The following is a 56,402-nucleotide window of genomic DNA, read 5'->3' on the forward strand; positions in this document are numbered from 1 at the left end:
AGCGTAATCTGTGTTTTTTTCAGATCGCTGGTTTTAGAAAGGCATTCCTCGCCTTCACTATCCCGGCTCGGAGTGTCCGTTCAACCAATTGTTACGACAGACGAATGGAGGTAGCGTCCTCCCCTGCACGACGATGTAGTATGTTGTATTACAAACCACTACATCGAGACCGTCATGTCCGTCATGTCTTTACGTCTGCCAGACGAAATCGCCGATACCCTCGCCAATCTTTCCAAGGCCACTGGCCGCAGCAAGTCATTTCTTGCCGTGGATGCGTTACGTGAATACCTAGCACGTGAAGCCTGGCAAATCGAAGAAATTCAAAAAGCTCTGAAGGAAGCAGACGCAGGAGACTTCGCGACACCTGAGGAAGTGAAAACCATCTCCGATAAGTGGACTGCCAATGCGCGTTGAGTGGTTGCGTACCGCATTAAAAAATCTCGATGACGAAGCCGCTTATATAGCAATTGAGAATCCGAAAGCCGCAGCGGACTTCGTCCAAGCCATCCTTGCCAGCGTCGATCACTTTGCACGCTTCCCGGCAACCGGCCGTGAAGGCCGCCTGCCCGGCACTCGAGAATGGGTCTTGCCAGACCGACCCTATCTAATTCCCTATCGAGTTCGCCAAGGACGCCTGCAAGTACTAAGGGTCTTCCATACCAGACGTCTTCCGCCTACCAGTTGGTAAACACTACAAAATCAGGGCACTGGATAGAACGTCATCCGTGCCTAATCCCCTCCCCAATCCGCCCATTCAACCAGTTCAACGCCTGATCCCCGCCCCGCCGCTTGTGCCAAACCAACACAAACGTAAACGAGGGAATATGAAACGGCGGCGGAACAACAATCAACGACCGCTCATCAATCTCGCGCAGCCCACGTGAAGCAACGGTAAGAATCAGGTCCGTGCCGCTGATGAATTCCGGGGCAACGCTCCAGTGCGGCAGGCTGATCGCGACTCGGCGGCGTTCACGCAGCGCAGTCAGGACCCGTTCGATTTCCGGGGTGCCACTGCCGCGCATTTCCAGCAGGACGTGGGGTCGTGCGAGGTAAGTTGGCAGGTCGAGTACGCCATCGGCGGGCAGGCTGTTGCGGTCTACCAGACAGGCATAGTGCTCTTCGAACAGCGGGGTGTTGCGCAATTCGTTCGGCAACTCTGGAAAGACGCCTGCCGCCATGTCGATGTCGCCGTTGAGCACAGCATCGAGCATGCCTTCGCGGCTGGCATGGCTGATTTGCAGGTCGATGCCCGGCGCTTCCCGGCGCAAGGTCCGTATCAAACTCGGCAGGACGATGGCGGCGCCGTAGTCGGACATCGCCAGGCGAAAGGTGCGCTTGGCGGTCGCCGGATCGAAGGTATTCGGTGCCAGCAGCGATTGCACCTGAGCCAGGGCTTCGGCCAAAGGCGCCATCAACTCCAGGGCTCGCGGGGTTGGTACAAGGCTTGCGCCCGCCCGCACCAGTAAAGGATCGTCGAGCAGATCACGTAGTCGCGCCAAGGCATGACTGACGGCCGGCTGACTCAGGTGCAGGCGCTCGGCGGCACGAGTCACGTGTTGTTCGCTGAGCAAGGCGTCGAGGATCACCAGCAAGTTGAGGTCGATGCGCCGAAGATCATTCATCTGATGCATGTTCTGGATAGCAATTTGGAATTTAAATCTGCGCGACGAATACTCTAGAGTCCAGCAAAACCTGTTGGAGAATGACCATGAGTACGTTGCATTGGGCCGGGCTGTTGCTGCTGGCCGTGATTGCCGGGGCGGTGGTGCCCTTTCAAAGCGCGATCAACGCCAATCTCACGCGTGGGTTGGGTCATCCGTTATGGGCGACGCTCGCGTCGTTATTGGTGAGTATCGTGGTGTTGTTGCCGATTATGTTGGCGATGCGATTGCCGCTGCCATCCCTGGCGTTCATCACCAGGGCGCCGCTGTGGATGTGGGCTGGTGGTGCGTTCGGGGTGTGTTTTATCTCGTTGGCGCTGATGCTGCTGCCCAAGCTTGGGGCGTCGGGGTTTATTGCTTTGGCGCTGGCGGGACAGGTGGTGGCTTCGCTGGTGCTGGATCACTTTGGGTGGTTTGGGCTGGTGGAGCGGCAGATGACAGTACCGCGAGTACTTGGGGCGGTGTTGTTGATGGCGGGAGTGGTGTTGATTCAGTTCGGTGGCACACAGGGCAAGGTAATTATCGCGACGTCTTGAAGATCAAAAAATCGCAGCGTTCGCCAGCCCCTGCAAGGATGCGTGGTCCATGCAGGGGCTGGGGGTAGCCTGCGATCTTTTAAAACTTATCGAGCGTGCGCAGCTTTTGGGCAACCCCCACATCAGCAGTGCAACGGCGATCAGCGCAGCGACGCCGATGACATACAGCGCCGGCATGGTGCTGCCCGTCAGGTCCTTGATTCGCCCGACCATGACCGGGCTGACAATGCCGCCGAACTGGCCGAGGGTATTGATCACCGCGATCCCGCCAGCAGCCCCTGCGCCGGCACCGGCCAGCAATTTTGGCGGCAGGGTCCAGAAGTTCGGGATGGACGCGATGATCCCGGGTGTCCGATTGTTTTTGTTGTCTGGTTTATATATTCGTTATGACGCTTTTTTGTAGGAGCGAACGGTTCGGCGTCCCGACTTGCCCGCGAAGGCGGTATGTCAGTCGCCATCAATGCTGAGTGTCAGGCCGCCTTCGCGGGCAAGTCGGGACGCCGAACCGTTCGCTCCTACAGGGGGTTTGGTATGTTCAGGACGGGGTCGGATGCAAATCGCAATTGCGTCCAGCCTTGGCCAACTGACCGGGCACACCGTGGCTGTGCTCGCCCAGTTCGAGCCCCATTTTTTCGACGTTGAACAGCATCTGCCGAGCATGGTGCAACAAGGTTTCACCGGCCGGCGTCAGGGTCATGCCTTTCGCCTGGCGCACGAACAGGCTGATGCCCAGCGCTTCCTCCAACTCCGTCAGCCGCTTGCTGGCCGCGGACACAGCGATGGCTTCACGCGTGGCGGCACGGGTCAATGTGCCCTCCTCATGAACGGCGACAAACAATTGGAGAGTGATCAGGTCGAGGAAGCGGATCAGGCTTTTCTGCAGCATGGGAGGGCTCGATGCTTGGGTTCGGCTGAGCCGGCAGGATATCCCGGTTCCAAAGCAATTAGCCCACAACATCACGAGGCATCGCCCTACACATAAATCTCTTGTAACACTCAGCTGTACCGGAAACAGCCGATTCAAAGCCTTTACCGCGTTCTGTAAAGTCTGGAAACACACACAGACTGCAACACACCCATGGATCGTTTCACTCCAATCACGGTTTCTTCACCTCGGCAGTCTTTTTCCCAGTGGTCGCGCAAGGCAAGGCAGCCATTCGAATCACCCTGCGCGCCGACATGGAGCCGACGCTGATTCGACACTTTTGTGAACTCATCACCGAGCTTTTCGCACGCGTGGCCGGGAAATCGGCTGCTGAACTGGACCCGGGAAGCCTCGCAGGTTTCCTGGGCCGCAAAACGTCCTAAAAAGCGCTTCGAAAAATTTCCTCGATCTGACGCTGATCCGCCACTCGAGGATTGGTCACGCCACACGCATCTTTCAAGGCATTGGTGGCGAGGATCGGGATGTCGTTGAGCTTGGCGCCGAGCTCACGCAAACCAGCGGGAATTTCCACGTCTTTGGACAGGCTGCGGATCGCCACGATAGCCGCCTGGGCGCTCGCTTCCGGGGTGAAGCTGTGAACATCGACGCCCATTGCAAGGGCGACATCAGTGAGGCGATCGGCACAAACCAGTGCGTTAAAGCTCTGTACGTGGGGCAGCAGTACCGCGTTGCACACACCATGAGGCAAGTCGTAGAACCCGCCCAACTGGTGAGCCATGGCGTGGACATAACCCAGGGATGCGTTATTGAACGCCATGCCGGCGAGGAACTGCGCGTAAGCCATGTTTTCCCGCGCGGCCATGTCACTACCGTCACGGACGGCCAGGCGCAGGTTGTTGCTGATCAACGTGATTGCCTTCAGTGCACAGGCATCGGTGATCGGATTGGCGGCCGTGGAGACGTAAGCCTCGATCGCGTGGGTCAATGCGTCCATGCCGGTGGCAGCCGTCAGGCCCTTGGGCATGGCGACCATCAGCGCCGGGTCGTTGACCGACAGCAGTGGCGTGACGTTGCGATCGACAATGGCCATTTTTACGTGACGGGATTCGTCGGTGATGATGCAGAAGCGGGTCATCTCGCTGGCGGTGCCGGCGGTGGTGTTGATCGCGATCAGCGGCAGTTGTGGCTGGGTGGATTGATCGACGCCTTCGTAATCGCGTATCTGCCCACCGTTGGTCGCGCATAACGCGATACCTTTGGCGCAATCATGGGGCGAACCGCCGCCCAGGGACACCACGAAATCACAGCGGGTTTCCTTGAGCAAACCCAGACCGCTTTCGACGTTCGCGATGCTCGGGTTAGGTTTGGCGCCATCGAAGATCACCGAATCGATGTCCTGCAACGCCAGTTTATCGGCAATCATTTTAGCGACACCCGCCTTGGCCAGCCCGGCGTCGGTGACGATCAGCGCCTTGCGAAAGCCGTACTTGCGAATGGCGTCCATGGCTTCGTCCAGGCAACCAATGCCCATGATGTTCACGGCGGGGATGAAAAACGTGCTGCTCATGAGCGAGTCTCCTGGCTGGGGCCGAATCGGCAGCGCCGATCCAGCGAGTACCCACAGGATCGACCTATCGGCCGCGCAGTAACTTGATCTGGCTCAAGTCTTGGTCGTGATAAAGTCGCCGCCCATCAGACCCTTTGCTTTGAGACTTTGACCGCAATGACCGATTTCCAGGATGTTGATGCCCAACTTGAAGACTGGAACGCCTTGCGCACCACCGCCTCGTTCAGCGGCCTGCTGGTGGGCAACGGCGCCAGCCGCGCCGTGTGGGACGACTTCGGCTACGACTCGCTGTTCGAAAATGCCCGCACCGTCGAAGAAAAACCCCTGAGCCAGTCCGAGCTGAGCGTGTTCGACGCCCTGCAGACGCGCAGCTTCGAGCAGGTGCTCAGCGCGCTGAAAACCACCAGCCGGGTCAACAAGGCCTTGGCCGTGAGTTCCGCCGCACCGCGCAATCGTTACTACGCGATCAAGGAAGCGCTGATCAACAGCGTGCACGCGGTGCACATCCCGTGGCGGCTGGTGGTGCCCTCGACCCTGGCGGCGATCAATCAGGAACTGGGCCGCTACCGGACGGTGTTCACCACCAACTACGACCTGCTCAATTACTGGGCGATCCAGCATCAGCCTGACGCGATCACCGACCTGTTCCAGGGTGCAGAGCCCAGCTTCGATCTAAGCGCCACTACGACCGATAAAACCCGCCTGCTTTACCTGCACGGCGGCCTGCATCTGGTGCGCAATCAGGACGGCACGGCGCGCAAACTGATGTCGACCGAGGGCACGTTGCTCGGCAGCTTCGCGATCAACAACACGATCAAGACCCTCGACGATGTGCCGCTATTCGTCAATGAAGGTCCGGCGCAGGACAAGCTCAAAACCATTCGCAGCTCGGACTATCTGTCGTTCTGCTACGAGCAGCTACTCGACCATGGCGACGGGTTGTGCCTCTTCGGTCACGCCCTGGGTGAGCAGGACAGCCACATCATCCACGCCTTGCGCCAGGCGAAACCGCAGGGGGTGGCGATCTCGATTAACCCGCGCAGCAAGGCGTTCATTCAGCACCAGAAGCGGCATTACGCGAAGGTGTTTGAGGGCACGGGTGTGGAACTGCGGTTTTTTGATTCGAAGACCCATGCGCTCGGCAGCCCGAAGCTGACGGTGCCGGTCGAAGCCTGAACGATCAGCGGTGGATTCAGAGCACCGGCAAGGTCTTGTCCTTGATCACCGTGGTCGGCCCGTTGGCCTTTACGCTGGCGATGCCTTTATCCATCGCGGCAGCGGAGGCGTATGTCTCGCTGCTACCGATGATCTCGTGGTTACCGGCCTTGAGGTTGAAGTAAGGGCGGCCATCCTTGGTGGTTTTCTTCTCGTAGCGTTCATCCAGCGTGCTGTTGCTCTGAACCGACACGATGCCTTTGTCGGCGGCAGCGCGGGTGGTGTACAGCTCGCTGGTCAGAATGGTTTCCGCATTGGCGGCCTTCAATACGAACTTGAACTGACCATGGCTGCTTTTGCTGACTTCATACCATCCAGACATGCTCTTTCTCCTTGGCAAATGAGAGGTTTCGCGCTTCAGAGTAAAGACCAACCTGCCCTACTTCACCACCGAGCGCACCACCGATAACTCCGGCGCCTGCACCCGTCGCTGACTCAGATACCGCGTACAACTGACCCGCAAAAACGAGGCGAAATTCACCACCTCACCGCGGTAGTCCATCACCTCTTCATACAGTTTGGCGATCAACTGGTTGGTGGTCATGCCGTCGGCCTCGGCGATTTCGCTGAGGATGTCCCAGAACTGATTCTCCAGCCGCAGGGTGGTGACCACCCCGCAGATGCGCAGCGAGCGGGAGCGCGATTCGTAGAGGATCGGATCGGCTTTGACGTAGAGCTCGCACATGGACAGGTCCCTCGTTACAGCGTGATTTTGGTGCCCAGCAACCCGAGGAAACCGGCGAGCCAACTCGGGTGCGCCGGCCAGGCCGGAGCAGTGGCCAGATTGCCTTGAACATGACCTTCCGTCACCGGGATATCGATAAACGTACCACCGGCCAGGCGCACTTCCGGAGCACACGCCGGGTAAGCGCTGCACTCGCGACCTTCAAGAATCCCCGCTGCCGCCAGCAATTGCGCACCGTGACACACAGCGGCAATCGGTTTGCCGGCCTTGTCGAACGCTCGCACCAGCTCCAGGACTTTTTCGTTCAGGCGCAGGTACTCAGGCGCACGACCGCCCGGTACCAGCAGCGCGTCGTAGTCCGCGGCATCGACCTTGGCAAAATCGAAGTTCAGAGCAAACAGGTGGCCGGGCTTTTCGCTGTAGGTCTGGTCGCCTTCAAAGTCGTGGATTGCCGTGCGCACGGTCTGACCGGCGGTTTTGTCCGGGCAAACGGCATGCACCGTGTGGCCGACCATCAGCAGCGCCTGAAACGGCACCATCACTTCGTAGTCTTCGACGTAATCGCCGACCAGCATCAGAATTTTTTTAGCCGCCATGGGGAGGACTCCTCTGGGAAATATGGGGTCATGCAGGAGTATTCAAGGTAGTCCTTATCCAGAGGGTCGGGTAATAACCAGCTACTACCGCGTTATCGTTCTTCGCGGGCAAGCCTCGCTCCTACAGGATTGTGTCGATCCCGCGACCAACCGAAAACCTGTAGGAGCGAGGCTTGCCCGCGAAAGCGATTTTCGAACTGTACGGATAACTCTGCGCCTATCTGTAACAGCAGCAGACGCCGAGTTTATGGCTAGATGAAGACTCTTCCCGCCACCTCGATTCTGGTTGCCATCATGTCCTCGCGCGAAAACACCGGCATGGCCCTCGGCCTGCTCGGCGTGGTGATCTTCAGCCTCACCCTGCCCTTCACACGGATCGTCGTTCAGGAACTCCATCCGCTGCTCAACGGCCTGGGCCGTGCGCTGTTCGCGGCGGTTCCGGCGGCGTTGTTGTTGCTGTGGCGTCGGGAAAAATGGCCGACCTGGAAACAGGTCAAAGGCCTGACGCTGGTCATTGTCGGGGTGATCCTCGGCTTCCCTGTGTTGTCGGCCTGGGCCATGCAAACCTTGCCGGCGTCTCACGGCGCACTGGTCAACGGCCTGCAACCGCTGTGCGTTGCACTGTATGCCGCGTGGTTGTCCCACGAACGACCGTCGAAAGCCTTCTGGGCCTGCGCCGCACTGGGCAGTGCGCTGGTGCTCGGTTATGCGCTGATCAGCGGTGCCGGCAGTATTCAGGCCGGTGATTTGCTGATGCTCGGGGCGATTGCCGTGGGCGGCCTGGGTTATGCCGAGGGCGGCCGATTGGCCAAGGAGATGGGCGGCTGGCAGGTGATCTGCTGGGCGCTGGTGCTGTCGACGCCGTTGCTGATCGGGCCGGTGGTGTACCTGGCGTTGCAACATCAGGGCGAGATTTCGGCCAAGACCTGGTGGGCTTTCGGTTACGTCTCGCTGTTTTCGCAATTCATCGGCTTCTTTGCCTGGTACGCCGGGTTGGCGATGGGCGGCATTGCCCGGGTCAGCCAGATCCAGTTGTTGCAGATTTTCTTCACCATCGCCTTTTCGGCGCTGTTCTTCGGTGAACACATCGAGCCGATCACCTGGCTGTTTGCCGCCGGGGTGATCGTGACCGTGATGTTGGGACGCAAGACGGCTGTGCGCCCGGCGCAACCGGGCACGTTACCGGCAGACATTCAGGTCAAGCCTTAGCCACAAGCAGCCCATCGGCCCGCAGCAGGGTTTCGAGGCAATGTTCCGTGATGTGGTAGAAATCCTTCAGTTCCTGAATCTTCACCAGCAGCTGAGTCGGGTCCACCGGCTCGGCACGTTTGACCGCCAGGATCATTTTGTTCTTGTTGGTGTGGTCCAGTGAAATGAACTCGAACACCTTGGTCTCGTAACCGCTGGCTTCCAGGAACAACGCACGCAAACTGTCGGTGACCATTTCCGCCTGCTGCCCCAAATGCAGACCGTATTGCAGCATCGGCTTGAGCAGCGCCGGGCTCTGGATTTGCAGGCGAATCTGCTTGTGGCAGCACGGCGAGCACATGATGATCGAGGCGCCGGAACGGATACCGGTGTGAATCGCATAGTCGGTGGCAATGTCGCAGGCATGCAGCGCGATCATTACGTCCAGCTCGCTCGGCGCCACGCTGCGCACATCACCGCACTTGAACACCAGCCCCGGATGCTCGAGCTTTGCGGCTGCGGCGTTACACAGGTTGACCATTTCTTCGCGCAGTTCGACACCCGTCACCACGCCTTCGGCCTTCAAGGTGTTGCGCAGATAGTCGTGGATCGCGAACGTCAGGTAACCCTTGCCCGAACCGAAGTCTGCCACCTGCACCGGCTTGTCCAACGCCAGGGGCGAGGTGGTCAGTGCATGGCTGAAGACCTCAATGAATTTGTTGATCTGCTTCCACTTGCGCGACATCGCCGGGATCAGCTCATGCTGCTTGTTGGTGACACCGAGGTCGGCGAGGAACGGTCGGCTCAGGTCGAGGAAGCGGTTTTTCTCGCGGTTGTGCTCGGCGGACGGCACCTCGCGCAATTGCTGAGGTTTGCTCTTGAACAGCGAAGACTTGCCCTTCTTGCTGTATTCGAGCTGGGCTTCGTCAGTCAGCGACAGTAAATGCGCGTTTTTGAACGACGCCGGCAGCAGCGCAGCGATAGTCGCTACGCCCTCGGCAATCGGCAGATTCTTGGTGATGTCGCGGGTTTTGTAACGGTAGACGAAGGACAGGCAGGGCTGATCCTTGACCGTCAGCTGTTTGATGATCAGCCGCTGCAGGTCCGCCTCAGTGCCGACGTACTTGGCCAGCACCAGTTTGATGAAGGCGTTGTCGTCGAGGCTGGATTGCAGCAGGTCGATAAACTGGGCGTGGTGATCCGGCGCGAGGCTGGCGGGGGTGGCGGTGACAGACATGGGAAAAACGGCCTCGGGCGGTGCGGATCGGGGAATGGCGGGTATTTTAGGGGGGATGGGGATTGAGGGCACGGGTAATTTCCCGAACGGTGCGATCTGTAGCAGCCGGACGCAGGCTGCGCCAGCTGCTACAGGGCACGTGTCGTTGCTGAAATCCGGCTCCGTCAGCCCAACACCACCAACCGATTCGGCAACTCATTCCTCACATGCGTCACCGGCACATGCACCTTCAGCAACTCGCCGCAGGCCTCCACACACGTCACAAACCCCTGCAACGTCTGCCCTTGCTTCACCTGTTGAGTAAACGCCGCGACAATCGTGTCCCAATTTTTGTTATCCAGGCGCTTCGAAATCCCCTCATCGACCAAAATCTCCACATAGCGCTCGGCTTCGCAGACAAATATCAGCATGCCGGTGCTGCCCACCGTGTGGTGCAGGTTTTGCTCCAGAAACTGCCGGCGCGCCAGGTTCGAGGCGCGCCAGTGACGCACCGAGCGCGGGACCAGGTGCGTGGTGATTTTCGGAATCCGGAACACCAGGCACAGCACGATGAAGGTGATCCATTGCACCAACAGCAAGCTGTGCAGAGTCAGCCAGCCCGTCAGGTAATGCACGATACCCGGTACCACTAGCGCCACCAGGCTGGCCCAGAGCAGCGGGATGTACGCGTAGTCGTCGGCGCGGGCCGCGAGCACGGTCACCAGCTCGGCGTCGGTGTCGCGCTCGACCCGGACAATTGCCTCGGCGACTTTGCGTTGTTCGTGTTCAGTCAGTAATGCCATGTTTAAGAATGCCCACTCGCTATAGTTGTTACCTGCAGTGTGATCACCAGCCGCCTGACGAACCGCCGCCCCCGAAACTGCCCCCGCCGCCGCTGAAGCCCCCGCCTCCGCCGCCGCCACCAAAACCACCGCCGCCGAACCCGCCGCTCGAACCGCCTCGGCCACCACCACCGCTGGGCAGGATCCCGAGCATCTGGCCGACAAACATCGTCAGGATGAACAGCATCACCAGAAACACGAATACCCCCGGATACCGCGAAACGAAGTCGCTTTCCTGATTGCCTCCGGAGTCATACACAGTGGACGGCTCATCCAGCGGATTGCCGCCCAGCACCACGAGCATCGCCGCGACCCCGTCGCTGATGCCCTTGCTGAAGTTGCCGGTTTTGAACGCCGGGGTGATCACCTGATTGATGATCACAGAACTCTGCGCATCGGTCAGACGATCTTCCAGGCCATAACCGACTTCAATCCGCAGCTTGCGATCGTCACGCGCAACGATCAGCAGCGCGCCGGTGTTTTTGTCCTTCTGGCCGATGCCCCAGTAGCGCCCCAGTTGATAACCGAAGTCCGCTATGTCGGTGCCCTGCAAATCCGGCAACGTGACCACCACCAGTTGCTCGCCAGTGGCTTTTTCATGGGCCTGGAGTTGTTGCGTCAGCTGCTCGCGCACCGACGGCTCGATCATCTGGGCGTTATCGACCACCCGTCCGGTCAGTTCCGGAAACTTCAACTCGGCCTGGGCCGTCAGGGCAAACACCCACAGCAACAGCACCAGGCCAACTTTTAACACGCGCATTGGCAACCTCATCCGTGGTGACGCTACAAACCCATCCCGGTACTTACTTGAATTTCACTTCTGGCGCTTTTTGCGCATCGGGGCTGGTGGCCTCGAAGGTTTCGCGGATCGGCAACTCGCTGTACATCACCGTGTGCCACAGGCGACCGGGGAAGGTACGGAGTTCCGTGTTGTACTTCTGCACCGCGAGGATGAAGTCGCGACGCGCCACGGCGATGCGGTTCTCGGTGCCTTCAAGTTGCGATTGCAGGGCCAGGAAATTCTGGTTGGCCTTGAGGTCCGGGTAACGCTCGGACACTACCATCAAACGGCTCAAGGCACCGGTCAGCTGATCCTGGGCCTGCTGGAACTGTTTGAGCTTTTCTGGATTGTCGAGCGTGCTGGCGTCCACCTGAATCGAAGTGGCCTTGGCCCGGGCTTCGATCACCGCGGTCAGGGTTTCCTGCTCATGCTGCGCGTAGCCCTTGACGGTTTCCACCAGATTGGGGATCAGGTCGGCGCGGCGCTGGTACTGGTTCTGCACCTGGCCCCACGCGGCCTTGGCCTGTTCGTCGAGGGTCGGGATCGTGTTGATGCCGCAGCCGGCCAGCAGTGTGGTCAGCAACATCAAGGCTGCAACCTGCAGGCTCGACCGATAGTGGTGTCGTACATTCATCTGGTTGACGCTCCCTTGCACATTCCGTTGAAAAACGACCTTCGAACTTTGAACCCGGCTCTTCGGGCATAATCTGCGCCGCCACTGGATTGCATCGCGCCAATGGGCTAAAAGATGCCCCAGCGCTAAAACATCGCGCAAGTGTGCCTGCATTTACCTGAACAACAATAGTCGCTCCCTAAATTTTGGCTGACCGGCGCGTATTCACTGCCGTTTAGGCTTTAGAGAAACCATTCATGAAGAAGCTGTGTTTGCTGGGCCTGCTCGTCAGCCTGGCCAGTCATACCGTATTGGCCGCCACGACGCCCGCACCGCTGGAAAACAAGGACGCGTTCATCAGCAACCTGATGAAGCAAATGACCCTCGATGAAAAGATCGGCCAGTTGCGCCTGATCAGCATTGGCCCGGAAATGCCTCGGGAGATGATCCGCAAGGAAATCGCTGCCGGCAACATCGGTGGCACGTTCAACTCGATCACCCGCCCGGAAAACCGTCCGATGCAGGACGCGGCCATGCGCAGCCGGTTGAAGATCCCGATGTTCTTCGCCTATGACGTGATCCACGGCCATCGGACCATTTTCCCGATCCCGATAGCCCTGGCCTCGAGCTGGGACATGGACGCCATCGGCCTGTCCGGGCGCATCGCCGCCAAGGAAGCCGCGGCTGACAGCCTGGACATCACCTTCGCGCCAATGGTCGACGTCTCCCGCGACCCGCGTTGGGGCCGGACGTCTGAAGGCTTCGGCGAAGACACGTATCTGGTTTCGCGCATCGCCGGCGTCATGGTCAAAGCCTTTCAGGGCACAGGCGCGAACGCGGCCGACAGCATCATGGCCAGCGTCAAGCACTTTGCCCTGTACGGCGCGGTCGAGGGCGGTCGCGACTACAACGTCGTCGACATGAGCCCGGTCAAGATGTTCCAGGACTACCTGCCACCGTACCGTGCGGCAATCGACGCCGGTGCTGGCGGGGTGATGGTCGCGCTGAACTCGATCAACGGCGTGCCAGCCACCGCCAACACCTGGCTGATGAACGACCTGTTGCGCAAGCAATGGGGCTTCAAAGGCCTGGCCGTCAGCGACCACGGGGCGATTTTCGAGCTGATCAAGCATGGTGTTGCTCGCGATGGTCGCGATGCCGCGAAGCTGGCGATCAAGGCCGGCATCCACATGAGCATGAACGACACGCTCTACGGCAAGGAACTGCCAGGGCTGCTGAAGGCCGGTGAGATCCAGCAGAGCGACATCGACAACGCCGTGCGTGCGGTGCTCGACGCCAAGTACGACATGGGCCTGTTCAAGGACCCGTACCTGCGCATCGGCAAGGCTGAAGATGATCCGGCCGACACTAACGCCGACAGCCGCCTGCACCGTGCCGAGGCTCGCGACGTTGCGCGCCGCAGCATGGTGTTGCTGAAGAATCAGGGCGAAACCTTGCCGCTGAAGAAAACTGCGAAAATCGTCCTGGTCGGTCCATTGGCCAAGGCACCGATCGACATGATGGGCAGCTGGGCCGCCGCTGGTAAACCCGAGCAATCGGTGACTCTGTTTGATGGCATGACCAACGCACTGGGCGCGCAATCGACGCTGATCTACGCCCGTGGCGCCAACATCACCAGTGACAAGAAAGTCCTCGATTACCTGAACTTCCTCAACTTCGACGCACCGGAAGTGGTGGACGATCCGCGTCCGGCTCAAGTGCTGATCGACGAGGCGGTGAAAGCCGCCAAGGACGCTGATGTCGTGGTGGCAGCGGTCGGCGAGTCCCGTGGCATGTCCCACGAGTCGTCGAGCCGCACCGACCTGAACATCCCGGCCAACCAGCGCGATTTGATCAAGGCCCTGAAGGCCACCGGCAAACCGTTGGTGCTGGTGTTGATGAACGGCCGTCCGCTGTCGATTCTCGAAGAGAAAGAACAGGCTGACGCGATTCTGGAAACCTGGTTCAGCGGTACCGAAGGCGGCAACGCCATCGCCGACGTGCTGTTTGGCGACTACAACCCGTCGGGAAAATTGCCGATCACCTTCCCGCGCTCGGTGGGTCAGATTCCGACCTACTACAACCACCTGAGCATTGGTCGGCCGTTCACGCCGGGCAAACCGGGCAACTACACCTCGCAGTATTTCGATGACACCACAGGGCCGCTGTTCCCGTTCGGTTTCGGTCTGAGCTACACCGACTTCAGCGTGAGCGACATGGCTCTGTCATCCACCACGCTGAACAAAACCGGCAAGCTTGACGCCAGCGTCAGGCTGAACAACACCGGCAACCGCGACGGCGAAACCGTGGTGCAGTTGTACATCCAGGACGTGACCGGCTCGATGATCCGTCCGCTCAAGGAACTGAAGAACTTCCAGAAAATCATGCTCAAGGCCGGCGAACAGAAAGTCGTGCACTTCACCATCACCGAGGATGACCTGAAGTTCTTCAATGCCCAGCTCACGTACGCGGCGGAACCGGGCAAGTTCAATGTGCAGATCGGCCTGGACTCCCAGGACGTGACGCAGCAGAGCTTTGAACTGCTGTAATTCTTGAAGCAACACATAACCTGTGGGAGCGAGCCGGCTCCGGGCGGCGTTCCGACGAAAGCATTTTGTCATTCAACATTGATGTTGCATGACACTCCGCCTTCGCGAGCAAGCTCGCTCCCACAGTGGTTTTAGGGTGTTGTCGAAAGCGGGTTCAGCCCCGTCGATCCAGCAGATTCACCACCAGCCGATCCACCCATCCCCACACCCGTTGCTTCACCCGCCGCCACAGCGGTCGGCGTTTCCATACCTCCAGGCTGACTTCCTGACTCTGCGCAAAGTCCTTCTCAAAACTCGCCGCCACCGCCCGCGTCAGCCCAGGGTCCAGCGCCTCAAGGTTGGCTTCCAGGTTGAAACGCAAATTCCAGTGATCGAAATTGCACGAGCCGATGCTTACCCAGTCGTCGATCAGGACCATTTTCAGATGCAGGAAACACGGCTGGTATTCGAAGATCTTCACCCCGGCCCTGAGCAATCGCGGGTAGTAGCGATGCCCTGCATAACGCACCGACGGGTGATCGGTGCGCGGCCCGGTCAGCAGCAGACGCACATCGACACCCCGGCCAGCTGCCCGGCGCAATGAACGACGGACTTTCCAGGTTGGCAGGAAATACGGCGTCGCCAGCCAGATCCGCCGCTGGCCGCTGTTCAGCGCGCGAATCAGCGATTGCAGGATGTCCCGGTGCTGGCGTGCGTCGGCATAGGCGACCCGGCCCATGCCCTCGCCCATGGACGGCACGCGCGGCAGACGCGGCAAGCCAAAATGCGCAGCGGGTTTCCAGGCACGCCGATGCCGGTTGGCGATCCATTGGCGGTCGAACAGCGACTGCCAGTCGATGACCAAGGGGCCGGTGATTTCCACCATCACTTCGTGCCATTCGCTGGTGTCTTCGCCCGGCGTCCAGAACTCATCAGTCACCCCGGTGCCGCCGACCACCGCCATGCTTTGATCGACCAACAACAGCTTGCGGTGATCGCGGTAGAAGTTGCCCACCCAGCGCCGCCAGCTCAGGCGATTGTAGAAACGCAGCTCCACACCCGCCGCCGCCAAACGCTTACGCAAGGTCAGGGTGAACGCGAGGCTGCCGTAATCATCGAACAGACAGCGCACGCGCACGCCACGTTCGGCAGCCTGGACCAACGCCTGAACCATCGCCTCGGCACAGGCTCCCGCCTCCACCAGGTACAGCTCCAGCTCGACCTGTTCTTCGGCACGGGCAATCGCGACCAACATCCGCGGGAAAAACTGTGGACCGTCGATCAGCAGTTCAAAACTGTTGCCTTCACGCCAGGGGAAAATTGCACCAGCCATGTCAGCGCGCCGTGAAAATCAGTACCGCGCTCACCGGCACCGACAAACTGATGGCCGACAAACCGGCGACCTTACGCAAGTTTTCCAGGCCGGGGGCCAGATCGAAATCCGCGGCATTGATGATCAGCGGTTCGAGAGTCACCACCTGGAAGCGTCGGTCATCGAGACGGGTTGCCAGCAGTTCGGCGGTGTATTCGTGTTGTTTGCCATGAAGGTTGACGGTCAACGGCAGGCGTAATTCCAGTTGCGCACCGGGCGCCAGATCGTTGATCGGCCGCAAATCGATCTGCGCGGTGATTAGCGCTTCGGGGAAGGTCTGGATGTCAAACAGGTCCTTGCGCATGCGTTCATCGCGCAGCGGGATGCCGCTGTTGACCGAGTCCAGCTCGACTTCGACCTCGGCCAGGCCCTTGGGACTGACCTTGCCATGCAGCACCAGAAAGCGCTGCACTTCGCAGATGTTGGTGTTTTGGGTGCTGATGAACGACAGCCGCGAGGACTCGCCGTCCAGATACCAATCGGCATGGGCCGACAGGGCGGCGCCGGCCAGCAGCAGGAAGGCGAGGGTTTTGCAGAGGGAGCGGTTGAACATAGAGACTCGTGGGGCAGATAAACCTGCACGAACCTTAACTGGCCTGAAGCAGGTTGCAAACACACCGTTACGCCAACTCGCCACAAATGCCTATTCAGCACAACAAAACTTCGTGCATTCAGGGTTGCAGGCGGCAGCCTTGGCGCTCGCCGACCCACTCAGCGCTGTTGCTGCGACCCATGCCACTGACGGTGACACGCTTGCTGGCGGCGTCATCGGTAAAACCACTGGTCGGCAGCCATTGCTTCACATAGCTGTGGCAGTACTCGGCCGGGTTGTTCATCACGTATCGGCACGAACAATATTCCTTGGTGGTGTAGGCGCTGATGATGTCCGGGAACGCCCACAGCGCGGCGCGTTCTTGCCAGACCCAGCCGAGCAAGGCGATCAGCAGGATCAACAACAGCGTGCTGAACGGGCGGCGACGAACAAGGCTGCGGCGGTTCATGGCTGCACCTTCGCGGCAAATGCCTTGAGCGCGAGTTTGAGCAACTCGTTGTGCTGGTAGCTGGCGTCGCGGTCATCGCCATAGCGCACGATTACCAGGTTTTCGCCGGGAATCACGTACATCGCCTGACCCCAATGCCCCAGCGCGGCGAAGGTGTCGTCGGGTGCATCGGGCCAGGGTTTTGCCGCGCCCTCCACCGTGCGGTTAAGCCACCAATGGCCGCCGGGCACGGCGTCGTCCTGATTGGCTTGATAGTGGGCGAACGGTTCGCGGTTGAAAGTGGTCCAGTCCTTGGGCAGCAATTGGCGCTCGCCCCAACGGCCGTCGCGCGCCATCAGCAAACCGACTCGGGCCAGATCCCTGGCGGTGAGATAGGCATAGGATGAGGCGACGAACGCCCCCGTGGCATCGGTTTCCCAGACGGCGTGACGAATCCCCAAGGGTTCGAACAGAGCGGTCCATGGATAGTCCGGATAGCGGCTCGGGCCGACGATGTTTTTCAGCGCGGCGGACAACAGATTGCTGTCGCCGCTGGAGTAACGGAATGCCTGACCGGGTCTGGCGTATTCTGCGTGATCGGCGGTGAACTCAGCCATGTCCTGGTGGCCACGGGTATAGAGCATCGCAACCACCGAGGATTTCAACGGCGCGTATTCATAGTCTTCCTGCCAGTCCAGGCCCGAGGCCCAGTGCAGCAGATCGGCGATGGTCATCGCCGGGTGCTTTTCCAGCGGTGGATAAAACTTCAGCACCGGGTCCTGGAGTTTGAACAAGCCCTCGCCATAGGCCACGCCGAGGACCGTGGCCATCAGGCTTTTGCTGATGGACCAGGTCAGGTGCGGGGTGTCGGCAGTGGTAGGGCCGGCGTAGCGTTCGTAGATCAACTGGCCGTCGCGGATCACCAGCAAGGCGTCAGTGCGGATGCCTTTTCGGGTGGCCTCATCACGGGGTGGGAAGGCGTAAGTCTCCAGGGCTTGAAGCGCCGGCCCGGTGACTGTCGGGTCGGTCGACCATTGCTCGGCAGGCCAGTTTTCGGCGTGGGCCGTGAGGCTGAACAACAGCCCGAAAATCAGCGACAAGCCTTTGAACATGGTGGGCGCTCGGGGGGATGGAACTGCTGAGCCTAGTCGAGATAAATGACAGTCTGAAATGTGTGTCGCCAATGAGGCCGCCTTCGCGGGCAAGTCGGGTCGCCGCACCGTTCACTCACCGGGTTTGCGCATACCGTGTAGGAGCGAGCGGTGCGGCGACCCGACTTGCCCGCGAAGGGGCCAGTCAATCCAGCGAAGATCCAGCGAGTGCCTTGGCCAACCGCTTGCCCCGCGCCCCCGCCGCCAAATCCATCACGCCCTGATCGCGCTGCCACATCGCGGCCCAATGCTGCGGACCATCGGCCAGTGCCTGAGTCACCTCAGCCCTCAGTCCATCGAACTGCGCAAACAAGCCACCGAGCAACACATGCCCGGACGGATTATTCGGCGCCTGCCGGCTGACTTCCGCACACCCGGCCAGCAGCGCCAGCAAACGCAGTTGCAAGGTTTGCGGCCAGTCGCTGTCCTGACCGATGCCGTACAGCCAAGCGGTCATGGCACTCAGCACATAGATGTCTTCAAGGGTACGGAACGGTTTGATGTAAGCCTCCCAGCCATCCCCCGCCAACAATTCGCACTGAGCGTTATCGAGAAACAGCCGACCGTGACTGATGTCCGGCATCAACGGGATCGCCGGGAGTTTTTCCAGGCGCACGCCCGGTTCATCGGGATAGACCACCGCCAGGCTCAGGCGCGGTTTTTCGCCAGGTGCTTCACTGCGGGCAGCGATCAGCAGCCAGTCGGCGGCATCGCCTGCGGTGACAAAATCCTTGCGCCCGCTCAGACGCAAATCGCTGAGACGGGTTTGCATGTCCGCCACCCTCAGGCTGCGCTGTTCAGTCGCGCATAACGCGCCGAGGCTCAGCGGCGCGCTCGGCCAAAGCATGCGCAACGCCGCCTGATACCCCACCAGAAACGCCAACCCCGGCGTCGACATCAAACGTCCGCCGGCCACCGCCAGTTCGAACGGTGTGACATTGCCCAACGGGTGCAACAAGGTCGCGAACCCCTCGCCCAGGTCCGGGTTGGCGGGCAGACGATCGCGGCGGCTCAACAGGTTTTGCCAGGGCATAAGGGGCTCCTCGTGGGCTGTCATATAAGCATCACCAAAGCTTCATGGCGATGACACCGGGGCTACATAGCCTGACTTTGCACAACACGGCTGCATAAAGAAAGTCGATCGGCTGCAACCCAAGACGGGTGACCAGCCCGTACGGAGATTCGCAATGACTCAGATCGCCCGCATCAGCGACACCGGCAATGAACGCCGCCTGCAAGCCGAACGCCTGGTGGGCGCCGAGGCCTTGCAGGAAGCCCAGGCCCTGCGCTTCAACGTGTTCAGCGGCGAATTCAACGCCAAGCTGAAAGGCGCCGAGCTGGGTCTGGACATGGATGACTATGATGTTCACTGCGCCCACATCGGCGTGCGTGACTTGAACACCGGGCGTCTGGTGGCGACCACCCGTTTGCTCGACCACACGGCTGCCAGCAGCCTGGGCAAGTTCTACAGCGAAGAAGAATTCAGCCTGCACGGCCTGGTCCACTTGAAAGGCCCAATCCTGGAAATCGGCCGCACCTGCGTCGACCCCGCCTACCGCAACGGCGGTACCATTGCCGTACTGTGGGGAGAACTGGCCGAAGTGCTGAACCAGGGTGGCTACAGCTATTTGATGGGTTGCGCGAGCATCCCGATGCAGGACGGCGGCATTCAGGCCCACGCGATCATGCAGCGCCTGCGCGAACGCTACCTGTGCACAGAGCACCTGCGGGCCGAACCGAAAAAACCGCTGCCGAGCCTCGACATCCCGTCCAACGTCATCGCCGAAATGCCACCGCTGCTCAAGGCCTACATGCGCCTTGGCGCGAAGATCTGCGGCGAGCCGTGCTGGGACGAAGACTTCCAGGTGGCCGACGTGTTCATCCTGCTCAAGCGCGACGAACTTTGCCCGCGTTACGCTAAGCACTTCAAGGCGGCTGTTTGATGAGCCGGTTACGGGTGTACGCGCGGATTGCGCGAGTGTTGGTGGTGGTGACATTGGGGTTGTGCATGGCCGGTGTATTCGGGCTGTACGAACGTCTGGGGATCGCTCATTCGATGGTCCGCCGCCAACGCTGGTCGCGGTTCTTCATGGCGCGGTTGAGCAACGCCCTGCCCTTTCGCGTGACTGTGCACGGTGAATTGCCGAAAGCGCCGATGCTGTGGGTCAGCAACCACGTGTCCTGGACCGACATTCCACTGCTGGGCATGCTCACGCCGCTGTCGTTCCTGTCCAAGGCCGAAGTGCGCACCTGGCCGGTGGCGGGCTGGTTGGCGGCCAAGGCCGGTAGCCTGTTTATCCGTCGCGGTTCAGGTGACAGTCAGTTGATCCGCAAACAGATGACCCGTCATCTGGAGCAGGATCATCCGCTGCTGATGTTCCCGGAAGGCACCACCACCGATGGCCGTTCGCTGCGTACTTTTCATGGTCGCCTGCTGTCTGCGGCGATCGATTCCGAAGTGAAGTTGCAGCCGGTGGCGATTCGTTATCTGCGCGACGGTGAGCTAGATTTGCAGGCGCCATTCATTGGCGATGACGATTTGCTCTCGCACCTGATGCGCCTGTTTGCCAATGATCGGGGTGAGGTGGAAATTCATCTGCTCAAACCGATCGCTTGCGAAGGTCGCGAGCGTGCGGCGCTGGCGTTCGAGGCACAGCAGGCGGTGCAGAAGGCGTTGTTTGGGGCGATTGCGCAGGCGCAACCGGAACCGCTGCGCCCCGCGATCGCGGCCTGACACAATCTCTGATTCAACAGAGAAACCTGGGAGCGAGCTTGCTCGCGATAGCTATCGAACAGTCAACATCAATGCTGACTGTTATGGCCTCATCGCGAGCAAGCTCGCTCCCACATTGACTCGTGCAAACTGCTGAAGCTGCGGATAGAACAACCGAAAGTCATCACTCAACGGCTCATACAACACCCGCAATTCCTGCATCGCTGCGGCCAGTTCCTCCGGTCGCGTCAACCGCCGCGAAATCCCCCGCAGCACCTGCTCCAGCACCGCGAACTCCCGGTAAGAACCCAACCAGTCACTGGCCATCATGTGCGGCGCGATCTGCGCCAGACGTTCCGGCAATTGCGGCTCTGCGGACAAAACCCGGTACACGTCCGACGTAAATTGCTCCAGCGGCCGGTCGGCGTACAGCGTCCAGTCACGCGCCAGGCAATGGTCGAAAAAAACGTCGAGCACGATCCCGGCGTAGCGCCTGCGGGTCAGGGAAAACCGCGACAACGAAACGTCCACCAACGGATGGCGGTCGGTAAAGACATCGATACTTCGATGCAGCTGGATGGCTGCTTCAATCTCCGGATCGAACTGCCCTTGCAGCCGCCCTTTGACGAAATCGCCATACAGACTGCCGAGCAATTGACCGGGGCGCTGGCCACCGAGGTGAAGATGTGCGAGATAGTTCATGCCGTGCAGCTTAGCACTGCGCATCAAATATCGTTATAACCCGATATACCGATTTAGGCGGTCGTCAGACCAAAATCATATTTGTATATCGCGAAGTACCGATTTAAAGTTCGCCTCATCGCGATATAGCGTTTTAATCATCACGAGCCCAAACCATGACCATCGACCTCGACGAAATAATAAAAGCCCTGGCACACCCAGTACGCCGAGACATCCTCACCTGGCTGAAAGACCCCAAAGCCCAGTTCCCGGAACAGATCCACAACCACGAGTACGGCATTTGCGCCGGACAGATCGATCAACGCTGCGGCCTGTCGCAGTCGACCGTGTCCGCCCATTTGGCGAACTTGCAACGGGCGGGGCTGATCAGCAGCCAGAAAGCCGGCCAATGGCACTTCTTCAAACGCAACGAGGACGTGATTCAGGCGTTCCTCGACGCCATCGTCAAGGAGCTCAGCGCTCCGACCAGGAATTAAACAATGCCCCTCTCGCTACTCATTCTGGCCTTGAGCGCCTTCGCCATCGGCACCACCGAGTTCGTCATCATGGGCTTGCTGCCCGACGTGGCAGCTGACCTCGGCGTGTCGATCCCTGGCGCCGGCTGGCTGGTGACCGGTTACGCCCTGGGCGTGGCCATCGGTGCGCCGTTCATGGCACTGGCCACTGCCAAATTACCGCGCAAGGCTGCACTGGTAGTGTTGATGGGCATCTTCATCATCGGCAACCTGCTCTGTGCAATGGCGACTGATTACAACGTGCTGATGTTTGCGCGTGTGGTCACCGCCCTCTGCCACGGTGCGTTCTTCGGTATCGGTTCGGTGGTCGCAGCAGGTCTCGTTCCGGCGAATAAACGCGCTTCGGCCGTGGCTTTGATGTTCACCGGTCTGACCCTGGCCAATGTGCTCGGCGTTCCGCTGGGCACCGCGCTCGGTCAGCAAGCCGGCTGGCGTTCGACCTTCTGGGCGGTGACCGTGATGGGTGTGATCGCATTGATCGGCCTGATCCGCTTCCTGCCGGCCAAGCGCGATGAAGAAAAACTCGACATGCGCGCCGAACTGCGCGCCCTCAAAGGCGCCGGGATTTGGCTGTCGCTGAGCATGACTGCGTTGTTCGCGGCTTCCGTATTCACCCTGTTCACCTATGTCGCCCCGCTGCTCGGCGATGTCACCGGCGTCTCGCCCAAAGGCGTGACCTGGACCCTGATGCTCATCGGCCTGGGCCTGACGGTCGGCAACATCATCGGCGGCAAGCTGGCTGACAAAGGGCTGGCCGCGACGCTGATCGGCGTCTTCATCTCGATGGCCGTGATCTCGACCGTGCTGACCTGGACCAGCGTCGCGCTGATTCCGACCGAAATCACCCTGTTCCTCTGGGCCACCGCGTGCTTCGCCGCCGTACCCGCCCTGCAAGTGAATGTCGTGACCTACGGCAAGGCGGCACCGAACCTGGTGTCGACCCTGAACATCGGCGCTTTCAACATCGGCAACGCACTCGGTGCCTGGGTCGGCGGCAGCGTTATCGCTCACGGCTTCGGCTTGACCAGCGTTCCTCTCGCGGCAGCAGCACTGGCGGTACTCGCCCTGCTGGTGACCTTGATTACTTTCCGTCAGAGCGGCGATCCCGAACTGGCCCCTGTTACCCACTGATCTCTACAAGAGAGCTATTTCATGACGACTATTTTCGATCCGATCAAACTGGGCGACCTCGAATTGTCCAACCGCATCATCATGGCGCCGCTGACCCGCTGCCGCGCCGACGAGGGCCGCGTGCCAAACGCGCTGATGGCTGAGTACTACGTACAACGCGCCTCGGCCGGCCTGATCCTCAGCGAGGCCACTTCGGTCACGCCGATGGGCGTCGGCTACCCGGACACGCCGGGTATCTGGTCCAACGATCAGGTGCGTGGCTGGGCTAATGTGACCAAAGCGATCCACGGCGCGGGCGGCAAGATTTTCCTGCAACTGTGGCACGTCGGCCGTATTTCCCACGGGTCGTACCTTGGCGGTGAAGCGCCGGTCGCACCAAGCGCCATTCAGCCAAAAGGCCATGTCAGCCTGGTTCGCCCACTGGCCGACTTCCCAACCCCACGCGCCCTGGAAATTGCTGAAATCGCCGACATCGTCGACGCCTACCGCGTCGGTGCCGAGAACGCCAAGGCGGCCGGTTTCGATGGCGTGGAAATCCATGGCGCCAACGGTTACCTGCTCGACCAGTTCCTGCAAAGCAGCACCAACCAGCGCACCGACAACTACGGCGGCTCCCTGGAAAACCGTGCGCGCCTGTTGCTGGAAGTGACCGATGCCGCGATCGAAGTCTGGGGCGCGGGCCGCGTGGGTGTGCACCTGTCACCACGTGCCGATCTTCATGACATGGGCGACGACAACCTGTCAGAGACCTTCACTTACGTCGCTCGCGAACTGGGCAAACGTGGTATCGCGTTCATCTGCTCCCGCGAGAAAGAAGCCGGCGACAGCCTCGGCCCACAACTGAAAGAAGCCTTCGGCGGCCCTTACATCGTCAACGAAAACTTCACCAAAGACAGCGCCAACGCCTGGCTGGCGAGTGGCAAGGCCGATGCGGTCGCCTTCGGTGTGCCGTTCATTGCCAACCCGGACTTGCCGGCACGCCTGAACGCCGACGCGCCGTTGAATGAAGCGCGTCCGGAATTGTTTTACGCCAAAGGTCCGGTTGGCTACATCGATTACCCCGCGCTCTAAGCAATAACTAAAACAATAAAGCCCTGACTCAAAAAGCCGGGGCTTTTGTTTTCAGTATTAATATCCAGTACAACTTCCAGACTTTCAAGAACCCATCAAACTCTTCATATTGGGCAACAGGCTTAACAACCTGACAATAAATGCCCTACAAACCAATATGATTGAAAAGGAATCACGATGGACAATGACGCTTTGGACATTACAACCCAGGACACCACTCTTATTAGAGAAGTAGCTTCCTTGACCGGCTTCGCGCCCTGGATCGCTATTTATGACTACGTTCAAACGCTCAACACAGCAGAGAACATGGAGCTTCTCAATACTCTTCTAGAACATTCGAAACTTGACGAAAAGGTCAACCAGGAAGTTAAATCTTGGGAGAGGCAGAGGATCAAGGCAAATCAGACCCGCCTCATCATCAAAATAAAAAACAATACCTCCCATGCTTTTGACGTTGGCGAAAACAATCTTTCGCTGACCGCTGATGAGCGAGACTATATAAAAATACTCCCCCGCGAAATTAAAGCATTCCATTGCGACTTCGATTACTCCAGGCAATTAGGAACACCCAGCAAGGACATGTTCAAGCACTCTATTTTATTCGGCGACCAGCGTCTCGGCTTCCGCTTTGACTTCGGGTTGCGCGTCAATACTTCTTTTGGTGTTTTTAGTCCAACACTGACACCTGTTCGTACAAACAATGTTGTCTCCATTGGCGCCACCCCAATCAAATGCACGAGCCGAATTACTCGTGCGGAAAATGACGCCCCCTACAGCTTTAGCGTAGAGATCACACTGGATTGAGAATGCTACCCCGTGAGTTTTCTTGACGGGGCATTTACATACCTTCACAAACGCTCAACAAAACCCCTACAAAATTCACAATTGTCTGCCTATCAACACAGAACGCATCGGTTTATAAAGGTCGTCGCGACACAGAGCGTGAGCGATAGCATTGCTACGCTCACTTGATTAGTGACACAAACCGATTTCTGAATGTTGTTTCATTTGCGCAGGCTGGGGCTCAAGCGCAGCATGTCCAACCCTGTGTCGACCCAGCGCTCGGCTTCGGCATGCAGCTCAAAGCTGTCTGGCGCCAATAGCCATCCATAAAGGAGGCCGTCTATATAGGCATGAATGCTGATGGCCGCACGGGTAGTGTCGAGATTCTCCGGCAACTGTCCGCGATTCACTGCGTTACGCAGGGCCAGTCCGATGCGCAAGTTGCAATCGAGACTGGCCGTGCGGCGCTGCTGGCGCAGATCGCACATTTCATCCGTGAATTCGCACTTATGAAACAGAATTTCGTTGATGCGCCGGGTCTTAGGGTCCAGCGCAACTTGATGAAACAAATGAATCAACAGCTTGCGCATGCAGCCCAGCGGATCGAGTTCATCTTCGCTCTCGCTGGCCTTGGCCAGTTCATCCAGCGGCTCTTGCAAGGTATCGAGCATGGCCTGCACCAGATCCGCCTTGTTGCTGAAATGCCAGTAGATGGCCCCGCGAGTGACCCCCGCCAGGGTAGCGATATCCGCCAGTGTCGTGCGCGCAACGCCCCGCTCAAAAAAGGCTTTTTCTGCCGCTTCGAGTATCTGGCTACGGGTTTCTTGAGCTTCCTCTTTGGTACGACGGACCATGGCAGTACAACCTCAATCAGGATGCTTCAGCGATTTCTGACTGTTCGCTGAACAAAAGTGGGGCAAGCGCTCTTAGGCGTCGTCCCCGCGTACAATTCGGATCTTTGACCGGCTTTTTTGCAACGGTGGAGATACACGATCAGGGTATTTACAAACAACCATGAACGTAAGTATATTGCTTAGCAAGCTACTTATCCACTCAGCGCACATTTTTTACCTTTCCACCTTTCGAGTGCGCAATTTGCGCGCCTGACCCGAGGATTTTCATGCAATTCAAGCCAGCTGTTACCGCTCTGGTCACTGCCCTCGCCTTGGCATCGCTGCTCAGCGGATGCAAAAAGGAAGAGGCGGCACCTGCCGCACCACCCCCTCAGGTCGGCGTCGTTACTCTGCAACCTCAAGCCTTTACCCTGACCTCTGAGCTTCCGGGCCGTACCAGCGCGTACCGCATTGCCGAAGTTCGCCCTCAGGTGAACGGCATCATTCTCAAGCGCCTGTTCAAGGAAGGCGGCGACGTCAAGGCTGGCCAACAGCTGTATCAGATCGATCCGGCGGTTTATGAAGCCACCCTGAAAAGCGCCCAAGCCAACTTGCAGCAGACCAAATCGATTTCGGATCGCTACAAGCAACTGGTCAGCGAACAGGCTGTAAGCCGTCAGGAATACGACACAGCCCTGGCCAACCGGTTGCAATCGGAAGCCTCCCTGCAAAGCGCCCAGATCAATGTGCGCTACACCAAGGTTTACGCGCCACTCTCCGGCCGCATTGGCCGCTCGACCGTGACCGAAGGCGCACTGGTCACCAGCGGCCAGGCCGACGCCATGGCGGTGATCCAGCAACTGGACCCGATCTACGTCGACGTGACCCAGTCTTCCGTGGAGCTGCTTGAATTGCGCCGCGAACTGGAAAGCGGTCGCCTGCAAAAGGCCGGCGACACGGCGGCAGCGGTCAAACTGACCCTCGAAGACGGTAGCCAATACAAGCTCGACGGCAAGCTCGAGTTCTCCGAAGTTTCGGTGGACCAGACCACCGGTTCCGTGGCCTTGCGTGCGGTATTCCCCAACCCTGATCACACCCTGCTGCCAGGCATGTTTGTACACGCCCAATTGCAGGCCGGTGTGAACAGCGCGGCGATCCTCGCGCCGCAACAAGGCGTGACCCGCGACCTCAAAGGCACCCCGACCGCGCTGGTCGTCGGTGCGGACAACAAGGTCGAGCTGCGTCAGCTCAAGGCCAGCCGTACTGTCGGCAGCCAATGGCTGATTGAAGACGGTCTGAAGGCAGGCGATCGCCTGATCACCGAAGGGCTGCAATACGTCAAACCTGGCATTGAAGTAAAAGCCAGTGAAGCGACCAACGTTGGCGCAAAGAACCCGGCCCCTGCACAGGCAGCTAGCAAGGCTTCCAGCGGCAAAGGGGAGTAAACCATGTCCAGATTTTTTATCGACCGTCCGATTTTCGCCTGGGTAATTGCCCTGGTGATCATGCTGGTCGGGGCACTATCGATCCTCAAACTCCCGATCAACCAATACCCGAGCATCGCCCCACCGGCGATCGCCATTTCCGTGACCTACCCGGGCGCGTCCGCACAAACCGTGCAGGACACCGTGGTGCAGGTGATCGAGCAACAGCTCAACGGTATCGATAACCTGCGTTATGTCTCCTCGGAAAGTAACTCCGACGGCAGCATGACCATTACCGCGACCTTCGAGCAGGGCACCAACTCCGATACCGCACAGGTTCAGGTCCAGAACAAACTGAACCTGGCCACCCCGCTGCTGCCGCAAGAAGTGCAGCAACAGGGTATCCGCGTGACCAAGGCAGTGAAGAACTTCCTGATGGTGATCGGCGTGGTGTCGCGCGACGGCAGCATGACCAAGGACGACCTGTCCAACTACATCGTGTCGAACATGCAGGACCCGATCTCGCGGACCGCCGGTGTCGGTGACTTCCAGGTCTTCGGTGCCCAGTACGCGATGCGGATCTGGCTCGACCCGGCCAAGCTGAACAACTACAACCTGACTCCGGTGGACGTGAGAACCGCCATCGCCGCGCAGAACGTTCAGGTGTCGTCCGGTCAACTCGGCGGTTTGCCCGCCGTTGCAGGCCAACAGCTGAACGCGACGATTATCGGCAAGACCCGCCTGCAGACTGCCGAGCAGTTCAAGGCGATCCTGCTCAAGGTCAACAAGGACGGTTCACAAGTGCGGGTCGGCGACGTTGCGGATGTCGGTCTGGGCGGTGAAAACTACTCGATCAGCGCCCAGTTCAACGGCAGCCCGGCCTCCGGTCTGGCGGTGAAACTGGCCAACGGTGCGAACGCCCTCGACACGGCGAAAGCCCTGCGCAAGACCATCGAAACCCTCAAGCCGTTCTTCCCGCAAGGGATGGAAGTGGTGTTCCCATACGACACGACTCCGGTGGTGACCGAGTCGATCAAGGGTGTGGTTGAAACCCTGGTCGAAGCGATCGTGCTGGTGTTCCTGGTGATGTTCCTGTTCCTGCAAAACTTCCGCGCCACCGTCATCACCACGATGACCGTGCCAGTGGTATTGCTGGGTACCTTCGGGATCCTCTCGGCGTTCGGTTTCAGCATCAACACCCTGACCATGTTCGGTATGGTGCTGGCCATCGGCTTGCTGGTGGACGACGCCATCGTCGTGGTGGAAAACGTCGAACGGGTCATGAGCGAAGAAGGCCTGTCACCCAAGGAGGCCACCAAGAAGTCCATGGGACAGATCCAGGGTGCACTGGTCGGTATCGCCCTGGTGCTGTCGGCGGTACTGCTGCCGATGGCGTTCTTCAGCGGTTCCACCGGTGTGATCTACAAGCAGTTCTCGATCACCATCGTCTCGGCCATGGCCCTGTCGGTACTGGTTGCGCTGATCTTCACGCCGGCATTGTGCGCGACCATGCTCAAGCCGATTCCGAAAGGCGAGCACGGAACGCCCAAACGCGGTTTCTTCGGCTGGTTCAACCGCAATTTCGACCGTGGCGTCAAAAGCTACGAGCGTGGCGTAGGCAACATGCTCACGAACAAGGCTCCCTACCTGCTGGCCTACCTCATCATCCTGGTCGGCATGATCTGGCTGTTCACCCGCATTCCAACGGCGTTCCTCCCGGAAGAAGACCAGGGTGTATTGTTTGCCCAGGTGCAAACCCCGGCCGGTTCCAGTGCCCAGCGCACGCAAGTAGTCGTGGATGAAATGCGTGAATTCCTGCTGCGTCCGAGCAAGGACGGCGGTGAAGGCGACGCGGTGGCCTCGGTGTTTACCGTGACCGGCTTCAACTTCGCCGGCCGTGGTCAGAGCTCGGGGATGGCGTTCATCATGCTCAAACCGTGGGGCGAACGTAACGCCGATAACAGCGTGTTCAAGTTAGCGGCCCGTGCCCAACAGCACTTCTTCACCTTCCGTGACGCCATGGTGTTTGCCTTCGCACCGCCAGCGGTCCTGGAACTGGGTAACGCCACCGGTTTCGACGTGTTCCTTCAAGACCGCGCCGGTATCGGTCACGACAAGCTGATGGAAGCGCGTAACCAGTTCCTCGGCATGGCGGCGCAAAGCAAGATTCTGTCGCAAGTCCGTCCCAACGGCCTGAACGACGAGCCGCAATACCAGCTGGAAATCGATGACGAAAAGGCCAGTGCCCTGGGCATCACCCTCACCGACATCAACAACACCCTGTCGATTGCCTTGGGCAGTAGCTACGTCAACGACTTCATCGACCGCGGTCGGGTGAAGAAGGTTTACGTGCAAGGTGAGCCGGGCGCGCGCATGAGTCCTGAAGACGTTAAGAAATGGTACGTGCGCAACAGCGCCGGCACCATGGTTCCGTTCTCGGCGTTCGCCAAGGGAGAGTGGATCTACGGTGCGCCGAAGCTGTCGCGTTACAACGGCGTAGAAGCAATGGAAATCCTCGGTGCCCCGGCGCCCGGTTATTCCACCGGTGAAGCCATGGCCGAAGTCGAAGCCCTGGCCAAGAAACTGCCGGCCGGTGTCGGTATTTCCTGGACGGGCCTGTCGTACGAAGAACGTCTGTCCGGTTCGCAAGCGCCAGCGCTGTACGCCCTGTCGCTGCTGATGGTGTTCCTGTGTCTGGCAGCGCTGTACGAAAGTTGGTCGATCCCGATTGCGGTGATGTTGGTGGTGCCGCTGGGGATCATCGGTGCGCTGATGGCGACCAGCCTGCGCGGCCTGTCCAACGACGTGTACTTCCAGGTGGGCTTGTTGACGACGATCGGTCTGGCGGCGAAAAATGCCATTTTGATTGTCGAATTTGCCAAGGAACTGCATGAACAAGGGCGTAGCCTGCGCGATGCCGCGATTGAAGCCTGCCGGATGCGTTTGCGACCGATCATCATGACCTCGCTCGCCTTCGTCCTCGGTGTGGTGCCACTGGCAATTTCCACGGGCGCCGGTTCAGGCAGCCAACATGCGATCGGTACCGGGGTAATTGGCGGTATGCTCACGGCCACGATCCTGGCGATCTTCTGGGTCCCGCTGTTTTTCGTCACCGTGTCGGCCATGGGGCAGCGCAAAACCGCTGACCAGGACGACGCTATTGAACCTTCTAAAGAGGCTGGCAAATGAGCAAGTCGCTACTCTCCCTGGCTGTTGCCGCCTTCGTGCTCAGCGGCTGCTCGCTGATACCCGATTATCAGCAGCCTGAAGCACCGGTGGCGGGCCAGTACCCGCAAGGTCCGGCGTATTCGTCGGCCCAGGCGCCTGCACAAGCTGCCGCCGAACAGGGCTGGAAGCAGTTTTTCCACGACCCGGCGCTGCAACAGCTGATCCAGGTCGCCCTGGAAAACAACCGTGATTTGCGTGTCGCAGCGCTGAATATCGACGCCTTCGCGGCTCAATACCGCATCCAGCGTGCCGATTTGTTCCCGGCGGTGTCGGCCAACGGCACCGGTAGCCGTCAGCGGGTCCCGGCACGCGCCTCGCAGACCGGCGAAGCGGGTATCACCAGTTCCTACTCGGCCACGGTCGGCATCAGCGCCTATGAACTCGACCTGTTCGGTCGGGTTCGTAGCCTGAGCGAAGAAGCGCTGCAGCAATACTTCGCCACTGAAGAAGCGCGTCGCAGCACCCAGATCAGCCTGGTGGCCAGCGTGGCCAATGCCTACCTGACCTGGCAAGCCGACAAGGAGCTGCTGAAACTGACGCAGGACACCCTGGGTGCATTCGACGAGAGCTACAAGCTCACCGCCCGCAGCAACGAAGTGGGTGTAGCCTCGGCCCTGGACCTGGCACAGTCGCGTACCTCGGTGGAAAACGCCCGCGCGCAACAGGCCAGATACACACGTCAAGTCGCCCAGGATGAAAACAGCCTGGTGCTGCTGCTCGGCTCCGCAATCCCGGCCAATCTGCAAGCGGCCAAGCCGTTGGCTGACGACCTGCTGAGCGACGTGCCGCCCGGCCTGCCGTCGGACTTGCTGCAACGTCGTCCGGACATCCTCCAGGCCGAATACAACCTGAAAGCCGCCAACGCCAACATCGGCGCGGCACGGGCTGCGTTCTTCCCGAGCATCAGCCTGACCGCCAATGCCGGGAGCCTGAGCCCGGACCTGTCCGGTCTGTTCAAGGGTGGCTCGGGCACCTGGTTGTTCCAGCCGCAGATCAACCTGCCGATCTTCAATGCCGGCAGCCTGCGCGCCAGCCTGGATTATTCAAAAATCCAGAAAGACATCGGCGTGGCGAACTACGAGAAGTCCATTCAAACGGCCTTCCAGGAAGTCGCCGACGGCCTGGCCGCCCGCCAGACCTACACCGATCAGTTGCAGGCCCAGCGTGATTTCGTCACCGCGAACCAGGACTACTACCGCCTGGCCGAGCGTCGCTACCGCATTGGTGTCGACAGCAACCTGACCTTCCTCGATGCCCAGCGTCAGCTGTTCAGTGCTCAACAAGTACTGATCACCGACCGTCTGGCGCAACTGGTCAGTGCCGTCAATCTGTACAAGGCACTGGGCGGTGGCTGGAACGAGCAGACCGCGAAGAACGAGCCGTTGAAAGAAGAGGCGCCGAAGCTGAAGTTGTTCTGATAGCGCTGTAAAACAAGAAGCCCACCGATTGGTGGGCTTTTTGTTGCGTCGGATAAGGTATTTTGCCGTTCGATAATCGCCCAAAACCTGCACCCCACGATCGAATCCGGCAAAACGGCGTTCACCTCGGACCGCTTCAACGTTCAGGGCGGTGAATACGCCTTCAACGAAAAGCGCACCCAAATTAATTTGTGGAACGCCAAACTCAATGACATTTACAGGCAGCAATACATCAACCTGATCCATAGCCAGCCCATCGGCGACTGGACCCTGGGTGCCAACCTCGGTTTCTTCTAAGGCAAGGAATGGACTTCAGCAACAACGAGTTCGATGAGAACCGGTTGATCGTCAGCTATCCGATCAGCTTGTTGTAAACATCTATCGTCGCATTGATCGTTCCCATGCTCTGCGTGGGAATGCAGCCCGGGACGCTCTGCGTCCCATCAAGAGCCGAACGCGGAGCGTCCGCTGAGGCATTCCCACGCAGAGCGTGGGAACGATCAATCGCCAGGATCACTCCCGCGATTCAACCCCTAACTCATCCCACACCGACTCCGCCAGGTGGAAGGTCGCGTTCGCTGCCGGAATGCCGCAGTAGATCGCGCTCTGCATGATCACTTCCTTGATCTCGCCGCGGGTCACACCGTTGTTGGCGGCGGCGCGCAAGTGCAGTTTGAGTTCTTCGTTGCGATTCATGCCGATCAGCATGGCAATCGTGATCAGGCTGCGGGTATGACGTGGCAGCCCCGGACGGGTCCAGATATCGCCCAAGCATGGCGGGTGATCATTTCCTGAAACTCCGAGTTGAACTCGGTCAAAGCGTTCAGGCTGCGGTCGACGTGAGCGTCGCCAAGTACCGCGCGACGGACTTTCAGACCCTCGTCGTAGCGTTGTTTCTCGTCCACAACAATCCCCTTAATGAGCCGACAAAAACGTCAGCACCCGGTCGCTGAACGCCGCACCGGCCTGGACGTTGGACAGGTGCGCCGCATAGAACTCGGCGTATTCGGCGCCCTGCACGTGTTCCTGAATGAAGTGCCCGCCGGACGGCGGCGTGACCGCGTCTTCGGTGCCGGCGATGACCAGCAGCGGCACCTTGATCGATGACAGCTGAACGCGGAAATCGGCATCGCGCACGGCGGCACAATTTGCGGCATACCCTTCAGGCGAGGTGGCGGCCAGCATGTCGGTAATCCTCTTCGCGGCAGCAGGATTCGCTTCAGCAAAATCCGGGGTGAACCAGCGCGCAATCGACGCATCACGAAGGGCGACCATTGCCGCCGCGCCGTCACGCAGCACGGTTTCGATCCGCGGGTTCCATACCGATGGGTCGCCGATTTTCGCTGCGGTGTTGCACACCACTAATTTATGCAGACGCTGGCCGGCGTTGATCCCCAGCCACTGGCCAATCAAACCGCCCATCGACAGACCGCAGAAATGCGCGCGCTCGATGTGCAGTGCATCCAGCAGCGCCAGCACGTCGCGTCCCAGTTGCTCAATGCTGTACGGGCCCGGCGTAACCAGCGATTTGCCGTGGCCACGGGTGTCAAAACGCAGCACTCGGAAATGCTCGGAGAACGCCGCAATTTGCGCGTCCCACATGTGCAGGTCAGTGCCCAGCGAGTTGGACAGCACTAGCACCGGCGCATCCGCCGGGCCATCGAGTTGCGGCCCTTGAATTTGGTAGTGCAGTTCGCCCTCGGCGAGTTGTACGAAAGCCACAGCAATCTCCTTCAGGCAGTCAACGCAGAATGTTCAGCCACCGCTCGCTCGACCCAGGTATGGGCCTGACCGAGGTAATGGGCGGGGTCCAGCAGACGATCGAGTTCAGCATCCGACAGTTCGGCGGTCACTTGCGGCTCGTCGCCGAGTACCGCTCGCAGATGACGTTGTTCGGCCACTGCGCGCTTGCAGCATTGTTCCAACAGATGATGCGCGGTTTCGCGCCCCACGCGCTGGGCAAGGACGATACTCACCGCTTCGGCGAGCACCAGGCCTTGGGTCAGGTCGAGGTTGCGGGTCATGCGCTCCGCGTCCACTTCAAGTCCATCCGCCACCAGCAACGCTTGTTTCAGGCTACCAGACACCAGGCAGCAAATCTCCGGCAGGGTTTCCCACTCGGCATGCCACAGGCCCAGGCTGCGCTCGTGTTCTTGAGGCATGGCGCTGAACAGGGTCGAGAGCAAACCCGGAACCCGCGTTGCAGCGCCGATCAGCACCGCCGCGCCTACCGGGTTGCGTTTATGCGGCATGGTCGAAGAACCGCCCTTGCCCGGCGCCGAGGGTTCGAACACTTCAGCGGCTTCGGTCTGCATCAACAGGCTGATGTCGCGACCCAGTTTGCCGAGGCTGCCGGCGATCAATCCCAATACCGAGCCGAACTCCACCAAGCGATCTCGCTGGGTGTGCCAAGGCTGTTCCGGCAGTACCAATTTCAATTCTTCGGCCAGCGCTTCGGCAATCGGCATCGCCTGCTCGCCAAGGGCCGCGAGGGTTCCGGAGGCGCCGCCGAATTGCAGCACCAGCAGTCGCGGTTTGAGTTCTTGCAGACGTTGACGGCTGCGAGTGACAGCGCCCAGCCAACCGGCGATTTTCATGCCGAGAGTGACTGGCGTCGCGTGTTGTAACCAGGTGCGCCCAGCCAGCGGTGTGGCAACAAAACACAAGGCTTGAGTAGAGAGCGTTTCACCCAGTTGCGCCAGATCGCTTTCGATCAGCTCCAGCGCACGACGCAGTTGCAGCACCAAACCTGAGTCCATCACGTCCTGGCTGGTCGCGCCCAGATGCACATAGCGCTCGGCTTCGGCATTGTTGGCCGCGATCTGTTTACCCAGCGCCTTGACCAACGGAATAGCCGAATTGCCGGCCGTGGCAATCGCCTCACCGAGGGCGGCGAAGTCGTAAAGCCCGGCCTGACATGCCGCCTCAATAGGCGCGACAGCTGTTTGCGGGATCAGCCCGACCCGCGCCTCGGCCCGGGCCAGTGCCGCTTCGAAATCAAGCATCGCTTGAACCCGACCCTGATCGCAGAACACCTCACGCATGTCCCATGCCGTGAAGTAGGCATCGAACAATTGATTGCCCGGTCGCTCGTTCATATACAGTCCTTGCAGGCGTGGGCCAGTCAGGCCTACGCGTAGAAATCAAAGGTCGTTGTGCAATACTTCGCCTGGCAATGCATTCTGTGGCAAGGGGGCAAGCCCCACGCCACACAAATCTCCCTGACCAGCAGAGCCTTCATCACTCAATAATCAAAGAACACCGTCTCCGCATCCGTCCCTTGCAGAATCACATTCCACTGATACACACCCGAAGCATCCTGCTTCGCCAGCAACGTACTGCGGCGTTCAGCCGGCACACACTCCAGCAGCGGATCCAACACATTCGCCGGTTCGCCATCAAAGTAAATCCGTGTCAGCAAGTGCTTCACCAACCCGCGAACAAACACCAGCACCACCAGATGCGGCGCCTGGGTCGTGCCTTTCAGGCCTTCCACCGTGCCCGGCTTGATGGTGGTAAAACGAAAGCGCCCTTGCGCATCCACCGGCACCCGGCCAAACCCTTCGAAGTTCGGGTCCAGGGGTTTGTCCTGATCGTCTTCGGGGTGGTCGTACTTGCCAGCGGCGTTGGCTTGCCAGACTTCCAGCATCGCGTCGTTGACGACGTCGCCGTTGCCATCGATGACTTGCCCGGTGATCGCCACACGCTCGCCCAGGGTTTGTTCGACTGTCCGGTCTTCGCGGTTCAGCCAGGTCAGGCCGATGTGATAATACGGCCCGACGGTGTGGGACGTGGTCGCATTCAGCGTCATCTTATTTCTCCATCGGCGTGGCTTCGCGGCCGCGCAAGACGATGTCCCAGCGATAACCGAGGGCATAGGAAGGGATGGTTTTTTCCAGGTCGAAACTGGCGATCAAACGCTCTTTGGCGCGGGTATCCGGTACGCAGTTGTAGATCGGGTCATAGGCCAGCAGCGGGTCACCCGGGAAATACATCTGAGTCACCAGGCGTTCGGGTCCAGCGGCGCATCGTGCAGGTCGCGGTCATGGTTGTAGCGACCGGCAGCGTTGGCTTGCCAGATCTCCACCAGAACGCCCGGCACCGGCAAACCCTCTTCATCCAGCACGCGGCCGTGAATGATGATGCGCTCGCCCAATGGCTCGCCCTTGTGTTGGGCAGTCAGGTCGTTGTCCTGCTCCTGCACACGCTCGGCGCCGATGCTCGGACCGGTAATTTCCGACAGCGAATGGGGCAAAAACACCAACGGCTTGGACGGCGAGCGACGGTGGGTGGATTGATAGGCCGGGTGCAGATATACCGGCTGGGTGCCCTCTTGCGGGCGGCGGTAACCAGGCTTGTCAGTCATGAAACCTTCCTCAGTTCTTATTAGTCGACGCTTCTTTTTTCACAGCTAAGCGCGTCAGACCCGTTCGATCGCCAAAGCCAGACCCTGGCCCACGCCGACGCACATGGTTGCCAGACCTTTCTTGCCACCGGTCTTTTCCAGTTGATGCAGCGCAGTCAGTACCAGTCGGGCGCCGCTCATGCCCAACGGATGGCCCAAGGCAATGGCACCACCGTTCGGGTTGACCTGCGCAGCGTCGTCCGCCAGTCCCAGTTCACGCAGCACCGCCAAACCCTGGCTGGCGAACGCTTCGTTGAGTTCGATTACGTCGAAATCGCTGACGGCCAGACCAAGGCGCTCGGTCAATTTGCGCACCGCAGGCACCGGGCCGATGCCCATGACCCGTGGTGCAACTCCGGCGCTGGACATGCCCAGCACTTTGGCGCGGGCGGTCAGACCGTGTTTCTTCACCGCCTCGCCGGAGGCTAGAATCAATGCCGCCGCACCGTCGTTCACACCGGAAGCATTGCCGGCGGTGACTGTTTTGTCAGGACCGTTGACCGGTTTGAGTTTGGCCAGGGTTTCCAGCGTGGTGTCGGCGCGAGGATGTTCATCCTGACTGACGACACTTTCACCCTTCTTGTGGGCAATCCGCACTTCAACGATTTCTTCCGCGAAAAATCCTGCAGCTTGCGCGGCTGCCGTCCGTTGCTGACTGCGCAGTGCGAAAGCGTCCTGATCGGCGCGGGAAACTTCGTAATCGTCGGCCACGTTATCGGCGGTCTGCGGCATCGCATCCACGCCGTATTGGGCTTTCATCAACGGGTTGATAAAACGCCAGCCGATGGTGGTGTCTTCCAGCTTCATGTTGCGTGAGAACGCCGCATCCGCCTTGCCCATCACGAACGGTGCGCGGGACATCGACTCGACGCCGCCAGCAATCGCCAACTCCATCTCGCCACTGGCGATCGCCCGGAAAGCGGTGCCGATGGCATCCATACCCGAGGCGCAGAGGCGATTGAGGGTCACGCCCGGAATGGTGTCCGGCAGGCCCGCCAGCAACAACGCCATGCGCGCTACGTTACGGTTGTCTTCGCCGGCCTGGTTGGCGCAACCGAGGAACACCTCGTCCACCGCGCTCCAGTCGACCGACGGGTTGCGCTCCATCAGCGCCTTGATCGGCACGGCGGCCAGGTCGTCGGCGCGAACCGCCGACAGGCCACCGCCGAAACGGCCGATGGGGGTGCGAATCGCGTCGCAGATATAAACGTCGCGCATCAGGCTTCTCCGGGTACTTGGCCGTGGGCCGCGGCAGTGCGAGCTTCCAGATCCCTGAGCGCCGTCAGTTCGACGACCGTTGGCTCAGCGGTATTTTCAACCGTCTCGGCAAATCGAATCGCCCAACCGGTGGCGGCAGTCACCTGCTCGCGGGTCACGCCTGGGTGCAGCGAGGTGACCACGAATTCATGGGTATCCGCTTCCGGCTCCATGATGCACAGGTCGGTAATGATGCCGACCGGACCGGCGCCCGGCAGACCGAGACGCTTGCGCGAATCACCGCCCTCGCCATGGCCGACCGAGGTGATGAAGTCGAGTTTGTCGACAAAGGAACGCGCCGACTGCTTGAGGATGATCAGCACGCTCTTGGCTGAACCGGCGATCTCCGGCGCACCACCGGCACCCGGCAGGCGGACTTTCGGCTGATGGTAGTCACCCACCACCGTGGTGTTGATGTTGCCGAAGCGATCGACTTGCGCGGCGCCAAGGAAACCGACGTCGATGCGCCCGCCCTGCAACCAGTAGCGAAAAATCTCACCGGTCGGGACGACGGTATCGGCGGTTTCCGCCAGCTCGCCGTCACCGATAGACAGCGGCAGTACGCTGGGCTTGGCACCCATCGGACCCGATTCGTAGATCAGGACCACATCCGGTGAGGACGTCAGACGCGCCAGGTTGGCGGCTTTCGACGGCAGGCCGATGCCAACGAAGCACACCGAACCGTTTTTCAGACGGCGGGCAGCGGCGACGGTCATCATTTCATTGGTGGTGTAAGTCATCACTTCGCCTCCGAAGCAGCGGCCAGTTTGGCCTGGAACTCGCTGAAGTCAGCGCAGCCGTGGATGTACTCGTTGATCCACGCGGTGAAGGTTTCACGGTCGCGGGCAATCGGGTCCCAGGCCTGGTAGAAGCGGTTGTCGCGCTCGTTGTAGCCGTGAGCGTAGGACGGATGCGCGCCGCCGGGAACGTGGCAGACCGCGCTCAACGCCCACGTCGGCAGAACACACGCGTTCATCGGTGCATTGAGGTCGTCGACGACTTCTTCGACGGTAACGATGCAACGCTTGGCGGCCAACGCCGCTTCTTTCTGCACGCCGAGAATGCCCCAGAGCAGCACGTTGCCTTTGCGGTCGGCTTTCTGCGCGTGAATCACGGTGATGTCCGGGCGCACCGAAGGCACGGCAGCCAGTACTTCGCCGGTGAATGGGCAGGTAACGGTTTTGATCAGCGGATTGACCTTCGGCAGGTCGGAGCCGGCGTAGGCACGCAGCACCGCGAACGGTAGGCCGGATGCGCCAGCGACGTAGGCATTGGCCAGGTCGGCGTGGCTGTGTTCTTCGATTTCCAGCGCGTGTGGCCACTGCTTCTCGACGGCGTCACGCAGGCGGTGCAGCGAACCGACGCCCGGGTTGCCGCCCCAGGAGAAAATCAGCTTGCGAGCACAACCGGCGCCGATCAACTGGTCGTAGACCAGGTCAGGTGTCATCCGCACCAGGGTCAGGTCTTTCTTGCCCTGACGAATGATTTCGTGACCCGCCGCCGTAGGGATCAGGTGAGTGAAGCCTTCGAGCGCGACCGTATCGCCGTCGTTAACGAATTGCTTCACCGCGTCGTGCAGCGAAAGGATTTCAGCCATGGGGCAGGCTCCTGTTTTGTTATGAACCGACAGTCAAAGAAAAAGGCGCGATGCGCAGCGCCGGAATGACTGAAGAGTAAGCCCCTGAAAAACGGCAAACAATCCGATAATCGACTAAGTGTTCGTTTATCGAACAGATTGTTGTCTGGCTACCGATCTCCTGCCCCTGGACTCGGGTCGCATCCGCATGACTGACCATGCCCTTGATCACCACCGCCGTGGTCGCCAATGCCGCTGGAATCACCAGCGCTGTCAGCACCTGCTCAAAGTTCCAGCCAAGGCCCAGTAGTGTTGCGCCCATCCAGGCACCGAGAATTGCACCGAAGCGGCCAATCCCGAGCATCCACGACACCCCGGTCGCCCGCCCCTGGGTCGGATAAAACCGCGCCGCCAGTGAAGGCATCGCCGATTGCGCGCCGTTGACACACATCCCGGCCACCAGCACCAACGTCGCCAGCAGCGTGATGTTGCCCAGGCTTTGCCCTACCGCGTAGGCAAACACCCCGGCGAGTAGATAGAAAATGCCGATCAGCGCAGCGCTCATCACCGGCCCAAGGCTGGCGCGGTCGATGCCCCAATCCTGAGACAGGGCAGGCGCGATGAAGCCCATGGCCGCGGTGTCGAGGCCATCGAGGAAAACAATCAGGAAACACAGGATGACCACTCGCCACTGGTAGCGCGAAATGGGTTGAGCATTGATGAAGGACTGCACGTCGAGGCAGTTTCCTACAGCAGACTGAGGCTGGTTCATTATTTTTATTCCACGCAAAGAACGCAGTCGGACAGGTGCCAGTCAAGGCTGGCGCTGCCGCGACATTAGTGATCTTGGGGAAAGAGCGTCAATTCGATAAACGCGAGTCTGTGCGTTTATCGAACAACTTAGTGGACGGTTCAGGCGAAGAGTTGTGCGCTAAGGTCGCGGCTGGCGCTCAGAAGGCCCGGAAGAAAGCGCTGCTCCAGCTCGTTGCGGCTGACCCGGCCAGCGTGGGTACTGACGTTCAGCGCTGCGACCACTTGACCGGAAGCGTCGTACACGGGAACGGCAATCGAGCGCAGGCCCTGCTCGAGTTCCTGATCGACGATGCACCAGCCTTGTTGCCGCACCTCCTGCAAACATTCGAGCAATGCCTCGGGTGTATGCAGCGTTCGGCTGGTCTTGGCTTGCAACTCCGCATGGTCTAGGTACTCGCGCAGCGAAGTGTCGTCCAAGGCGGCGAGAAGAATCCTGCCCATCGAAGTGCAATAGGCGGGCAGGCGTCCACCCACCGACAGGTCGACGGATATCAATCGCTGAGTGGTGGCCGAACGAGCGATGTACAAGATGTCGTCGCCTTCCAGAGTGGCCATGTTGCAGGCTTCATGGAGTTGCTCGCTCATGCGGTCCAGGTAGGGCTGGGCAGAAACCGCCAGCGGAGTCGAGGACACATAGGCATGGCCGAGCGTCAGCACTTTAGGTAACAGCGAATACGTGCGTCCGTCGGTGGTGGCGTAGCCGAGTTTGATCAGCGTGTGCAGGCAACGTCGCACAGCGGCGCGGGGAATTTCGGTACGGTGGCTGATCTGGGCAATGGTGAGGTGCCGTTTGCGTTCCTGGAACGCTTGCACCACGGCCAGGCCTCGGGCGAGGGACGTCATGAAATCGGGGTCGCCGGTCAATGCCTGGATCCGCTTGGCGGGTGAGGCAACGATCGGCGGCGCCACTGAAGCGAAGGAATTGCGCATTTGATCGTTCATATAAGGTCCTTTCCCGCACGGATCAGCGGCTATTACAAGCGGCAGCCGGCCTCTCATACAAGCCCTAGCAACCAAAACTGTTCGATTATCGAACCATCGACCGATAATCGCAATCGACTATCATCTGGGCCAACCGACTATTGAACGGATTTACCCCCCTATTACCTATCTTTACACTGGCTAGGACGCAGACTAAGAAGGGTCGATGTAATTACCGTAACTTATTCGACTTAATGGCGTCAGAAAGACATCACTGTAAAGTCGGCGACGCGCAACGACCTAGTTAGCCGTAAAAGTTGCGAGTACCCAAACAATCACACATCAAGATCCACTTTTAACTCTTTGGCGATAGTGTTCTTCGAATCGACCGCTATAATGCAAATCAGTGGCGACCGGTTTTTAATTGCCGATTCGCCACCTGGTAGCGCGATGTTCCATTGCCGCTGCCCGCAGCAAGCGCCTGACGCTCATTTATAGGCTTCGCCAAAGCGTTCGCTGAAACAGGAACTGATGCTACGTCAGCTGTTTATCTCTGGTGCCGTGGCCGCCTGCAACATGGAAGTATTGATCACAATGCCGTAAAAATGATGCCTTCACCGGCCTTGTCCTTTCGGCGAGCGTGGTCAATACGTTTGATGTAGCGCGTTTCACCAGAATTAATCTCAACTCAATCAGGTAGCACTGTGACGAAAGACGAACTGCGCGCGGAACTTGAGCGCCAGGAACAACGTTACAAGGAAGTTTACGGCGGGGAAGTCACCACCTACGCCGCTCAGCCCGAACCAGAGCGCAAACCCTGGCGTAAACGCGCCACCGTTCAGGATCAGGCTTTCACTCAGGAATTGCAGAAAATGGAAAAGGAACTCAAAGCCGAAGAGCCATAACGGCCTTGGCCTGGATTCCCAAGGGTCTGCGTCTGCACCCGCTAAAAGCGGAATGTATCGATGATGCCTTTCGCGCCCGCTATGAGCGGGCAGCGGCCACCTCACCTGTCGGATGAGGCAAATGGCTCGTGTCTGGCCCTCTTTTCAGATTTTTCGCACAAGCGTTCAAGCCTCTTCTCCCTACGAGAGGAACCCTTGTGGCTGCGGCCTTTTCAAAGAATTCAATGACTTGCAAAACCCCGTAAAAACCTGGGGCTTAGGCTGTCGTCACAAACTAATTTATTGAAGAATGTTACCGATGAGCACCTAGTGCATCGATTAGCAGTCTTTTCTGGCATAATCGCGCCCCCTTACGACCGGGTCAGAAAACCTTCATGATCGATTTATTCAGCGGACTGGATGCTTGGGTGCTTGTGAGCCTCTTGCTCGCCCTGGCCTTTGTCCTCGCCTTCGAGTTCATCAACGGCTTTCATGACACCGCTAACGCGGTGGCCACTGTTATCTACACCAAAGCCATGCCGCCACATCTGGCAGTGTTCTTTTCCGGTGTGTTCAACTTTCTCGGCGTGCTGCTGGGCGGTGTCGGCGTGGCGTATGCCATCGTCCACCTGCTGCCGGTAGAGTTGCTGATCAATGTGAACACCGGTCACGGGCTGGCCATGGTGTTCTCGCTGCTCGCCGCCGCCATCACCTGGAACCTGGGCACCTGGTACTTCGGTATCCCGGCTTCCAGCTCCCATACGCTGATCGGGTCGATCCTCGGTGTTGGCCTGGCCAACGCGTTGATCAACGATATTCCGTTGGCCGATGGTGTGAACTGGCAGAAAGCGATCGATATCGGTGCCTCCCTGGTGTTCTCGCCGATGGCCGGCTTCCTGGTCGCAGCCCTGATATTGATCGGCCTTAAATGGTGGCGTCCGCTGTCGAAGATGCACAAGACGCCGGAACAGCGCCGCAAGATCGATGACAAGAAACACCCGCCATTCTGGAATCGCCTGGTGCTGGTGATTTCGGCGATGGCCGTGAGCTTTGTACACGGATCCAACGATGGCCAGAAAGGTATCGGCCTGATCATGCTGGTGCTGATCGGTATCGTGCCGGCGCAGTTCGTGCTCGACCTGGGCAGCACGACTTACCAGATCGAGCGGACTCGCGATGCGACCTTGCACCTGAGCCAGTTCTACAAGCGCAATGCCGGTACGCTGGGTGAATACCTTGCGCTGGGCAAAAGCGTGGAAGGCGATCTGCCGGAGAAATTCCGTTGCAACCCGCAACAGACCGAACCGACCATCACCGCCCTGCTCGGCACCCTTAAAGGCGTAGCAGACTACCACTCGCTACCGTCGGAAAGCCGCATCGAAGTGCGTCGTTATCTGCTCTGCCTGGACGACACGGCGAAGAAAGTCGGCAAGCTGCCAGGCCTCGACGCCCGTGAAAAGGCTGACCTGAACAAGCTGCGCAAAGACCTGACCACCACCACCGAATACGCCCCGTTCTGGGTGATCCTGGCGGTCGCCCTGGCCCTCGGCCTGGGCACCATGGTCGGCTGGAAACGCGTGGTACTGACCATCGGCGAGAAGATCGGCAAGCAGGGCATGACTTACTCCCAAGGCATGTCGGCACAGATCACTACTGCGAGCCTGATCGGCATGGCCAACATCTTCAGCCTGCCGGTGTCCACCACCCACGTCCTGTCCTCGGGCGTGGCCGGCACCATGGTTGCCAACAAAAGCGGCCTGCAAGGCGGCACCGTCAGAACCATCCTGCTGGCCTGGGTCCTGACCCTGCCGGCAACCGTGACCCTGTCGGCCGGCCTGTTCTGGCTGGCATCGAAGGCACTGGGTAGCTGATACATAGCCGCACACAAAAGGCGCGTTCCGTGAGGTTCGCGCCTTTTTTATGGCTGCTGGAAAGTTGATCGTTCCCACGTGCGTGGCAATGCAGCCCGGGGCGCTCCGCGGCCCTTTCGAAAGCTGGAACGCGGAGCGTCCCTTGAAGCATTCCCACGCAGAGCGAGGGAACGATCAGGCAACAATAAAACCGAGGTCAAAAAAAAGGGCAACCGAAGTTGCCCAAAATGCCTTGCGTGCTCATTGCTTCCAGAAAGACCTACGGCTTGCGCTTATGCGAATCTTTCCAGATAAAAAATCCAAACCCTGCAAAAAACATAAGCATGAGGCCGACAGTCAGCACTCCGGCGATCACCACGTTGTCGAAAAACATGACTGGCCTCCTGCAGTTGCCTTGTTGCGATAGGGCTAAGTTAACCAATCAGGCAGGAGAAAAAATTGACCGGGATCAATGTCGCCCGAGACTGGGCGTAAAGAAGGGGAATAACTGACCTGGATCAACCAATGCAGGGTGTTTCAACGCTTTTTCGGTTTGTTCTTCGGCTTCTTCTTCGCTTTACCCAACGGCAGGGCTTGCTCGAACGCCTGGCGTACTTCGTTCAGACGCTTTTCATTAAGGTCATGAACACGCTTGGCGCGTTCGGAATTGAGGTCGATCAGCTTGTCGTCTTGGCTCATGGTGCTCAGTGCATCGCTTGTGGTGAAGTTCAGCTGCCGTATCGGCAGGCAAGGATGTGCCAATAATGCGGCCTGATCGCACCGCTGACCAGCTGCCACCTTAAATCTGAATATCGACCCACAACCCTTGCCGAGGCTGATCGTCCATCAATGGCGCCACCGGCACGGTATTGTCGGCGTTGAGCTCGTCACCGGGAATCGCCAGGTGCTCTTCGGGATCTTCATCGGCTTCACGGCGACGTCGGTCACGTTCCTGCTGCCGGCGCTGCTCCTCGCGTAGCTGCAAGGCGGCTTCTTCAGGGTCGCGTTTTTGCAAGTCGATAGTGCTTTCGCTGGAGCTTTCCTGCACCGGCACCACGGGTGGAATATCCGGCCGCTGGCGAACCGGATCCTGCTGTGAGGTGATCGGCACGGCACTCAAGGGGAGCATCGGTGGCAGCATAATTATTAGTCTCCTGTCAGCAAGCTGTCGGCTGCGGGGATGGTGACTTGAGCCATCGGTCGCAAATTGTGACCCGATTGGCACTGCAGGCGCTGCCGCAGGCTGCGTTCTTTCATCAGACATTACAGAACTCAAGCGTTCCCGAAGATCAAAAGATCGTCCGACGTCGGTAGCGCCTACGCACGTAAACCTTTGGTCTGCAGGCCCGATTCCGTTAAGATAGCCCGCTTTTTCAAGGTGGGAGTCAGGCAGCATGGCGCAGCAGTATCAACCGGGGCAACGCTGGATCAGTGACAGCGAAGCCGAGCTGGGTTTAGGCACCGTTCTGGCACAGGACGGCCGCTTGTTGACCGTGCTCTACCCGGCCACTGGCGACACTCGCCAGTACGCGCTACGGAATGCGCCCCTCACCCGCGTGCGGTTTTCGCCGGGTGACTCGATCACTCACTTCGAAGGCTGGAAACTGACCGTACAAGAAGTCGACGACGTCGACGGCTTGCTGGTCTACCACGGCCTCAACGGGCAAAACGAAGTGGTCACCCTGCCGGAAACCCAACTGTCGAACTTCATTCAGTTCCGTCTGGCCAGCGATCGGTTGTTCGCCGGTCAAATTGACCCGCTGGCCTGGTTCTCCCTGCGTTACCACACCTTGGAACACACCAGCCGCCAATTGCAGTCCTCTCTTTGGGGCCTGGGTGGCGTGCGTGCGCAACCGATCGCGCACCAGTTGCACATCGCCCGCGAGGTCGCCGACCGCATCGCGCCACGGGTTCTGCTGGCGGACGAAGTGGGCCTGGGTAAAACCATCGAAGCCGGCCTGATCATCCATCGCCAACTGCTCTCGGGCCGCGCCAACCGTGTGCTGATCCTGGTTCCGGAGAACCTTCAGCACCAGTGGCTGGTCGAGATGCGCCGCCGCTTCAACCTGCAAGTCGCGCTGTTCGACGAAGAACGCTTCATCGAAAGCGATGCCGCCAACCCGTTCGAAGACACCCAGCTCGCGCTGGTTGCACTCGAGTGGCTGGTGGACGACGAGAAGGCCCAGGACGCGCTGTTCGCGGCAGGTTGGGACATGATGGTCGTCGACGAAGCGCACCACTTGGTGTGGCACGAAGACAAGGCCAGCCCTGAATACACGCTGGTCGAGCAACTTGCAGAAGTCATTCCCGGCGTCTTGCTGCTGACCGCGACCCCGGAACAACTGGGCCAGGACAGCCACTTCGCACGGCTGCGCCTGCTTGACCCGAACCGTTTCCATGACCTGCACGCCTTCCGCGCCGAGAGCGAAAACTATCGCCCGGTGGCCGAAGCCGTCCAGGAGCTGTTGGACAAGGGGCGTCTGTCGCCTGAAGCGCACAAGACCATTCGCGGTTTTCTCGGCAACGAAGGCGAAGCGCTGCTGGCCGCCGTCAACGATGGCGACATCGAAGCCAGCGCCCGTCTGGTCCGCGAACTGCTCGACCGCCACGGCACCGGCCGCGTGCTGTTCCGTAACACCCGCGCCGCCGTGCAGGGTTTCCCGGAGCGCAAACTGCACCCGTACCCGCTGCCGTGCCCGGCCGAATACCTCGAACTGCCGTTGGGCGATCACGCCGAGCTGTACCCGGAAGTCAGCTTCCAGGCCCAGCCGGACGCCAACGAAGAAGAGCGCTGGTGGAAATTCGACCCGCGTGTCGAGTGGCTGATCGACACGCTGAAAATGCTCAAGCGCACTAAAGTGCTGGTGATCTGCGCCCACGCCGAAACCGCCATGGACCTGGAAGACGCCCTGCGCGTGCGTTCCGGCATCCCGGCCACAGTGTTCCACGAAGGCATGAACATCCTCGAGCGTGACCGCGCCGCCGCCTACTTCGCCGACGAAGAATTTGGCGCGCAAGTGCTGATCTGCTCGGAAATCGGCAGTGAAGGTCGCAACTTCCAGTTCTCGCACCACCTGGTGCTGTTCGATCTGCCGTCGCACCCGGACCTGCTGGAGCAGCGTATCGGTCGTCTGGACCGGATCGGCCAGAAGCACATCATCGAAGTGCACGTGCCGTACTTGGAAACCAGCCCGCAAGAGCGCCTGTTCCAGTGGTACCACGAAGCATTGAACGCATTCCTCAATACCTGCCCGACCGGCAATGCCTTGCAGCACCAGTTCGGCCCGCGCCTGCTGCCGTTGCTGGAAAACGCCGACGACGGCGAGTGGCAAGCGCTGATCGATGAAGCCCGCGTCGAGCGTGAGCGTCTGGAAGGCGAGTTGCACAGCGGCCGAGACCGCTTGCTGGAACTCAACTCCGGCGGCGCTGGCGAAGGTGATGCGCTGGTCGAGGACATCCTCGAGCAAGACGACCAGTTCGCCCTGCCGATCTACATGGAAACCCTGTTCGACGCGTTCGGCATCGACAGCGAAGATCACTCGGAAAACGCACTGATCCTCAAGCCAAGCGAAAAAATGCTCGACGCCAGCTTCCCGCTGGGCGACGACGAAGGCGTGACCATCACTTACGACCGCAACCAGGCGCTGTCTCGCGAAGACATGCAGTTCATTACCTGGGAACACCCGATGGTTCAGGGCGGCATGGACCTGGTCTTGTCCGGTTCCATGGGCAACACCGCCGTGGCGCTGATCAAGAACAAGGCGCTGAAACCTGGCACCGTGTTGCTGGAACTGCTTTACGTCAGCGAAGTGGTTGCCCCGCGCTCGCTGCAACTGGGCCGTTACCTGCCGCCGGCCGCCCTTCGCTGCCTGCTCGATGCTAATGGCAACGACCTGTCGGGTCGCGTGTCGTTCGAAACGCTGAACGATCAACTGGAAAGCGTACCGCGCGCCAGCGCCAACAAGTTCATCCAGGCCCAGCGCGATCAGCTGACGCCACGGATCAACGCGGGCGAAGAGAAGATCTTCCCGCGTCACGCCGAGCGTGTTGCTGAAGCGCAGCGTCGTCTGGCGGCGGATACCGACGAAGAACTGGCGCGCCTGACCGCCTTGCAAGCGGTTAACCCGACGGTGCGCGACAGCGAACTGGTTGCCCTGCGCAAACAGCGCGAACAAGGGCTGGCCATGCTCGACAAGGCTGCCCTGCGACTGGAAGCGATTCGGGTGCTGGTGGCGGGTTAAGTCCCCCTGCTCCACTTTGCTAAAAAAGAAGGCCCGCAGCGATGCGGGCCTTTTTTTGTCTGCTGATCGTTCCCACGCGCAGCAAAGCAATGCCTCAAGGGACGCTCCGCGTTCCAGCGCTCGAAAGGGACGCAGAGCGTCCCGGGCTGCATTACCACGCAGAGCGTGGGAACGATCATTTACGCAGTGACCGCCGGAATCTGCGGCTCAACCACCGCCACCAACCCTTCCTTCATCCGCTTGGCATCGCGCACAAAACACCGCGAAGCCAGGAACAGAAACACCATGGTGAAAAACAGCGCCACCGGGATCAAATACATCGCGTCATGCAAGCCGACAGCCTTGAACGCCTCGGTCATCTGTTCGGCACCCGCCGAGAGCATCGCCGTATGCGCGAAGTGGTCGGACAAGCCGCCCACCACTACTGGGCCCAAACCGCCACCCAGCAAATACAACCCGGCAAAGAACAGCGCCACGGCCGTGGCCCGCAAGCGCGGCTCGACCACGTCCTGAATGGCCGTGTAGACGCAGGTGTAGAAGTTGTAGGCAAACAACCAGCCCACACTGAACACCGCCACAAACACGCCGATCTCGATCCGCCCGGCGTGCAATGCCCACGCCGTGCACACGGTGGAGATGATCAAGCTGAACGCCGCAAACAACAGACGACCACTGGCCACCCGCTGGTGAATCTTGTCAGCGACCCAACCGCCGAGCGTCAGGCCAAACAACCCGGTCACGCCGACGATAACCCCCGTCGCCACCGCCGCTTCCTGCAACGGCATCAGGAAGTATCGCTGCAACATCGGCACCAGAAACGAGTTGCAGGCATACGTGGCGAAGTTGAAGCACAGCCCCGCCATCACCAGCCACAAGAAAGTCGGCACCGCCAACACCCGACGGATCGGCCGATCTACGCGTTCCTGCGAAACTTGCACGCTTTCCGCGGCGCCGCGTTTCGGTTCCTTGATGAAGAACATGAAGATCGCCAGGATCAGCCCCGGCACCGCCGCGATGAAGAATGGTGCGCGCCAGCTGTCGAACACCTTGACCATCCAGCCGATGGTGAAGAACGCCAGCAGCAACCCCAGCGGCAGACCAAGCATGAAAATGCCCATCGCCCGCGCCCGGCGGTGGGCCGGGAACAGGTCGCCGATCAGCGAGTTGGCGGCCGGTGCGTAACTGGCTTCACCGATGCCGATGCCCATGCGCACGATCAGGAAACTCCAGAAACTCCCCACCAATCCGTTGACCGCTGTCAGCCCGCTCCAGGTCGCCAGGCCCCAGCCCATCAATTTGCTGCGCGAACCGGTATCGGCCATCCGCCCCAAGGGCAGGCCGGCGATCGCATAGACGATCGTGAAGGCGGTACCGATGATCCCCAGTTGAAAGTCGCTGAGGTTCCATTCCATGCGGATCGGCTCGATGATGATGGCCGGAATGGTGCGGTCGAAGAAGTTGAACAGGTTGGCGAGGAACAGCAGGAACAGAATGCGCCAGGCATTCGCCGCTTGGGTCGAGTTCTGCATGGGTCCGTCTCTTTATATTGTTATTGGGCTTCACTGCCAGTGCATTCGAGCCCGGAACCTGCAATTTAGTCAGGCCTGCCAGAGCTGTCTGTCATTATTTGTAAAGCTGATATCCGCCCATGGAAGATGTCGCAGCCCGTGCAACAGTTTATTTCCAAACGCTCTAACGCTCATTCGAAAATGGTTGCAGCCAATGTGCCAGTATCGCTTGCACTCTTTACACGCCCTCTATACTCCAAAGCATTCGCCAGCGTGCATGGCGCAGCCAGGATGACAAAGACGGGGCATGCTATGGAGTGGCTTGGTTTGCTTTTCAATACTGAGCTTCCGAAAAGCGGGCGGGTAATACTCAATTGCGTACATGACCCTTTTCTGGTGTTACTGGCTTATTTGGTCGCCTGTGTCGGCAGCTTCGCCACACTGGACATGGCCGAACGGGTGGGTCACGCCGAAAAACCCACTTCGCAACGGCTCTGGCGCTGGGTTGGCGCCGGTTGCCTGGCGGGCGGGATCTGGGCCATGCATGTCATCAGCATGCTGGCGTTCCAGGCGCCGGTCGAAATTCATTACCAACTGCCCATCACTCTGCTCTCGCTGTTATTCGCCCTGACCGCTTCGTGGCTGGCGATGCACACGCTCAGTCATCCTGACCTCAATTTCTGGCAGTACCTGCGGGCCGCGGTCTGGATCGGTCTGGGCATCGCGACCATGCACTATGTGGGCATGGCTGCCATGCGTTCGGTTGCAACGGCCTATTACAACCCCGCCCTGTTCGTCCTCTCCATCGTGATCGCGATTGGCGCCAGCCTCGCCGCCCTGTTGATTTCCAGTCACCTGCGCGATGGCATTCGTTTGGATCACCCTCTGGTCAAATTCACCGCCAGCCTGGTGCTCGGGGCCGGTATCGTCAGCATGCATTTCACCGGCATGGCCGCGCTGACCCTGGTGCTGCCCACCGGCAGCCTGCCGATGCTGCCCGCTGAAAACAACCACCTGCAACTGGGGCTGACGGTGGCGATCATGGCCCTGTTGATCATCGGTAGCTGCATCAGCGCGGCAATGGCCGACAAGAAACTGCAAAACAAGGAACACGACCTGCGACGGGTCAATGCTCTGCTCAGTCAACTGGATCAGGCGCGCATGTCGCTGCAACAGGTGGCGCACTATGACGCCCTGACCAACCTGATCAACCGCCGCGGCTTCAATCAGATCTTTGCCGAGAAACTGATCGAGAAAACCAACGAGGGAGGCATGCTGGCGGTGCTGTTCCTCGACATCGACCATTTCAAGCGCATCAACGACAGCCTCGGCCATGACGCCGGCGACGAATTGCTCAAGGTCCTGGCCAGCCATATCAAAAGCTCGGTACGCAGCCACGACGACGTGGTGGCGCGCTTCGGTGGCGACGAGTTCTGCATTCTCATCGGCCTGCACGACCGTGAAGAAGCCCGGCACATGGCCCAGCGCATCATGCTGAAAATGAAGGAACCCATCGAGCTGTCCGGCCGGCGCATGGTCATGACCACCAGCATCGGCATCAGCCTGTTCCCCGAAGACGGCAAGACGTGCGAAGAACTGCTGAAAAACGCCGACCTGGCGCTGTATCAGTCCAAAGGCAGCGGCCGCAACAGCCTGCATTTCTTCAGTTCGAGCCTCAGGACCCGGGCTACGATGGAACTGCAACGGGAAGAGGAACTGCGCCATGCCCTGCGCGAAGACACGGGGCTGATGATCCATTACCAACCGATCTACGACCTGAAAAGCGGCCAGGTCACCAAACTGGAAGCGCTGATTCGCTGGCAACACCCGATTCACGGCTTACTCACGCCGGAGCGCTTTATCGGCATCGCCGAGGCCAACGGGCTGATCGCCGAACTGGACAACTGGGTCCTGCGCAAGGCCTGTGAAGACCTGGGCGAGTTGTCCCGCCACGGCTGTGAAGCACTGAAGATTGCGGTGAACTGCTCGCCGCTGAACCTGGCGCGCGAGGAACTGGCTGACGAAATCGAATACGCCCTGCGCGTGGCCGGGGTTGCGCCCGAGCGACTGGAACTGGAGGTCACGGAGAACGCGCTGATGGGCAACATCGCCAACACCCTGATGCTGCTGCGGCAGATCCGCGCACTCGGGGTTTCATTGTCGATCGACGACTTTGGCACCGGTTACTCATCCTTGGCCTACCTCAAGCGCCTGCCGCTGAACACACTGAAGATCGATCGCTCATTCATTCAGGACATTCCCAAGGCAACCCAGGACATGGAGATCGTCCAGGCGATCATCGTCATGGCGCACACCCTGCATTTGCAGGTGGTCACCGAGGGCGTCGAGACCTTCGAGCAATACGCGTTTCTCGAACGCCTCGGCTGCGATTTCGTCCAGGGTTACCTGCTCAGCCGCCCGGTGCCGCTGGAAGAATTACGCCCGGTACTGAACGAAATCAACCAGCGCAAGCACCCGCACACGGTCAGTCCTTTGAGCCTGGCTCGCGGTACAACTGCACCAACGTTGACGGATCCTTTTCCAAAAAGCCCTGGCCCCCATGCAGTCGCATCAGTTGTGCGGCCAATCCACTGATCGGTGTGGCCGAACCCTGTTCGCGGGAAAATTTCACCGCAGCATCCAGATCCTTGAGCAGCGTGCGTACGTGCCACTTCACGGGCTCGAAACGGCTGTCGGCCATTTGCGGGGCGAGAATCTGCAAGGGTTTTGAATCGGCGAAACCGCCGGCCAGTGCCTCGGCAATCATGCCGGCATCGACCTGGGAACGTTCAGCTAAAGCCACCACTTCGGCGATCACCAACGCATTGCAGGCGACAATCATCTGATTGCAAACCTTGGTCACCTGCCCTGCCCCGACTGCCCCCATGTGTGTCACGCGCTGGCCGACGGTCAACAACACCGGGCGCACGCGCTCAAGATCTGCCGTTGTGCCGCCAACCATGATCGCCAGGCTGCCAGCCTCCGCACCGGACACGCCGCCAGACACGGGCGTATCCATCCAACTCATGCCGGTGGTGTTGATCAGCGCCTCGGCCATTTCCCGGGTCGCCGTGGGTTCCAGACTGGAAAAGTCCACCAGCACTTGACCCCTTTTCGCCCCCTCGGCAATGCCAGCCGAGCCAAAAACCACCTCTCGAACCACCGAAGTATCCGCCAGACACATCATCACCACGTCGGCGTGCTGACACAGTTGCCCAGGCGTGGCGACTTGCCGGGCGCCGGCCTCGACCAGCGGCGCGCACTTTGCCGGATTGCGGTTCCACACGGTCAGCGGATAGCCCGCTGCCAGTAGGCGCCGGCACATCGGCAAACCCATCAGGCCGATCCCGGCGAACCCTAGCGAGGGTAACGTTGCCATCATTTGGCCTCCTTTTGATTAAAGATCGTCGAATATTGGCCGATTCATCATGACTCAGGAAAGGATTCCCCCGAGCGATGATCAGGCCAAGGCCCTGACGCTTGGGCCAAATACGCGCTGAAAAAAGACGCGAGATCCCATCCGTGATGGTTCGACGACCGCTTGTCGCCCAACCAACCAGCCCAGGTACATGGCGCACAATGAATTCTAAAAACAATCCGGCCGCTGCGATATCCGATCTGACGCTGAGCCCGGCGGCGAACAGCCCCGCACCGTCGACGTCATTGACGCCATCGCGCCCGTTGGCGACTCAGCAATATCTGTACTTCACCGAAACCAATACCGACCGCATCCTCGATAATCTCGACGGCCTGCGCGACATGGTGTTCCCGCGCCCACCGCATCTGGAAGGCGACAGTGAACAGCACAGCGATCAGGAATTCCCGTCAGTATGCCTCATCGGCCTGGGCCGCTGCGGTTCGAACATCGCACTGGACGTCGCCGAACTGGTGTACAACGCCCGCAAGTTCTACCTCAACGAATTCAATAACGAAGACCGTCTGTCACCGGACAAGCGCTTCGCTGAAAAGGGCTACAGCCCGGCACAGTGGATTCGCAACAACCTGCGCCTGGGTCCGAACAAGGCCGCCAAACCGGTGTTCCTGGTAGAACCGCTGGTCATGCTCGGCGACCTGGACAAAGACATCGCCGGTCGCATCCGTTTCTCGCGCAAGGGCGAAAAAAGCGGTTTCCTGCGCGACTACAGCAAAATGAAGATCATGGATTTGTCGGAAGTCCACGCCGGTGGCGCCGGTAACGCACCGATCCTCGGCCAATACCTGGCCAAGATCATCCTGAACAAGGACACCCAGCGTTTCTCCAGCCCTGACTGGAAGATGATTCACTCGTACCTGATCGACAGCTGCGGGATCAAGGCCAACCAGTCGCGCCTGTATTTCTCGATCTTCAGTGCCGGCGGCGGTACCGGTTCGGGCATGGCTTCGGAATTCGGCCTGGCCCAGCAGCATTCGTACATGAACAAGACGTTCGATACCAAACCGATGGACGAGCACGACAGCAAAAGCGGTCACTCTTTCGTCTTCGAACCGATCTTCACCAGCGGCATTTGCGTACTGCCGAACATTTCCGATCACCGCAGCGAAATGTCCGAGGCGTTGCACATCAATGCCGGTCGCCTGCTGTGCAAGTACCTGTCGGAAGAGTGGGACTTCTCCTACAACTTCGCCAATGAAGACAGCAGCGAAGCCAGTGTTATGGGCCGTATCCGCCCATGGAACGCGATGATGCTGATCTCCAACGACATCATGCGTTATGCCGAAGAAAGCGACGACGGCAACATTCAGAACATCGACGTCAACGCGATGGAAAAGCACGCCAACCAATACATCTCACAGCAGATCTTCAACATTCTGACGGCTCAAGCGGTCACCACCGACTATGACCAGAACTATTTCCGTCGGGCCGGCATCGACATTGGCGAAACCATTCGCCTCGACGCCAACGACCTGTTCATGAGTCTGGCCGGTCCAGTGGCGATTGCCTACGCCGAGTCCGTGGTGCCGGAAACCCCGCCGCCGAGCAGCGACAAATTCAAGGTGTTCGAGAAAGAGCCGCAGCGCCTGAACATCGACGACCTGTTCTTCCGCTCCATCGACTTGCCGCACTTCAACAAAGTGACCCAGGCGATCGAAGGCATCAGCCTGTTGCCGATCGAATCCAAACGCTATCGCGCGTCGCTGGAGCAGTACAAGAACTCGGGCTATGACGCGGCCGCGTTGCACGACCTGCACTTCTTCAAGAATTGCTCGTCGGTGGTCTCGATTGTTTCGTTGCCCAAAGACTACAAGTTGTCCTACATGGACCTGAACCGGTTGAAGACCCACCTCAACAGCCTGTTTCCGAACACGACGCTCAAGCGATATGCGCTGGTAATCGGCGCCTCGGCCAACCTGTCGCTGACCACCCTGATCGCCAAGAGCCCGTGCCTGTCGGACGACTTCCTGACGCTGATCGTGGCCTTCATCAAGCGTTGCTTTGCGAAAAACCCGTACCGCTTTGACGAGACCCTGGATAACTCGATCCTGGACTTCATCATTAATGAAGATTTCGACGAGGACCGGATCGACGAACTGCTTAATGAATTCGAGAACCCGGCGAAGATCCTCGACACCAACTGGTATGCGATCAAGCCGATGTACGAGAAGAAGTACCGTGAGCTGATCAATGACAAAGACAAGTTCGTCTCGATCAACGACATTCGTTTGTCGCGCGATTGCGTGAAGAAGGCGATCAAGTACCTGCGTGAGATCTACCGTCACCGGATTGGCAAGACCAAGGTTATTTCGCTGAATAACCATACTGGTAAAACTTTGTAAGCCAGGCACGAGACCGGGTCGCCCCCAATCGCGAGCAAGCTCGCTCCCACAGGGAACGCGTTCCTTCAGAAAGAATGCGATCAAATGTGGGAGGGAGCTTGCTCGCGATGGCGGCCCCAAAGCCTGCACAAATCCAAACATCCAGAAACAATTAAGCAACCACCAGGCTACTCATAAAACTGTGCCCGTGACGTTTACGTCACCCTCGCCAAGACCCTTCTGTGGCCTTTCTCCACGGCAACATGCCATCACGCTACTCACCTACACACTTTTAGCCGCCGAATCGACGCACCAATAATGTGCAAGCCTTCACTTCGTCGCCCTTTCCTGGATCAGAATCCAAGGAGAAACAACCACTGCCCAGAGCGCCGGATCACGCTCAAACAGATCCAGCGCCCGTGTTTCAGACAGCTTGGCGACTTTGTCGGCGGCCAGCCAGGCAGCCACTTTCTCTCCTTCGTCAGTCGCCAATGCCTGCGCTGCGGCGATCAAATCCAGACCGGGGTCGACCCACAATAGGGCACCCTTGGCGAAGTACGGCTCCAGCTCTTTCCAGGTAATAGATGCGGTTTCACCAAGCAGCTTGGCATAGAGGGTGCTAGGTTCTTGAGTCATGGGTCCTGTCCGGAAAAGAAATTGACGCAATCATAACGTCGGTGGTCTGGCAGAAAAACCCGGAAGCAATTGAGTCACTGATTGAAAAGTGCAGGAAAGCCAAGGATTGCTGTTCATTCAGCCTGAACCCCCGCCGCGATTCTGTCTTTTTCTTTCAAAAAAGCGACACCCCTGATTTTGCCCCCTGGCGCCAGCTTCCCAGGCTAACAACTGGCGCTCTACACTGTACCGGTACAGTTGCCGGGGGCATTTTCCGGAGGATATCGAAGATATCTGACCCGGTTCTGCTGCTACGGCGCCAGGACTATAAAAACTACAACAGTAAGAGTGGAGCACTATGACTAAGGCTACTAAGCAGATTTCCAAACTGTTTGCCGCTATGGTTCTGGCCGGGGTTGCCAGCCATTCGTTCGCCGCTGACACCATCAAGATCGGCATCGCCGGCCCTAAAACCGGTCCTGTAGCCCAATACGGCGACATGCAGTTCAGTGGCGCCAAAATGGCCATCGAACAGATCAACGCCAAAGGCGGCGTAGACGGCAAGAAACTCGAAGCCGTTGAATACGATGACGCCTGTGATCCAAAACAAGCGGTAGCGGTCGCGAACAAAGTCGTCAATGACGGCGTCAAGTTCGTGGTCGGTCACCTGTGCTCCAGCTCCACTCAACCGGCTTCGGACATTTACGAAGACGAAGGCGTGATCATGATCACCCCGGCTGCCACCAGCCCGGACATCACCGCCCGTGGTTACAAAATGGTCTTCCGTACGATCGGTCTGGACAGCGCCCAAGGCCCTGCCGCTGGCAACTACATCGCCGATCACGTAAAACCGAAAATCGTTGCTGTTCTGCACGACAAACAGCAATACGGTGAAGGCATCGCCACCGCCGTTAAAACCACACTGGAAGGCAAAGGCGTCAAG

Annotated in this window: 50 protein-coding genes and 7 pseudogenes (1 of these 57 only partly in view); 23 read left to right on the forward strand and 34 right to left on the reverse strand. The window is 59.5% G+C overall.

The genetic code is table 11. The annotated features are described in order from the left end of the window. Window positions 1-174 precede the first annotated feature (174 nt). Window positions 175-414: a CopG family ribbon-helix-helix protein gene (locus ACYZTR_RS21530; RefSeq protein WP_461973689.1), complete on the forward strand. Its 240-nt coding sequence runs from the start codon at window positions 175-177 to the stop codon at window positions 412-414. Next, on the forward strand, window positions 404-688 hold the full coding sequence (locus ACYZTR_RS21535; protein ID WP_461973690.1) for a type II toxin-antitoxin system RelE/ParE family toxin: 285 nt from the start codon (window positions 404-406) through the stop codon (window positions 686-688). The genes ACYZTR_RS21530 and ACYZTR_RS21535 overlap by 11 nt, the downstream gene beginning before the upstream one ends. 31 nt (window positions 689-719) lie before the next feature. Here the strand turns inward: ACYZTR_RS21535 and ACYZTR_RS21540 are convergent, their stop codons facing one another. After that, entirely contained in the window at window positions 720-1,631 is a 912-nt protein-coding gene (locus ACYZTR_RS21540; RefSeq protein WP_461973691.1) for a LysR substrate-binding domain-containing protein, read from the reverse strand. Window positions 1,632-1,708: 77 nt separating this feature from the next. Here ACYZTR_RS21540 and ACYZTR_RS21545 point away from each other — a divergent pair, with 77 nt between their 5' ends. Further along, window positions 1,709-2,197 (forward strand): DMT family transporter, encoded by a 489-nt coding sequence (locus ACYZTR_RS21545; protein WP_461973692.1) that lies wholly within the window; start codon window positions 1,709-1,711, stop codon window positions 2,195-2,197. Between the two features lie 79 nt (window positions 2,198-2,276). Here the strand turns inward: ACYZTR_RS21545 and ACYZTR_RS21550 are convergent. Beyond that, window positions 2,277-2,542, reverse strand: a pseudogene (locus ACYZTR_RS21550) (MFS transporter); the annotation flags it as partial. Between the two features lie 241 nt (window positions 2,543-2,783). Beyond that, window positions 2,784-3,083, reverse strand: a pseudogene (locus ACYZTR_RS21555) (LysR family transcriptional regulator); the annotation flags it as partial. A 206-nt stretch (window positions 3,084-3,289) separates the two neighbouring features. On the opposite strand from ACYZTR_RS21555, the pseudogene ACYZTR_RS21560 reads away from it, so the two are divergent. Next, window positions 3,290-3,456 (forward strand): annotated as a pseudogene (locus ACYZTR_RS21560) (aminotransferase class I/II-fold pyridoxal phosphate-dependent enzyme); the annotation flags it as partial. 45 nt (window positions 3,457-3,501) lie between these two features. Here the strand turns inward: ACYZTR_RS21560 and yiaY are convergent. Further along, window positions 3,502-4,650: an L-threonine dehydrogenase gene (gene yiaY, locus ACYZTR_RS21565; RefSeq protein ID WP_461973693.1), complete on the reverse strand. Its 1,149-nt coding sequence runs from the start codon at window positions 4,648-4,650 to the stop codon at window positions 3,502-3,504. 156 nt (window positions 4,651-4,806) lie between these two features. Here yiaY and ACYZTR_RS21570 point away from each other — a divergent pair, with 156 nt between their 5' ends. After that, on the forward strand, window positions 4,807-5,826 hold the full coding sequence (locus tag ACYZTR_RS21570) for a DUF4917 family protein (protein ID WP_461973694.1): 1,020 nt from the start codon (window positions 4,807-4,809) through the stop codon (window positions 5,824-5,826). 16 nt (window positions 5,827-5,842) lie between these two features. Here ACYZTR_RS21570 and ACYZTR_RS21575 read toward each other — a convergent pair whose 3' ends face one another. The 3 genes from ACYZTR_RS21575 to ACYZTR_RS21585 are packed head-to-tail and all read right to left on the reverse strand — an operon-like array spanning window position 5,843 to window position 7,146. Then, entirely contained in the window at window positions 5,843-6,187 is a 345-nt protein-coding gene (locus ACYZTR_RS21575) for a YegP family protein (RefSeq protein WP_461973695.1), read from the reverse strand. Between the two features lie 57 nt (window positions 6,188-6,244). Further along, window positions 6,245-6,550 (reverse strand): ribbon-helix-helix domain-containing protein, encoded by a 306-nt coding sequence (locus ACYZTR_RS21580; protein ID WP_461973696.1) that lies wholly within the window; start codon window positions 6,548-6,550, stop codon window positions 6,245-6,247. Window positions 6,551-6,564: 14 nt separating this feature from the next. Then, window positions 6,565-7,146: a DJ-1/PfpI family protein gene (locus tag ACYZTR_RS21585; RefSeq protein ID WP_258620479.1), complete on the reverse strand. Its 582-nt coding sequence runs from the start codon at window positions 7,144-7,146 to the stop codon at window positions 6,565-6,567. 294 nt (window positions 7,147-7,440) lie between these two features. On the opposite strand from ACYZTR_RS21585, the gene ACYZTR_RS21590 reads away from it, so the two are divergent. Then, window positions 7,441-8,355 (forward strand): DMT family transporter, encoded by a 915-nt coding sequence (locus ACYZTR_RS21590; protein WP_461979828.1) that lies wholly within the window; start codon window positions 7,441-7,443, stop codon window positions 8,353-8,355. Here ACYZTR_RS21590 and ACYZTR_RS21595 read toward each other — a convergent pair. From ACYZTR_RS21595 to ACYZTR_RS21610, 4 genes are all read right to left on the reverse strand, one after another. After that, a complete protein-coding gene (locus tag ACYZTR_RS21595; protein WP_461973697.1) occupies window positions 8,345-9,571 on the reverse strand; it encodes a class I SAM-dependent methyltransferase in 1,227 nt (408 codons plus the stop codon). The two genes, ACYZTR_RS21590 and ACYZTR_RS21595, sit on opposite strands and share 11 nt — an antisense overlap. Window positions 9,572-9,735: 164 nt before the next feature. Next, window positions 9,736-10,353, reverse strand: a complete 618-nt coding sequence (locus tag ACYZTR_RS21600) for a TPM domain-containing protein (RefSeq protein ID WP_461973698.1) — start codon at window positions 10,351-10,353, stop codon at window positions 9,736-9,738. 43 nt (window positions 10,354-10,396) lie between these two features. Further along, entirely contained in the window at window positions 10,397-11,152 is a 756-nt protein-coding gene (locus ACYZTR_RS21605) for a TPM domain-containing protein (RefSeq protein ID WP_461973699.1), read from the reverse strand. A gap of 43 nt (window positions 11,153-11,195) precedes the next feature. Then, window positions 11,196-11,807, reverse strand: coding sequence for a LemA family protein (locus ACYZTR_RS21610; protein WP_461973700.1), 612 nt, complete (start codon window positions 11,805-11,807; stop codon window positions 11,196-11,198). 236 nt (window positions 11,808-12,043) lie between these two features. Here ACYZTR_RS21610 and bglX point away from each other — a divergent pair, with 236 nt between their 5' ends. After that, window positions 12,044-14,335, forward strand: a complete 2,292-nt coding sequence (bglX, locus tag ACYZTR_RS21615; RefSeq protein ID WP_461973701.1) for a beta-glucosidase BglX — start codon at window positions 12,044-12,046, stop codon at window positions 14,333-14,335. A gap of 154 nt (window positions 14,336-14,489) precedes the next feature. On the opposite strand, the gene ACYZTR_RS21620 is transcribed toward bglX, so the two are convergent. From ACYZTR_RS21620 to ACYZTR_RS21640, 5 genes are all read right to left on the reverse strand, one after another. Then, entirely contained in the window at window positions 14,490-15,647 is a 1,158-nt protein-coding gene (locus tag ACYZTR_RS21620) for a phospholipase D-like domain-containing protein (RefSeq protein WP_461973702.1), read from the reverse strand. 1 nt (window position 15,648) lies between these two features. Further along, window positions 15,649-16,239: a YceI family protein gene (locus ACYZTR_RS21625; protein ID WP_461973703.1), complete on the reverse strand. Its 591-nt coding sequence runs from the start codon at window positions 16,237-16,239 to the stop codon at window positions 15,649-15,651. A 118-nt stretch (window positions 16,240-16,357) separates the two neighbouring features. After that, window positions 16,358-16,687, reverse strand: coding sequence for an amidase (locus tag ACYZTR_RS21630; protein WP_461973704.1), 330 nt, complete (start codon window positions 16,685-16,687; stop codon window positions 16,358-16,360). After that, window positions 16,684-17,778 carry a serine hydrolase domain-containing protein gene (locus tag ACYZTR_RS21635; RefSeq protein WP_461973705.1) on the reverse strand — a complete coding sequence of 365 codons (1,095 nt, stop codon included), beginning with the start codon at window positions 17,776-17,778 and terminating at the stop codon, window positions 16,684-16,686. Before ACYZTR_RS21635 ends, ACYZTR_RS21630 begins: the two co-directional genes overlap by 4 nt. Window positions 17,779-17,962: 184 nt before the next feature. After that, window positions 17,963-18,850: an acyl-CoA dehydrogenase middle domain-containing protein gene (locus tag ACYZTR_RS21640; RefSeq protein ID WP_461973706.1), complete on the reverse strand. Its 888-nt coding sequence runs from the start codon at window positions 18,848-18,850 to the stop codon at window positions 17,963-17,965. 154 nt (window positions 18,851-19,004) lie between these two features. On the opposite strand from ACYZTR_RS21640, the gene olsB reads away from it, so the two are divergent. Further along, a complete protein-coding gene (gene olsB / locus ACYZTR_RS21645; RefSeq protein ID WP_008152922.1) occupies window positions 19,005-19,760 on the forward strand; it encodes an L-ornithine N(alpha)-acyltransferase in 756 nt (251 codons plus the stop codon). Then, a complete protein-coding gene (locus ACYZTR_RS21650; RefSeq protein ID WP_461973707.1) occupies window positions 19,760-20,551 on the forward strand; it encodes a lysophospholipid acyltransferase family protein in 792 nt (263 codons plus the stop codon). The genes olsB and ACYZTR_RS21650 overlap by 1 nt, the downstream gene beginning before the upstream one ends. An 81-nt stretch (window positions 20,552-20,632) precedes the next feature. On the opposite strand, the gene ACYZTR_RS21655 is transcribed toward ACYZTR_RS21650, so the two are convergent. Then, window positions 20,633-21,232 (reverse strand): acyl carrier protein phosphodiesterase, encoded by a 600-nt coding sequence (locus tag ACYZTR_RS21655; RefSeq protein WP_461979830.1) that lies wholly within the window; start codon window positions 21,230-21,232, stop codon window positions 20,633-20,635. A gap of 155 nt (window positions 21,233-21,387) precedes the next feature. Here ACYZTR_RS21655 and ACYZTR_RS21660 point away from each other — a divergent pair, with 155 nt between their 5' ends. The 4 genes from ACYZTR_RS21660 to ACYZTR_RS21675 all read left to right on the forward strand — a co-directional run bounded on the left by ACYZTR_RS21660 (window position 21,388) and on the right by ACYZTR_RS21675 (window position 24,753). Beyond that, entirely contained in the window at window positions 21,388-21,708 is a 321-nt protein-coding gene (locus tag ACYZTR_RS21660) for an ArsR/SmtB family transcription factor (RefSeq protein ID WP_449642596.1), read from the forward strand. 3 nt (window positions 21,709-21,711) lie between these two features. Then, window positions 21,712-22,878: an MFS transporter gene (locus ACYZTR_RS21665; RefSeq protein WP_461973708.1), complete on the forward strand. Its 1,167-nt coding sequence runs from the start codon at window positions 21,712-21,714 to the stop codon at window positions 22,876-22,878. A gap of 21 nt (window positions 22,879-22,899) precedes the next feature. After that, on the forward strand, window positions 22,900-23,949 hold the full coding sequence (locus ACYZTR_RS21670) for an alkene reductase (protein ID WP_461973709.1): 1,050 nt from the start codon (window positions 22,900-22,902) through the stop codon (window positions 23,947-23,949). Between the two features lie 177 nt (window positions 23,950-24,126). Next, on the forward strand, window positions 24,127-24,753 hold the full coding sequence (locus tag ACYZTR_RS21675; protein ID WP_461973710.1) for a hypothetical protein: 627 nt from the start codon (window positions 24,127-24,129) through the stop codon (window positions 24,751-24,753). Window positions 24,754-24,953: 200 nt separating this feature from the next. Here ACYZTR_RS21675 and emhR read toward each other — a convergent pair whose 3' ends face one another. Then, window positions 24,954-25,586, reverse strand: coding sequence for an efflux system transcriptional repressor EmhR (gene emhR, locus ACYZTR_RS21680; RefSeq protein ID WP_461973711.1), 633 nt, complete (start codon window positions 25,584-25,586; stop codon window positions 24,954-24,956). Window positions 25,587-25,852: 266 nt separating this feature from the next. Here emhR and emhA point away from each other — a divergent pair, with 266 nt between their 5' ends. From emhA to ACYZTR_RS21700, 4 genes and pseudogenes are all read left to right on the forward strand, one after another. After that, entirely contained in the window at window positions 25,853-27,010 is a 1,158-nt protein-coding gene (gene emhA, locus ACYZTR_RS21685; protein WP_461973712.1) for an efflux RND transporter periplasmic adaptor subunit EmhA, read from the forward strand. 3 nt (window positions 27,011-27,013) lie between these two features. Then, complete coding sequence (gene emhB / locus ACYZTR_RS21690) at window positions 27,014-30,178, forward strand: efflux RND transporter permease subunit EmhB (protein ID WP_461973713.1); 3,165 nt, start codon at window positions 27,014-27,016, stop codon at window positions 30,176-30,178. Next, window positions 30,175-31,635, forward strand: a complete 1,461-nt coding sequence (gene emhC / locus ACYZTR_RS21695) for an efflux RND transporter outer membrane subunit EmhC (RefSeq protein WP_461973714.1) — start codon at window positions 30,175-30,177, stop codon at window positions 31,633-31,635. Before emhB ends, emhC begins: the two co-directional genes overlap by 4 nt. A gap of 105 nt (window positions 31,636-31,740) precedes the next feature. Beyond that, a pseudogene (locus tag ACYZTR_RS21700) lies at window positions 31,741-31,929 on the forward strand (OprD family outer membrane porin); the annotation flags it as partial. A 219-nt stretch (window positions 31,930-32,148) separates the two neighbouring features. On the opposite strand, the pseudogene pcaC reads toward ACYZTR_RS21700, so the two are convergent. The 10 genes and pseudogenes from pcaC to pcaR form a co-directional block, all read right to left on the reverse strand. Then, window positions 32,149-32,540, reverse strand: a pseudogene (gene pcaC / locus ACYZTR_RS21705) (4-carboxymuconolactone decarboxylase). 10 nt (window positions 32,541-32,550) lie between these two features. After that, window positions 32,551-33,357 (reverse strand): 3-oxoadipate enol-lactonase, encoded by an 807-nt coding sequence (gene pcaD, locus ACYZTR_RS21710; protein WP_461973715.1) that lies wholly within the window; start codon window positions 33,355-33,357, stop codon window positions 32,551-32,553. 11 nt (window positions 33,358-33,368) lie between these two features. Next, a complete protein-coding gene (locus tag ACYZTR_RS21715; RefSeq protein WP_461973716.1) occupies window positions 33,369-34,733 on the reverse strand; it encodes a 3-carboxy-cis,cis-muconate cycloisomerase in 1,365 nt (454 codons plus the stop codon). Between the two features lie 146 nt (window positions 34,734-34,879). Then, the gene (pcaG, locus tag ACYZTR_RS21720) at window positions 34,880-35,446 is read right to left on the reverse strand and encodes a protocatechuate 3,4-dioxygenase subunit alpha (RefSeq protein WP_461973717.1); all 567 of its coding nucleotides are present in this window, start codon (window positions 35,444-35,446) and stop codon (window positions 34,880-34,882) included. Window position 35,447: 1 nt separating this feature from the next. Next, window positions 35,448-36,001: pseudogene (locus ACYZTR_RS21725) on the reverse strand (dioxygenase family protein). A gap of 54 nt (window positions 36,002-36,055) precedes the next feature. Further along, the gene (gene pcaF, locus ACYZTR_RS21730) at window positions 36,056-37,261 is read right to left on the reverse strand and encodes a 3-oxoadipyl-CoA thiolase (RefSeq protein WP_461979832.1); all 1,206 of its coding nucleotides are present in this window, start codon (window positions 37,259-37,261) and stop codon (window positions 36,056-36,058) included. After that, window positions 37,258-38,040, reverse strand: coding sequence for a CoA-transferase subunit beta (locus ACYZTR_RS21735; protein WP_461973718.1), 783 nt, complete (start codon window positions 38,038-38,040; stop codon window positions 37,258-37,260). Before ACYZTR_RS21735 ends, pcaF begins: the two co-directional genes overlap by 4 nt. Further along, window positions 38,037-38,894 (reverse strand): CoA transferase subunit A, encoded by an 858-nt coding sequence (locus ACYZTR_RS21740; protein WP_461973719.1) that lies wholly within the window; start codon window positions 38,892-38,894, stop codon window positions 38,037-38,039. The genes ACYZTR_RS21735 and ACYZTR_RS21740 overlap by 4 nt, the downstream gene beginning before the upstream one ends. Before the next feature lie 178 nt (window positions 38,895-39,072). Beyond that, window positions 39,073-39,645, reverse strand: a pseudogene (locus ACYZTR_RS21745) (hypothetical protein); the annotation flags it as partial. A gap of 140 nt (window positions 39,646-39,785) precedes the next feature. Beyond that, window positions 39,786-40,628, reverse strand: a complete 843-nt coding sequence (pcaR, locus tag ACYZTR_RS21750; RefSeq protein WP_008147316.1) for a pca regulon transcriptional regulator PcaR — start codon at window positions 40,626-40,628, stop codon at window positions 39,786-39,788. 683 nt (window positions 40,629-41,311) lie between these two features. On the opposite strand from pcaR, the gene ACYZTR_RS21755 reads away from it, so the two are divergent. After that, the gene (locus ACYZTR_RS21755) at window positions 41,312-41,512 is read left to right on the forward strand and encodes a hypothetical protein (RefSeq protein WP_007935837.1); all 201 of its coding nucleotides are present in this window, start codon (window positions 41,312-41,314) and stop codon (window positions 41,510-41,512) included. A gap of 374 nt (window positions 41,513-41,886) precedes the next feature. Further along, window positions 41,887-43,362 (forward strand): inorganic phosphate transporter, encoded by a 1,476-nt coding sequence (locus ACYZTR_RS21760; protein ID WP_461973720.1) that lies wholly within the window; start codon window positions 41,887-41,889, stop codon window positions 43,360-43,362. A 259-nt stretch (window positions 43,363-43,621) separates the two neighbouring features. Here the strand turns inward: ACYZTR_RS21760 and ccoM are convergent, their stop codons facing one another. The 3 genes from ccoM to ACYZTR_RS21775 all read right to left on the reverse strand — a co-directional run bounded on the left by ccoM (window position 43,622) and on the right by ACYZTR_RS21775 (window position 44,482). After that, entirely contained in the window at window positions 43,622-43,735 is a 114-nt protein-coding gene (gene ccoM / locus ACYZTR_RS21765; RefSeq protein WP_461973721.1) for a cytochrome c oxidase subunit CcoM, read from the reverse strand. A gap of 143 nt (window positions 43,736-43,878) precedes the next feature. Continuing rightward, window positions 43,879-44,040, reverse strand: a complete 162-nt coding sequence (locus ACYZTR_RS21770; protein ID WP_262162692.1) for a hypothetical protein — start codon at window positions 44,038-44,040, stop codon at window positions 43,879-43,881. 100 nt (window positions 44,041-44,140) lie between these two features. Further along, the gene (locus ACYZTR_RS21775) at window positions 44,141-44,482 is read right to left on the reverse strand and encodes an aspartate-semialdehyde dehydrogenase (protein ID WP_461965583.1); all 342 of its coding nucleotides are present in this window, start codon (window positions 44,480-44,482) and stop codon (window positions 44,141-44,143) included. Window positions 44,483-44,735: 253 nt separating this feature from the next. On the opposite strand from ACYZTR_RS21775, the gene rapA reads away from it, so the two are divergent. Beyond that, window positions 44,736-47,582 (forward strand): RNA polymerase-associated protein RapA, encoded by a 2,847-nt coding sequence (gene rapA, locus ACYZTR_RS21780; RefSeq protein WP_461973722.1) that lies wholly within the window; start codon window positions 44,736-44,738, stop codon window positions 47,580-47,582. A gap of 179 nt (window positions 47,583-47,761) precedes the next feature. Here the strand turns inward: rapA and ACYZTR_RS21785 are convergent, their stop codons facing one another. Further along, on the reverse strand, window positions 47,762-49,111 hold the full coding sequence (locus ACYZTR_RS21785; RefSeq protein ID WP_461973723.1) for a spinster family MFS transporter: 1,350 nt from the start codon (window positions 49,109-49,111) through the stop codon (window positions 47,762-47,764). A 291-nt stretch (window positions 49,112-49,402) separates the two neighbouring features. On the opposite strand from ACYZTR_RS21785, the gene ACYZTR_RS21790 reads away from it, so the two are divergent. Further along, window positions 49,403-51,685, forward strand: a complete 2,283-nt coding sequence (locus ACYZTR_RS21790) for a putative bifunctional diguanylate cyclase/phosphodiesterase (RefSeq protein ID WP_461973724.1) — start codon at window positions 49,403-49,405, stop codon at window positions 51,683-51,685. Here the strand turns inward: ACYZTR_RS21790 and ACYZTR_RS21795 are convergent. Continuing rightward, window positions 51,576-52,472 carry an NAD(P)-dependent oxidoreductase gene (locus tag ACYZTR_RS21795; RefSeq protein ID WP_461973725.1) on the reverse strand — a complete coding sequence of 299 codons (897 nt, stop codon included), beginning with the start codon at window positions 52,470-52,472 and terminating at the stop codon, window positions 51,576-51,578. The two genes, ACYZTR_RS21790 and ACYZTR_RS21795, sit on opposite strands and share 110 nt — an antisense overlap. A gap of 197 nt (window positions 52,473-52,669) precedes the next feature. On the opposite strand from ACYZTR_RS21795, the gene ACYZTR_RS21800 reads away from it, so the two are divergent. Beyond that, complete coding sequence (locus ACYZTR_RS21800) at window positions 52,670-54,865, forward strand: hypothetical protein (RefSeq protein ID WP_461973726.1); 2,196 nt, start codon at window positions 52,670-52,672, stop codon at window positions 54,863-54,865. A 309-nt stretch (window positions 54,866-55,174) separates the two neighbouring features. Here ACYZTR_RS21800 and ACYZTR_RS21805 read toward each other — a convergent pair whose 3' ends face one another. Continuing rightward, entirely contained in the window at window positions 55,175-55,480 is a 306-nt protein-coding gene (locus ACYZTR_RS21805) for a DUF2288 domain-containing protein (RefSeq protein WP_461973727.1), read from the reverse strand. Between the two features lie 337 nt (window positions 55,481-55,817). Here ACYZTR_RS21805 and ACYZTR_RS21810 point away from each other — a divergent pair, with 337 nt between their 5' ends. Beyond that, window positions 55,818-56,402: the 5' portion of a branched-chain amino acid ABC transporter substrate-binding protein gene (locus ACYZTR_RS21810; protein ID WP_461973728.1), read on the forward strand. It continues 543 nt past the right edge of the window; the window shows 585 of its 1,128 coding nt (coding positions 1-585); the start codon lies at window positions 55,818-55,820; the stop codon falls past the right edge of the window.

Source organism: Pseudomonas sp. Hz4 (genome assembly GCF_054898165.1).

What these genes read in the sequence shown, in the direction of transcription:
- ACYZTR_RS21530 (WP_461973689.1), top strand. Translation starts at nt 175, where the DNA reads ATGTCCGTCATGTCTTTACGTCTGCCAGACGAAATCGCCGATACCCTC.
- ACYZTR_RS21535 (WP_461973690.1), top strand. Translation starts at nt 404, where the DNA reads ATGCGCGTTGAGTGGTTGCGTACCGCATTAAAAAATCTCGATGACGAA.
- ACYZTR_RS21540 (WP_461973691.1), bottom strand. Translation starts at nt 1,631, where the DNA reads ATGCATCAGATGAATGATCTTCGGCGCATCGACCTCAACTTGCTGGTG.
- ACYZTR_RS21545 (WP_461973692.1), top strand. Translation starts at nt 1,709, where the DNA reads ATGAGTACGTTGCATTGGGCCGGGCTGTTGCTGCTGGCCGTGATTGCC.
- yiaY (WP_461973693.1), bottom strand. Translation starts at nt 4,650, where the DNA reads ATGAGCAGCACGTTTTTCATCCCCGCCGTGAACATCATGGGCATTGGT.
- ACYZTR_RS21570 (WP_461973694.1), top strand. Translation starts at nt 4,807, where the DNA reads ATGACCGATTTCCAGGATGTTGATGCCCAACTTGAAGACTGGAACGCC.
- ACYZTR_RS21575 (WP_461973695.1), bottom strand. Translation starts at nt 6,187, where the DNA reads ATGTCTGGATGGTATGAAGTCAGCAAAAGCAGCCATGGTCAGTTCAAG.
- ACYZTR_RS21580 (WP_461973696.1), bottom strand. Translation starts at nt 6,550, where the DNA reads ATGTGCGAGCTCTACGTCAAAGCCGATCCGATCCTCTACGAATCGCGC.
- ACYZTR_RS21585 (WP_258620479.1), bottom strand. Translation starts at nt 7,146, where the DNA reads ATGGCGGCTAAAAAAATTCTGATGCTGGTCGGCGATTACGTCGAAGAC.
- ACYZTR_RS21590 (WP_461979828.1), top strand. Translation starts at nt 7,441, where the DNA reads ATGTCCTCGCGCGAAAACACCGGCATGGCCCTCGGCCTGCTCGGCGTG.
- ACYZTR_RS21595 (WP_461973697.1), bottom strand. Translation starts at nt 9,571, where the DNA reads ATGTCTGTCACCGCCACCCCCGCCAGCCTCGCGCCGGATCACCACGCC.
- ACYZTR_RS21600 (WP_461973698.1), bottom strand. Translation starts at nt 10,353, where the DNA reads ATGGCATTACTGACTGAACACGAACAACGCAAAGTCGCCGAGGCAATT.
- ACYZTR_RS21605 (WP_461973699.1), bottom strand. Translation starts at nt 11,152, where the DNA reads ATGCGCGTGTTAAAAGTTGGCCTGGTGCTGTTGCTGTGGGTGTTTGCC.
- ACYZTR_RS21610 (WP_461973700.1), bottom strand. Translation starts at nt 11,807, where the DNA reads ATGAATGTACGACACCACTATCGGTCGAGCCTGCAGGTTGCAGCCTTG.
- bglX (WP_461973701.1), top strand. Translation starts at nt 12,044, where the DNA reads ATGAAGAAGCTGTGTTTGCTGGGCCTGCTCGTCAGCCTGGCCAGTCAT.
- ACYZTR_RS21620 (WP_461973702.1), bottom strand. Translation starts at nt 15,647, where the DNA reads ATGGCTGGTGCAATTTTCCCCTGGCGTGAAGGCAACAGTTTTGAACTG.
- ACYZTR_RS21625 (WP_461973703.1), bottom strand. Translation starts at nt 16,239, where the DNA reads ATGTTCAACCGCTCCCTCTGCAAAACCCTCGCCTTCCTGCTGCTGGCC.
- ACYZTR_RS21630 (WP_461973704.1), bottom strand. Translation starts at nt 16,687, where the DNA reads ATGAACCGCCGCAGCCTTGTTCGTCGCCGCCCGTTCAGCACGCTGTTG.
- ACYZTR_RS21635 (WP_461973705.1), bottom strand. Translation starts at nt 17,778, where the DNA reads ATGTTCAAAGGCTTGTCGCTGATTTTCGGGCTGTTGTTCAGCCTCACG.
- ACYZTR_RS21640 (WP_461973706.1), bottom strand. Translation starts at nt 18,850, where the DNA reads ATGCCCTGGCAAAACCTGTTGAGCCGCCGCGATCGTCTGCCCGCCAAC.
- olsB (WP_008152922.1), top strand. Translation starts at nt 19,005, where the DNA reads ATGACTCAGATCGCCCGCATCAGCGACACCGGCAATGAACGCCGCCTG.
- ACYZTR_RS21650 (WP_461973707.1), top strand. Translation starts at nt 19,760, where the DNA reads ATGAGCCGGTTACGGGTGTACGCGCGGATTGCGCGAGTGTTGGTGGTG.
- ACYZTR_RS21655 (WP_461979830.1), bottom strand. Translation starts at nt 21,232, where the DNA reads ATGAACTATCTCGCACATCTTCACCTCGGTGGCCAGCGCCCCGGTCAA.
- ACYZTR_RS21660 (WP_449642596.1), top strand. Translation starts at nt 21,388, where the DNA reads ATGACCATCGACCTCGACGAAATAATAAAAGCCCTGGCACACCCAGTA.
- ACYZTR_RS21665 (WP_461973708.1), top strand. Translation starts at nt 21,712, where the DNA reads ATGCCCCTCTCGCTACTCATTCTGGCCTTGAGCGCCTTCGCCATCGGC.
- ACYZTR_RS21670 (WP_461973709.1), top strand. Translation starts at nt 22,900, where the DNA reads ATGACGACTATTTTCGATCCGATCAAACTGGGCGACCTCGAATTGTCC.
- ACYZTR_RS21675 (WP_461973710.1), top strand. Translation starts at nt 24,127, where the DNA reads ATGGACAATGACGCTTTGGACATTACAACCCAGGACACCACTCTTATT.
- emhR (WP_461973711.1), bottom strand. Translation starts at nt 25,586, where the DNA reads ATGGTCCGTCGTACCAAAGAGGAAGCTCAAGAAACCCGTAGCCAGATA.
- emhA (WP_461973712.1), top strand. Translation starts at nt 25,853, where the DNA reads ATGCAATTCAAGCCAGCTGTTACCGCTCTGGTCACTGCCCTCGCCTTG.
- emhB (WP_461973713.1), top strand. Translation starts at nt 27,014, where the DNA reads ATGTCCAGATTTTTTATCGACCGTCCGATTTTCGCCTGGGTAATTGCC.
- emhC (WP_461973714.1), top strand. Translation starts at nt 30,175, where the DNA reads ATGAGCAAGTCGCTACTCTCCCTGGCTGTTGCCGCCTTCGTGCTCAGC.
- ACYZTR_RS21715 (WP_461973716.1), bottom strand. Translation starts at nt 34,733, where the DNA reads ATGAACGAGCGACCGGGCAATCAATTGTTCGATGCCTACTTCACGGCA.
- pcaG (WP_461973717.1), bottom strand. Translation starts at nt 35,446, where the DNA reads ATGACGCTGAATGCGACCACGTCCCACACCGTCGGGCCGTATTATCAC.
- ACYZTR_RS21740 (WP_461973719.1), bottom strand. Translation starts at nt 38,894, where the DNA reads ATGGCTGAAATCCTTTCGCTGCACGACGCGGTGAAGCAATTCGTTAAC.
- pcaR (WP_008147316.1), bottom strand. Translation starts at nt 40,628, where the DNA reads ATGAACGATCAAATGCGCAATTCCTTCGCTTCAGTGGCGCCGCCGATC.
- ACYZTR_RS21760 (WP_461973720.1), top strand. Translation starts at nt 41,887, where the DNA reads ATGATCGATTTATTCAGCGGACTGGATGCTTGGGTGCTTGTGAGCCTC.
- ccoM (WP_461973721.1), bottom strand. Translation starts at nt 43,735, where the DNA reads ATGTTTTTCGACAACGTGGTGATCGCCGGAGTGCTGACTGTCGGCCTC.
- ACYZTR_RS21770 (WP_262162692.1), bottom strand. Translation starts at nt 44,040, where the DNA reads ATGAGCCAAGACGACAAGCTGATCGACCTCAATTCCGAACGCGCCAAG.
- ACYZTR_RS21775 (WP_461965583.1), bottom strand. Translation starts at nt 44,482, where the DNA reads ATGCTGCCACCGATGCTCCCCTTGAGTGCCGTGCCGATCACCTCACAG.
- rapA (WP_461973722.1), top strand. Translation starts at nt 44,736, where the DNA reads ATGGCGCAGCAGTATCAACCGGGGCAACGCTGGATCAGTGACAGCGAA.
- ACYZTR_RS21785 (WP_461973723.1), bottom strand. Translation starts at nt 49,111, where the DNA reads ATGCAGAACTCGACCCAAGCGGCGAATGCCTGGCGCATTCTGTTCCTG.
- ACYZTR_RS21790 (WP_461973724.1), top strand. Translation starts at nt 49,403, where the DNA reads ATGGAGTGGCTTGGTTTGCTTTTCAATACTGAGCTTCCGAAAAGCGGG.
- ACYZTR_RS21795 (WP_461973725.1), bottom strand. Translation starts at nt 52,472, where the DNA reads ATGATGGCAACGTTACCCTCGCTAGGGTTCGCCGGGATCGGCCTGATG.
- ACYZTR_RS21800 (WP_461973726.1), top strand. Translation starts at nt 52,670, where the DNA reads ATGAATTCTAAAAACAATCCGGCCGCTGCGATATCCGATCTGACGCTG.
- ACYZTR_RS21805 (WP_461973727.1), bottom strand. Translation starts at nt 55,480, where the DNA reads ATGACTCAAGAACCTAGCACCCTCTATGCCAAGCTGCTTGGTGAAACC.